General features: G+C 40.8%; 46 protein-coding genes (1 of these 46 running past the window's edge). 11 read left to right on the top strand and 35 right to left on the bottom strand.

The annotated features are described in order from the left end of the window. Positions 1-423: the 5' portion of a CHAP domain-containing protein gene (locus JMY09_RS10350; protein WP_201623512.1), read on the bottom strand. The gene continues 297 nt to the left of window position 1, outside the view; the window shows 423 of its 720 coding nt (coding positions 1-423); the start codon lies at positions 421-423; its stop codon lies off the left edge, out of view. A 259-nt stretch (positions 424-682) separates the two neighbouring features. On the opposite strand from JMY09_RS10350, the gene JMY09_RS10345 reads away from it, so the two are divergent. Continuing rightward, positions 683-1,201: a hypothetical protein gene (locus JMY09_RS10345; RefSeq protein ID WP_201623511.1), complete on the top strand. Its 519-nt coding sequence runs from the start codon at positions 683-685 to the stop codon at positions 1,199-1,201. Positions 1,202-1,486: 285 nt separating this feature from the next. On the opposite strand, the gene lpxC is transcribed toward JMY09_RS10345, so the two are convergent. The 12 genes from lpxC to JMY09_RS10285 form a co-directional block, all read right to left on the bottom strand. Further along, entirely contained in the window at positions 1,487-2,404 is a 918-nt protein-coding gene (gene lpxC / locus JMY09_RS10340) for a UDP-3-O-acyl-N-acetylglucosamine deacetylase (RefSeq protein ID WP_201623510.1), read from the bottom strand. A gap of 470 nt (positions 2,405-2,874) precedes the next feature. Next, positions 2,875-4,062, bottom strand: a complete 1,188-nt coding sequence (gene ftsZ / locus JMY09_RS10335) for a cell division protein FtsZ (protein WP_201623509.1) — start codon at positions 4,060-4,062, stop codon at positions 2,875-2,877. A 171-nt stretch (positions 4,063-4,233) separates the two neighbouring features. Next, positions 4,234-5,526: a cell division protein FtsA gene (ftsA, locus tag JMY09_RS10330; RefSeq protein WP_201623508.1), complete on the bottom strand. Its 1,293-nt coding sequence runs from the start codon at positions 5,524-5,526 to the stop codon at positions 4,234-4,236. Positions 5,527-5,683: 157 nt separating this feature from the next. Then, positions 5,684-6,685: a cell division protein FtsQ/DivIB gene (locus tag JMY09_RS10325; protein ID WP_227677279.1), complete on the bottom strand. Its 1,002-nt coding sequence runs from the start codon at positions 6,683-6,685 to the stop codon at positions 5,684-5,686. A gap of 449 nt (positions 6,686-7,134) precedes the next feature. After that, complete coding sequence (locus JMY09_RS10320; protein WP_227677278.1) at positions 7,135-8,220, bottom strand: D-alanine--D-alanine ligase; 1,086 nt, start codon at positions 8,218-8,220, stop codon at positions 7,135-7,137. Positions 8,221-8,287: 67 nt separating this feature from the next. Next, positions 8,288-9,727, bottom strand: a complete 1,440-nt coding sequence (murC, locus tag JMY09_RS10315; RefSeq protein WP_201623507.1) for a UDP-N-acetylmuramate--L-alanine ligase — start codon at positions 9,725-9,727, stop codon at positions 8,288-8,290. A 61-nt stretch (positions 9,728-9,788) separates the two neighbouring features. Continuing rightward, positions 9,789-10,874, bottom strand: coding sequence for an undecaprenyldiphospho-muramoylpentapeptide beta-N-acetylglucosaminyltransferase (gene murG, locus JMY09_RS10310; protein ID WP_201623506.1), 1,086 nt, complete (start codon positions 10,872-10,874; stop codon positions 9,789-9,791). 313 nt (positions 10,875-11,187) lie between these two features. Then, positions 11,188-12,159: a glutathione synthase gene (gshB, locus tag JMY09_RS10305; protein WP_201623505.1), complete on the bottom strand. Its 972-nt coding sequence runs from the start codon at positions 12,157-12,159 to the stop codon at positions 11,188-11,190. Positions 12,160-12,365: 206 nt separating this feature from the next. Further along, a complete protein-coding gene (pyrE, locus tag JMY09_RS10300; protein ID WP_201623504.1) occupies positions 12,366-13,079 on the bottom strand; it encodes an orotate phosphoribosyltransferase in 714 nt (237 codons plus the stop codon). A 213-nt stretch (positions 13,080-13,292) separates the two neighbouring features. Then, the gene (locus JMY09_RS10295; RefSeq protein WP_201623503.1) at positions 13,293-14,324 is read right to left on the bottom strand and encodes a hypothetical protein; all 1,032 of its coding nucleotides are present in this window, start codon (positions 14,322-14,324) and stop codon (positions 13,293-13,295) included. A gap of 132 nt (positions 14,325-14,456) precedes the next feature. Next, positions 14,457-15,299: an SDR family oxidoreductase gene (locus tag JMY09_RS10290; protein ID WP_201623502.1), complete on the bottom strand. Its 843-nt coding sequence runs from the start codon at positions 15,297-15,299 to the stop codon at positions 14,457-14,459. Between the two features lie 73 nt (positions 15,300-15,372). After that, on the bottom strand, positions 15,373-17,673 hold the full coding sequence (locus tag JMY09_RS10285; protein WP_201623501.1) for an Lnb N-terminal periplasmic domain-containing protein: 2,301 nt from the start codon (positions 17,671-17,673) through the stop codon (positions 15,373-15,375). A 218-nt stretch (positions 17,674-17,891) separates the two neighbouring features. On the opposite strand from JMY09_RS10285, the gene ampD reads away from it, so the two are divergent. The 3 genes from ampD to JMY09_RS10270 all read left to right on the top strand — a co-directional run bounded on the left by ampD (position 17,892) and on the right by JMY09_RS10270 (position 20,893). Next, positions 17,892-18,503, top strand: coding sequence for a 1,6-anhydro-N-acetylmuramyl-L-alanine amidase AmpD (gene ampD, locus JMY09_RS10280; protein ID WP_201623500.1), 612 nt, complete (start codon positions 17,892-17,894; stop codon positions 18,501-18,503). Positions 18,504-18,656: 153 nt separating this feature from the next. Then, a complete protein-coding gene (murJ, locus tag JMY09_RS10275; RefSeq protein WP_201623499.1) occupies positions 18,657-20,207 on the top strand; it encodes a murein biosynthesis integral membrane protein MurJ in 1,551 nt (516 codons plus the stop codon). Between the two features lie 80 nt (positions 20,208-20,287). Further along, positions 20,288-20,893: a hypothetical protein gene (locus tag JMY09_RS10270; protein ID WP_201623498.1), complete on the top strand. Its 606-nt coding sequence runs from the start codon at positions 20,288-20,290 to the stop codon at positions 20,891-20,893. A gap of 68 nt (positions 20,894-20,961) precedes the next feature. On the opposite strand, the gene JMY09_RS10265 is transcribed toward JMY09_RS10270, so the two are convergent. Then, positions 20,962-21,552 carry a GNAT family N-acetyltransferase gene (locus JMY09_RS10265; RefSeq protein WP_265088015.1) on the bottom strand — a complete coding sequence of 197 codons (591 nt, stop codon included), beginning with the start codon at positions 21,550-21,552 and terminating at the stop codon, positions 20,962-20,964. A 323-nt stretch (positions 21,553-21,875) separates the two neighbouring features. On the opposite strand from JMY09_RS10265, the gene ribF reads away from it, so the two are divergent. Continuing rightward, a complete protein-coding gene (gene ribF, locus JMY09_RS10260; RefSeq protein ID WP_201623496.1) occupies positions 21,876-22,985 on the top strand; it encodes a riboflavin biosynthesis protein RibF in 1,110 nt (369 codons plus the stop codon). 232 nt (positions 22,986-23,217) lie between these two features. Here ribF and JMY09_RS10255 read toward each other — a convergent pair whose 3' ends face one another. The 4 genes from JMY09_RS10255 to JMY09_RS10240 all read right to left on the bottom strand — a co-directional run bounded on the left by JMY09_RS10255 (position 23,218) and on the right by JMY09_RS10240 (position 28,202). Next, positions 23,218-23,457, bottom strand: coding sequence for a DUF2789 family protein (locus JMY09_RS10255; RefSeq protein ID WP_201623495.1), 240 nt, complete (start codon positions 23,455-23,457; stop codon positions 23,218-23,220). A gap of 218 nt (positions 23,458-23,675) precedes the next feature. Continuing rightward, positions 23,676-24,659: a malate dehydrogenase gene (locus JMY09_RS10250; RefSeq protein ID WP_201623494.1), complete on the bottom strand. Its 984-nt coding sequence runs from the start codon at positions 24,657-24,659 to the stop codon at positions 23,676-23,678. A 196-nt stretch (positions 24,660-24,855) separates the two neighbouring features. Further along, positions 24,856-25,623: a T2 family ribonuclease gene (locus JMY09_RS10245; protein WP_227677277.1), complete on the bottom strand. Its 768-nt coding sequence runs from the start codon at positions 25,621-25,623 to the stop codon at positions 24,856-24,858. A 413-nt stretch (positions 25,624-26,036) separates the two neighbouring features. Then, a complete protein-coding gene (locus tag JMY09_RS10240; RefSeq protein WP_201623493.1) occupies positions 26,037-28,202 on the bottom strand; it encodes a lytic transglycosylase domain-containing protein in 2,166 nt (721 codons plus the stop codon). Between the two features lie 548 nt (positions 28,203-28,750). Here JMY09_RS10240 and miaB point away from each other — a divergent pair. Then, positions 28,751-30,247 (top strand): tRNA (N6-isopentenyl adenosine(37)-C2)-methylthiotransferase MiaB, encoded by a 1,497-nt coding sequence (miaB, locus tag JMY09_RS10235; RefSeq protein ID WP_201623492.1) that lies wholly within the window; start codon positions 28,751-28,753, stop codon positions 30,245-30,247. A gap of 147 nt (positions 30,248-30,394) precedes the next feature. On the opposite strand, the gene JMY09_RS10230 is transcribed toward miaB, so the two are convergent. The 6 genes from JMY09_RS10230 to JMY09_RS10205 form a co-directional block, all read right to left on the bottom strand. Next, positions 30,395-30,640: a hypothetical protein gene (locus JMY09_RS10230; RefSeq protein ID WP_201623538.1), complete on the bottom strand. Its 246-nt coding sequence runs from the start codon at positions 30,638-30,640 to the stop codon at positions 30,395-30,397. A 55-nt stretch (positions 30,641-30,695) separates the two neighbouring features. After that, positions 30,696-31,910 (bottom strand): RtcB family protein, encoded by a 1,215-nt coding sequence (locus JMY09_RS10225; protein ID WP_201623491.1) that lies wholly within the window; start codon positions 31,908-31,910, stop codon positions 30,696-30,698. 898 nt (positions 31,911-32,808) lie between these two features. Then, positions 32,809-33,567 (bottom strand): LysE family translocator, encoded by a 759-nt coding sequence (locus tag JMY09_RS10220; protein ID WP_201623490.1) that lies wholly within the window; start codon positions 33,565-33,567, stop codon positions 32,809-32,811. Positions 33,568-33,743: 176 nt separating this feature from the next. Beyond that, positions 33,744-34,991 carry an acetylornithine deacetylase gene (gene argE, locus JMY09_RS10215; RefSeq protein ID WP_201623489.1) on the bottom strand — a complete coding sequence of 416 codons (1,248 nt, stop codon included), beginning with the start codon at positions 34,989-34,991 and terminating at the stop codon, positions 33,744-33,746. A 73-nt stretch (positions 34,992-35,064) separates the two neighbouring features. Continuing rightward, positions 35,065-35,547 (bottom strand): nucleoside deaminase, encoded by a 483-nt coding sequence (locus tag JMY09_RS10210; RefSeq protein WP_201623488.1) that lies wholly within the window; start codon positions 35,545-35,547, stop codon positions 35,065-35,067. A 247-nt stretch (positions 35,548-35,794) separates the two neighbouring features. Next, the gene (locus JMY09_RS10205) at positions 35,795-36,448 is read right to left on the bottom strand and encodes a UPF0149 family protein (RefSeq protein ID WP_201623487.1); all 654 of its coding nucleotides are present in this window, start codon (positions 36,446-36,448) and stop codon (positions 35,795-35,797) included. Between the two features lie 209 nt (positions 36,449-36,657). Between JMY09_RS10205 and JMY09_RS10200 the strand changes: the two genes are divergently transcribed. Beyond that, positions 36,658-37,119 (top strand): hypothetical protein, encoded by a 462-nt coding sequence (locus tag JMY09_RS10200; protein ID WP_201623486.1) that lies wholly within the window; start codon positions 36,658-36,660, stop codon positions 37,117-37,119. A gap of 63 nt (positions 37,120-37,182) precedes the next feature. Next, positions 37,183-37,650: a cell division protein ZapA gene (locus JMY09_RS14555; RefSeq protein ID WP_227677276.1), complete on the top strand. Its 468-nt coding sequence runs from the start codon at positions 37,183-37,185 to the stop codon at positions 37,648-37,650. Between the two features lie 69 nt (positions 37,651-37,719). Here the strand turns inward: JMY09_RS14555 and JMY09_RS10190 are convergent, their stop codons facing one another. The 4 genes from JMY09_RS10190 to JMY09_RS10175 form a co-directional block, all read right to left on the bottom strand. Beyond that, positions 37,720-37,968, bottom strand: a complete 249-nt coding sequence (locus tag JMY09_RS10190) for a hypothetical protein (protein ID WP_227677275.1) — start codon at positions 37,966-37,968, stop codon at positions 37,720-37,722. A gap of 370 nt (positions 37,969-38,338) precedes the next feature. Further along, entirely contained in the window at positions 38,339-40,432 is a 2,094-nt protein-coding gene (gene glyS / locus JMY09_RS10185) for a glycine--tRNA ligase subunit beta (RefSeq protein WP_201623484.1), read from the bottom strand. A gap of 9 nt (positions 40,433-40,441) precedes the next feature. Further along, on the bottom strand, positions 40,442-41,503 hold the full coding sequence (glyQ, locus tag JMY09_RS10180) for a glycine--tRNA ligase subunit alpha (RefSeq protein WP_201623483.1): 1,062 nt from the start codon (positions 41,501-41,503) through the stop codon (positions 40,442-40,444). 335 nt (positions 41,504-41,838) lie between these two features. Beyond that, a complete protein-coding gene (locus tag JMY09_RS10175) occupies positions 41,839-42,063 on the bottom strand; it encodes a PspC domain-containing protein (protein WP_227677274.1) in 225 nt (74 codons plus the stop codon). A gap of 540 nt (positions 42,064-42,603) precedes the next feature. Between JMY09_RS10175 and nadR the strand changes: the two genes are divergently transcribed. The 3 genes from nadR to JMY09_RS10160 all read left to right on the top strand — a co-directional run bounded on the left by nadR (position 42,604) and on the right by JMY09_RS10160 (position 45,303). Beyond that, positions 42,604-43,659, top strand: a complete 1,056-nt coding sequence (gene nadR / locus JMY09_RS10170) for a multifunctional transcriptional regulator/nicotinamide-nucleotide adenylyltransferase/ribosylnicotinamide kinase NadR (RefSeq protein ID WP_201623482.1) — start codon at positions 42,604-42,606, stop codon at positions 43,657-43,659. A gap of 204 nt (positions 43,660-43,863) precedes the next feature. Then, positions 43,864-44,613 (top strand): nicotinamide riboside transporter PnuC, encoded by a 750-nt coding sequence (gene pnuC, locus JMY09_RS10165; RefSeq protein WP_201623481.1) that lies wholly within the window; start codon positions 43,864-43,866, stop codon positions 44,611-44,613. Between the two features lie 234 nt (positions 44,614-44,847). Continuing rightward, on the top strand, positions 44,848-45,303 hold the full coding sequence (locus tag JMY09_RS10160; protein WP_201623480.1) for an Mpo1 family 2-hydroxy fatty acid dioxygenase: 456 nt from the start codon (positions 44,848-44,850) through the stop codon (positions 45,301-45,303). A gap of 187 nt (positions 45,304-45,490) precedes the next feature. Here the strand turns inward: JMY09_RS10160 and JMY09_RS10155 are convergent, their stop codons facing one another. The 7 genes from JMY09_RS10155 to JMY09_RS10125 all read right to left on the bottom strand — a co-directional run bounded on the left by JMY09_RS10155 (position 45,491) and on the right by JMY09_RS10125 (position 57,522). Beyond that, positions 45,491-46,285 (bottom strand): glucose 1-dehydrogenase, encoded by a 795-nt coding sequence (locus tag JMY09_RS10155; RefSeq protein ID WP_201623479.1) that lies wholly within the window; start codon positions 46,283-46,285, stop codon positions 45,491-45,493. Between the two features lie 453 nt (positions 46,286-46,738). Further along, positions 46,739-47,635 (bottom strand): hypothetical protein, encoded by an 897-nt coding sequence (locus JMY09_RS10150; protein WP_201623478.1) that lies wholly within the window; start codon positions 47,633-47,635, stop codon positions 46,739-46,741. 293 nt (positions 47,636-47,928) lie between these two features. Then, complete coding sequence (locus JMY09_RS10145) at positions 47,929-48,705, bottom strand: D-alanyl-D-alanine carboxypeptidase family protein (protein WP_201623477.1); 777 nt, start codon at positions 48,703-48,705, stop codon at positions 47,929-47,931. A gap of 79 nt (positions 48,706-48,784) precedes the next feature. Beyond that, positions 48,785-51,967, bottom strand: a complete 3,183-nt coding sequence (locus JMY09_RS10140) for a UDP-N-acetylmuramoyl-tripeptide--D-alanyl-D-alanine ligase (protein WP_201623476.1) — start codon at positions 51,965-51,967, stop codon at positions 48,785-48,787. 475 nt (positions 51,968-52,442) lie between these two features. Continuing rightward, on the bottom strand, positions 52,443-53,612 hold the full coding sequence (locus tag JMY09_RS10135) for an HlyD family efflux transporter periplasmic adaptor subunit (protein ID WP_201623475.1): 1,170 nt from the start codon (positions 53,610-53,612) through the stop codon (positions 52,443-52,445). Between the two features lie 2 nt (positions 53,613-53,614). After that, positions 53,615-55,891: a type I secretion system permease/ATPase gene (locus JMY09_RS10130; protein WP_201623474.1), complete on the bottom strand. Its 2,277-nt coding sequence runs from the start codon at positions 55,889-55,891 to the stop codon at positions 53,615-53,617. Between the two features lie 131 nt (positions 55,892-56,022). After that, positions 56,023-57,522, bottom strand: a complete 1,500-nt coding sequence (locus JMY09_RS10125; RefSeq protein WP_201623473.1) for a TolC family protein — start codon at positions 57,520-57,522, stop codon at positions 56,023-56,025. Positions 57,523-57,671: the final 149 nt, after the last annotated feature.

Here is a 57,671-nt window from a genome sequence, read left to right as displayed (position 1 = left end):
GTCATAGCCAGCCATCTGTAAGGCTTGACGAACATAGCGAGCACAGTATCCAGTACTTCTAGATACAGCCACTCTTGAAGCATGAGCGGCAGCAATAGCAGGAGCTGAGTTACTATTCAATACAGAGCCTGATTGCTGTTGTCTTTCATAAGATAGGCGGTTAGTTAGTGAGGCTAGTTTATATTCTTTTTGTTTGGCCTGAGCACTAAGATTATCTATCGCTTGACTGATTTCATCATTGCTAGAGACATAAGCACCACTGTTAGAACTATAAATATTTTTTGTGGAACCATAATTTTTGGAAATGGTGCTATTGGTAATATGAGTCAAGGTATTATTAGGTTGAAAGGTTATTTCAGCAGCACCACTAGTTTGTGCTATGCCCATTCCCAATACTGATAATATTAATAAAGCTCGTTTCATAAATTTACTACCTATTGTTAATACAAGATTGCTCGTCATCCGTGACGAAACATCAATTAATTTAGAGGATATAATTATCAAATAAACATGATAAAATCCTGTTTAAAGCAGCTAACCTTTAGTCTTCAGTGGAGCGTTGGCAGTATTACCGATGCATTAGACCACCTCTTAAAGCGCTTGCGATCAATCTTATCTATGTTAGTAATTAACTCAATGGTTTTGTCTATCGCTTTATTCACCTATCAGATGAGTTATCACGATGCCAAAAAAACAGCCTAATCAGCTTGCTCAACTTATTGATCATCAAACCTTTGCTGGTAGCGCGCTACCCCAAACCCTTGCTGACAATATGCGTCTCTATGTAGAAGCGACTAATGAGATTAAAAAGCTTCTAGTAGACTGTCTACCAGATGAAATACTTGCTAGTTGCTGGGTAGTAGGGTTAAGCACTGAACAAATAACTCTCAGCGTAACTTCAACTACTGCAGCCAATCACATCCGTTATTTACAAAAATCTTATCTACAGCTTTTAACGGAGCAGTCTTTAACATTTCAACAACTCAAGCATATCCGTGTCGTGGTAGTTAATAAAACTAATGATAACTATCACTCTCCACAACCATCTGTACTAACAACGACTTCATCAAAACAACCTAAAGCTAGTACATATCGGGCTCTAAGCCAAAATACAAAAAGGACTATATCACAGGCTGCTGAGCATGTCACCACAGATAAAAAGCTTAAAAATGCCCTTATGCGACTGTTAAATGATGAATAATAGCCAAGTTACACTGTAATTCTATGTAAATATAACTAAAAAAAAGCTGACTAAAGCGGCATCTTTTATACTTTTTGAATAATAAAAAAGTCGTCCTCTCTTTATATGCATTATATGAATATAAAGAGAGGACGACTTCTTGCTAGGCGAAGGGTTTATATGGCTTAGGATAGAGCTATTCATCAATTATTTACTTAGCTAAAAATTGACATTTTAGCGCTAATTAATTGCACAAGGCATGTAATCTTACGTAATTGTTGCGATACATCCTGTATATTCGTGTATTCATCCTTCAATACTTAGGCTACTCAAAGGTAAATATTCGATAGGACAACTTACATTGTCATCAAAAGTTACAATTTCGAAGTTACTTTTGTCTGAAAGAATCTCGCGCACTAGCAAATTGTTTAATGCATGGCCTGATTTATAAGCATTAAAACGACCAATTATTGGATAGCCAATTAAATATAAATCACCTAGCGCATCTAATATTTTATGACGAACAAATTCGTCAGCATAACGCAAACCTTCAGCGTTGAGGATTTTTGCGTCATCGATGACGATGGCATTGTCCATACTGCCACCTAACGCCAAATTATTACTACGCAATGTTTCAATATCGCTTAAAAAGCCAAAAGTGCGAGCAGAGCTTAACTCTTCGATAAAGTTTTGGGTAGAAAAGCATAATTGGGCATGCTGATGGTTCTTATCAAAAGCAGGATGATCAAAATCTATTTCGAAGTTTAATTCAAAGCCATCATAAGGACGCAGTTCTGCCCATTTATCGTCAACTTTCACTTTTACTGGCTTAACGATTCTTAAGAACCTCTTAGCAGCTTCTTGCTCACGAAAACCAGCTTGTAGCAATAGCCCTACAAAAGGAGAAGCACTACCATCCATAATTGGAATTTCGCTAGCGGATACTCGAATCAACAGATTATCAACCCCAACACCTGCGATAGCGCTAAGTAAATGTTCGACAGTACCTACACGCGTACCACCGAACACTAAGTTCGATGACATCATAGTGTCTTGTACTAAAAAAGCACTAGCAGGAATAGGAGCGCTACCGATAATATCAGAACGCTCAAAGACTACGCCAGTATTAATAGGTTGTGGATGAAACTCTAGATCAACAGGCTCGCCACTATGCAGACCGATGCCGGTTATGGCTATAGCTGTTTTTATAGTTCGTTGATTCATGGCTACTCTCTCACATATTTTGTTACAATTGCCATAGTGTACCATTAGCTACCCCTAATCCGCTATAGGTACAAATCGTTAATTTGCTCATTACTTATATTGAGTGGCTAAATCAACAACCATTTATTATAAAATCTGGCTCAGTAAGAGGGCCACTAGGTAATTAGTGACCAATTAGCAACTAACAACTAACAACTAACAACTAAATAGTTAAATAAACAACGAAAATAGCCATTAATGGAGCATTAAACCGTCAATTAGCTGCAAAAAGTCAAAAAAAAGCTAAAAAAAAGCCAACGATGAAGCGTTGGCTTTTTTGATAACTATTGATAACAACCAGTAACTACAGCGATATATAACTAACGGTTATAAAAAATACTATATTGCTAAATAATAGCTATTAATAGTATTCGACTAAATTATTACAGTTGCTACCACTAACTTGTAAATAATGACTATCAGTTTTAGCCTTACTTATTTTGTTGACGCTTTAAGTAGTCTTGAATACTGTTAGTTTTGGTAGCTTGATGCTCTTGGATTGCGCCAGGACGAGTAATATTGTCTTGGAAAGTCTGAGTTTTCGACTGTTTTTGACTATTCAAAGCACTAGTATGCAAATTAGGATCAACTGACTGATTACTAGTCACTGAAGGTATTGGTGCTACGACTTCAGTTAAGTCTTCATTCAAAGTCAATCCAGTAGCAATAACCGTAACATGCAGATCATCACCCATCTCTTCATCAATTACTGAACCATAGAAGATGTTAGCGTCGTCATTATCAGTGATACCTTCAACGATTTCGCTGATTTGGTTGAATTCATCTAAAGATAAAGACTCAGATGAAATAACGTTAACTAATAAGCCTTTAGCGTTTTCTAGGCGTAGATCATCAAGTAATGGTGATCTGATGGCTTTTTCTGTGGCTTGACGAGCACGATCATCGCCGCTTGCACGACCAATACCCATCATCGCATGACCTTTAGCAGTCATTGCGGTACGGATATCGTTAAAGTCAATATTGATAAGCCCTTCACGAGCGATAGTTTCAGCTATACCTTGTACAGCATGCAATAGCACATCATCAGCTTTTTTGAAGGCATCCTGCATTGAAATATTGCCGTAGATGCTCATTAACTTATCATTAGGGATAGTAATAATAGAGTCGACAAAATTGGTTAACTGCTCGATACCAGCTTTAGCCGCTTTGATGCGCTTGCCACCTTCAAATTTGAAAGGGGTAGTGACGACAGCAACCGTCAAAACTTCCATCTCTTTGGCAATACGTGCGACTACTGGAGCAGCCCCTGTACCAGTACCGCCACCCATACCAGCAGTAATAAACACCATGTCTGAGTGTTCAAGTAAAGTGCGAATAGCTTCTTCTTCGCTCTCAGCAGCTTCACGTCCTACTTCTGGATTAGCACCTGCACCAAGACCGCGGTTACTCTTAGCACCTAATTGTAACTTGTGCGGTGCCGTTAAGCGATCAAGCGCTTGTTTATCTGTATTAGCACAGACGAACGTCACCCCTTTTATACCCTGTTGCACCATGTGTTCAACTGCATTACCGCCGCCGCCGCCGACACCGAATACGATAAAACGTGCTTGGCCATTACTTTGAGGTTGGTTGTCATGTGGCATGGTGTATTTTGACATAAAAAGATTCTCCAGTTGCAGATAGCATGATGGTCGATACGTAATGACGCTTATACAACGTGCTATCGACTGACTATATATAAATGTAGGTAAATAAATCGAAATAAATAAGGGTCTAAATAACAGTTAGCATTCATATAATTGGTTATGAGCGCTAGCTGTAGTAACTATCTATAATATTTTTTTGAGCACACTACTAAAACGTTGGCCAACACCTTGAAAAACATTCTTTACCCGTCGCTGCTTGGCAGCTTCCGGCTCACTTTGCTCACTGTGGCGGAACTGTTCACTCTGACTATATAGTAGAGTACCAAAGGCGGTCTGATAAGCACTGTCATGTATTTGATCATTAAGCTGCTTAAACGAAGCGTCATTATCAAAATGGTTATAAGCACTAATTGCAGGATGGGTATTGGTCAATACTACTGGCATTTTCAATAGCTTTTTGGCAAAAGGTACCATGCCTTTAATAGCACTACCGCCGCCAGTAAGTACAAAACCGCGATCAAGGTAATGTAGCAGATCTACCTCATGTAGCTGACGCGCCACTTCAGTAAATATCTGCACATAACGTGCTTCAATAATTTGCGCTAAGCTGTAAGTATGTACATTAAGCGCATCGCTCGATCCTTGCGTCTTATATAACAAGAATACGCTAGGATCTATACTATTGATATCCGCAGTACCATGCAATTTTTTCAGCTTTTCAGCTTCTATCATTGAAATACCAAAGTCTGCTGATATATCCATAGTTACCGCATGGCTACCGATAGCAATACAATGAGTGAATATTAGTTTGTTTTCTTTATAGACGCAAATACTAGTTGTGCTCGCACCAATATCTATAAGACAAATACCTTGCTGACGCTCTTCACTCATTAGGCTATATTCAGCACTAGTCACTGCATCAAAAACCACATGATCAATACCAACGTCACAACTCTGTAGTAGTTTTTGAATATTTTGACGACTCACCACAGGCATCATCATCATGTGATACATAACGCTGATGTTTTTAGCTAACATCTCGATAGCGTCATCAACGATATTGTCTTGATCATCAACATAGACGCCTTGCTGACAGCAATGCATCAAGTAATAATCCGCTGGCAAGTCCTTTGATTTAGCGTTAGCCAAGGCTTTTACCATGTCTTTAGCGCTAACTATATCATCTTCAACCAGCACGCTGCCGACGCTATTCTTGCTAGATAGCTCAGGTGTTGACAGCGTCAACCATACGCTATGAACTCGGCAATTTGCGACATCTTCGGCTTCTTGAATGGCTTGCTTAATAGCGCTTTGTAAACGTTCACGATGCTTAATCTGGCCTTGGTAAAAGTCACTGTTTTTGACTTGCCCAACGCCCATAATGCGGATGTCTTTTTCAGACACGACGCTGCCGATCACTACATAAACTGCAGTGGCACTTAGATGAACTACAACTAGATTTTCAGTATTTTTCATGGTACCAGACAAATTATCGCTAAACAGGGAACCATATGACGTCCCCATTAAATCATCAAAAAAGTGTTTTGGGCTATTATCTAAATAAATGTAATATTATTCGTCTATTTACCCATTTTTATAAAGGCTATAACCTACAATTAATTATCCGCTACAATCAGGGTTTGTTAGTAGGGTCAACCTCAGTAGTAGAAATGTCAGTAGTAGCAACCTTAGTATCAACTTTGCTGCTAGTCACTTTAGTACTATCAGGCTTAGTGTTATCGACTTTGCTGCTAGTCACTTTAGTACTATCACCCTTAGTGCTATCACCCTTAGTGCTATCGACTTTGCTGCTAGCATCAGTAGCTGTGGCATCGGTAGTCGCTACTACGGGTTCAATCGCATGCCAAGTAATAGTAAAGCCATTCTTATAACGCAGATCCACTGACTGAATCTCATCACGGCGACTACTTAACTGATTACCCAATAACTGACTAAGATTAAGTAATTTTTGTGCTGTATTTTCATTATCAACTATCACTCGTAGACCGTTATCAAAACGAATCAACCAAGTCATGCGTTTAGTTAAGATAATATCCTCTACTTGCATGTCAATAGGAGCATACCAATCATTAACTTGCTGCATTTGTTGCATGATAACGGGTGCTTGGTCAACTTCACCTTGCAAATTAGCAAAGCTTTGTTGGCGTAAGTCTTTATTATCGGTAGGTACAAACACTACGCCTTTGGCATCTACTAAACGCTCAGTACCAAAATTAGCAATAGCTTGCTTGGGCAGCGCAGTAATAACAATACCTTGTTGCCAATCACGAGTTACGCTCACTTGATCAACCCAAGCCATACCTATAACTATGTCGCGCAAAGCTTGCAGATCAGTAGTAAAAAAACTACTAACTTTCTGTTGGTCCATAGCTTGTTTTAAGGTCTGGTATTGAGTGCTAGTCAAGCCTTCACTACTTACTTGAATAGCGGCAGGCGGTGCATCTCGTAAAGCTTTCGCACCCATTATCAATATCAGCAGTAATAAACCAATAAATAGTGCCATAAAAAAATATTTGGCTGAACTCGGCATTGACAACTTAGACTTCGAACGAAGGGTGTCATTACTCATCAAGTCATTTACTTCATTGACAGCTTGAGCCATGATGGTATTCACCCCTAATTTACTTTTGCTAATATTGAGTTACTTTTGAGACTACAGCTTTACTAATTTATCACTGAATCTAAACTTCTATCATAGCCCATTATAAACGAATAACTATAAGTCACTTAAGAAAATATTCATAATAAACATGTGATAAGCGCTAACATATAATCAATGATTAGCATTTATTTAGTCGAATTAAATCATTAATAATCTAAATATTCGGTTAATTACATGTCATTTATTTAGTAGTCAACTTTAGTTATCGAGCCTAGTGGTTAAAATTGTGACATATCATATACTTAACTACCAAAACAAGTCAATCTTTATCAGAGTAGCAGAGTTATGGCAATCTTAACGTATTTTGACGTTAAACAATAGCCTAACCCGTGCTATGACTATTGAATTTACACAAGTTTACATGAAGTTGTGCTATATCAACTCTAATCAAGCATTACTGCTTATATAGTTTGCGCTAAAATATGCCAGCATAACTGATCAAAGTCCATTCCACGAGCCTTAGCTGCCATCGGCACTAAACTATGACTAGTCATTCCAGGAACGGTATTGATCTCTAGCAACCAGAAATTACCTTGCTGATCTTGCATAGCATCCACTCGGCCCCAGCCTTTGGCGTCTACCGCACGGAACGCTGCAAGACTTAGAGCTTGAAGATGCTGTTCTTCATTAGCACTTAGGCCACAGGGAATATAGTAGCCGGTATCATTACGATTGTACTTAGCGTCAAAATCATAGAAGTTAGTAATATCTGCTGGCTCTAACCGGATAACTGGATAAGCTTCATCATCGACAATAGCGATAGTGAATTCGCGGCCAGTAATCCAACGCTCAGCCATTACCGCATCGCCGCAACCGATAGCCGTTGCATAAGCTGCTGGTAGCTCGTCTAAATTATTGACCTTAGTCATCCCTATACTAGAACCTTCGTGAACTGGCTTGATAATGAGCGGTAGACCCAACATATTAACCACTTGCTGCCAATCAGTATCTGCAGTTAATAATGCAAAAGGGGCTGTCGCCAAACCACACCCTTGCCATAGCTGTTTGGTACGAACTTTATCCATACCTAAAGCTGAGGCTAGGATGCCAGATCCAGTTTGCGGGATATCTAACCATTGTAACATCCCTTGCAGTACACCGTCTTCACCGCCACGACCATGCAGCACATTAAACACCCGATCATAGGCCATTAGATCGGTAATCTGTTGATGTTTAGGATCGAAGTGAGTAGCGTCAACACCCTGATTTTGTAAAGCTAGTAATACAGCGGCTCCACTATCTAAAGAAACACTGCGCTCATTGCTGTTGCCACCATATACCACAGCTACTTTGCCGAATTCGCTAGCATCTTTTACTTTACTAACTATTGGCTGTTGCTGAGTTTTTACCACTGCTGCTAATGCCAATTCTGGCTTCTGTATTTTAGTGGCATCATGGTTAGCACTGTTATTTTGCTCATTAGCAGCAGCATCAACGCCGTCTAGATTAGGCTGATTCGAGCTTTCTTTATTATTATTACCGCTCATATGAATAACTCCTATAATTTTAAGACCCACGGTTAAGCGCTTAGGTTGTTTAATGTTTGTTAAAATCTTATTTGAGGTATAGACCATTGGCTACCAAATCGATAGCTATTTGCCCTACATTACCAGCACCTTGGGTAATAAGCATATCATTTGCTTGTAATAAGCGCTGCATCACTGGCGCGATATTGGCTTTATCGACGATAGTCGGCTCAACAGCGCCACGCAGACGGATACTACGTGCTAATGACTTAGTATCAGCGCCAGTAATTGGGCTCTCACCTGCCGAATAAACGTCTAGTAATAATAATTCGTCAACACTCGATAACACTTCAACGAAGTCATCAAAACAGTCACGAGTACGGCTGTAACGATGAGGCTGGAACATCATTACTAAACGGCGCTCAGGGAAGCTTTGTCGTGCAGCTTTGATGGTAGCATCGACCTCTTTTGGATGATGGCCATAATCATCGATTAGTAGCACATCACCATTATCGACGGCGATAGGGCCATGTTGCTCAAAACGACGACCTACCCCTTCAAAATTCTGTAGTGCCCGCTTGATTGCTTCGTCATCAACGCCTTCATCGCTAGCCATAGTAATAGCAGCAAGCGCGTTGTACACATTATGAATACCCGGAATATTCAAGGTCAAACGTAGTGGCTCATGATCACGGCGTAGCACAGTAAAATGGGTCTTAGTGCCTTCAACGACAACGTCAATCGCTTGCACGTCATTGAAAGGCTCAAGGCCAAAGGTCAGTACGGGACGACCTATATCATCGATCATAGCATAAAGCTCAGGATCATCGCCGCAGACTACTGCCAAACCATAAAAAGGCATGTTTTGCAAAAACTGAATATAAGCGGCTTTTAGTTTATCGAAGCTGTTGTCATAAGTTTCCATGTGATCTTGGTCGATATTAGTCACAATCGCCGCCATCGGATGCAAGGACAAGAACGAGGCATCTGACTCATCCGCTTCAGCAATCAAAAAGCGACTACTGCCTAATGCAGCATTTTTTCCTGAGGCATTGAGCTTGCCACCTATCACATAAGTGGGATCAAGATTCCCCTCATTCATCATAGTGGTTAGTAAGCTGGTCGTCGTCGTTTTACCATGCGCACCTGCAACCGCAATACCGTGACGATAACGCATCAATTCACCGAGCATGTCAGCACGACGCACTACTGGTAGACGAGCTTTAAGGGCCGCTTCAATTTCAGGGTTGCTACGATCAATCGCTGATGACACTACTATCACATCGGCATTAGAGATATTTTTTGAATCATGGCCAATAAATATCTCAATACCTATCTGCTGCAGACGACTAGTAACTGGACTTTGCACAATATCTGAGCCGCTTACTCTATAACCTTGGTTGTTCATGACCTCAGCGATACCACACATTCCCGAACCGCCAATACCAACGAAATGCAAATGCTGAATACGGCGCATTTCTGGAATCTCAATAAGGCGTTTAGGTAAAGCTTTTGCAGATGTGGACATAACAGAGTCTCTTTATAAAAGTCGATAAAATATAGTTAGATAAGTAGTCAAAAAGTACAGCTTATAGTGCTTGCCATATAAGTTCTGCCACTTGTTGACTGGCAGTACGGTTGGCAAGGGCATGACCTTTACTAGCCATAGCTAAGCAAGCCGCTCGATCTAGAGCTAGCAGTTCAGTGCTCAGACGGCTAGGCGTTAACTCAGCTTGCGGCAATAATAGCGCTGCATCATGTGTAGTCAGAGTGCGCGCATTGGCCGTTTGATGATCATCAACGGCATGTGGCAAAGGTACAAAAATCGCTGCAATGCCGACGTTTTGGATCTCAGTGACCGTCAAGGCACCAGCGCGACAAACAATGATATCGGCCCAATTATAAGCGGCTGCCATATCATCAATAAAAGGCTGTACGCTAAACTCATGAGCGCTTAGATCTTCATTATCATAAGCCGCTTGGGTAGCAGCCTCATTGTTACGGCCGCATTGATGACGTACTGAAAAGGGCTTATCTATCAAAGCTAAGGCTTTTGGTACTGTGTCATTAAGTACTTGCGCTCCTAGCGAGCCGCCTACTACTAACAAACGCAGTGGGGTTTGATCCGCTATATCATAACGTAGCGTTGGCGCGGCAACACCAGTGATAGTATTACGCACTGGATTACCAACAGTTTCTAGCTTGGCATCGAGCTTACTATCTGCAAAGGTGTTTTCAAAAGCTTGCAGTACTTTGCTAGCGATTTTGGCTAAATAACGATTGCTCATGCCAGCAATAGCATTTTGCTCATGAATGATCAGTGGCGTACTAGTCATGCGTGCTGCAATGCCTCCAGGTGCAGTAACGTAGCCACCAAAGCCTACTACTACCTCTATGTTGTTGCCACGAATAATTTTGGCTGCGGCCATAGTAGCCGACAACAGAGTGATTGGCATCTTAAACAGGCGACCTATACCCTTGCCACGTAGTCCTTGCATGGCAATAGGATGGAAGGTATAACCGGTAGGCTGTACTAAGCCATTTTCCATACCAGTTGCCGTACCTAACCAATGAATCACCGCGCCCCGCTTAACCAACTCTTCGCTAACGGCTAACGCTGGGAATACATGACCACCAGTGCCAGCAGCCATCATCAATATATGCGGTGTCTTCATGAATGCCTGCCTATCTTATCTTTACTAATGAATATTAGGATCTCTAAACTGTTGCTGACTTTCAGGGTGCAAAAGCACGCATAGTATAGAGTAAATTATCTATAAATATATAACGTTTTTTAAGCTAAATATTTAGCTGCTATTTTGTAGTAATAAGCGCTAAAAATGATCAACTATTGATCGTATTTCTTTGCCTTTTACTAGCTCATTACACCTTAACGTTTAACTATAGATTACTGCCAAAAACTTATTAAAAAACGCTTATATCAGTTGATAAAACCAGTCTTGAGGCCAGTCAAAAAACAATAAGCTTCTAACGGTTCTGATGGCGTGCTTCTACCGCTATAATAAAGTCGGTTGCAATATCAGTACCGCACTGATCATCGATCTCGCGTACACAAGTAGGGCTAGTGACATTAATCTCAGTAATACGGCCACCGATCAGATCTAGTCCTACGAACATCAAGCCTTTTTGTTTGACGATAGGCGCTACTATTTCAGCCACTTTACGTTCAGCATCAGTTAATGGCATGGCGACTCCACTACCCCCTGCTGCTAAGTTACCTCGAGTTTCGCCTTTGCTAGGAATTCGAGCTAAGCAATAATCTACTACTACCCCATCGACAATCAACACTCGCTTATCGCCTTGTTTAATCTCTGGCAAATAGCGCTGTGCCATAATCGGTAAAGTTTCAAGCTCCGTCAAAACTTCGATAGTCACCCCAATATTAGGACTATCTGCTGTTAAACGGAAGATACCAGTGCCACCCATGCCATCAAGAGGTTTGACAATAACGTCTTGCTGCTCAGCGATAAACTGGCGAATATGGGCCTGCTTACTAGTGACAATCGTTGGACTCATATAGTCACTAAACCAAGTCGCAAATAGCTTCTCATTACAGTCACGTACCGCTTGCGGATCATTAACCACTAGCACGCCAGCAGCCTTCGCATGATCTAACATATAAGTAGCATAGACAAAGCGCATATCGAACGGGGGATCTTTACGCATCAAAATTACGTCATAATCACTAACAGCTACGGTAGCCTTTTCGCCTAAAGTATAAAAGTTTTCAGGATCACGCTGTACTGTTACTGGTTGCGAGTCTATCTTTAACTGTCCGCGATCCAGCCATAAGTCATGAATCTGACAATAGCCTAACTTGTGTCCACGATCTTGCGCAGACCACATCATCGCTAAGCTAGTGTCTTTTTTGTAATTTACTCGCTCGATAGGATCCATAATAACTAGGATATTTAAAGACTTTGCAGCAGATTGAGACATAGGAACGCTCGCTAGTAGTAACAGTAAACAACTGAATAATTGATGGTTTCAAAACAACAGTAGAAATAAACAAGGCTTCTGATTAATGCTAAATCTAAGTCTTTTCAGATTAGCTAAAGCTTTTTAAATACAAAGCCCTAGCAATAAAGAAGCATTAACGGTAAAAATATATTAGTGGTATAAATAATTAGAGACACTTAAGGCGACTAAACTCCATATTGCTGGCGGTAATGCTGCATTTTCGCTAATTGACTGCCGTTTTCATGGGTATTATCTTTCGAGTTATCGCCAAGCGCTAAATAACTGATTAGATCGTCCATATCCACTAAAGTCAGTACTGGAACTTGTAAAGCAGAAGCTAATTCTTGAATCGCTGAATGCTCGCCTTGGCCTTTTTCTTTACGATCTAGAGCGACAATAATTCCTGCCACAGTAGCACCAGCCTGTTCTAGGATATCCAGTACTTCACGCATGGCGGTGCCTGCAGTAATAACATCATCTAATATCCACACCGACTTGCCACTGACATCAGCACCGACTAAGTTGCCCCCTTCGCCGTGGGATTTGACTTCTTTGCGGTTATAACCCCACTTAGCATTGATCCCATGATGCAGCCATAAGGCTTGTGCGGTTGCCGCTACAAAAGGAATACCTTTATAGGCTGCCCCAAAGATAACCAGCTCTTTATTATCTGCATTTTTATGCTGTTCGGCCAAGGCGTCAGCATAACCAGTTGCCAATAAGGATAACATCTCGCCCGAGGCTAGCAAGCCTGCATTAAAAAAGTAGGGACTAATACGTCCCGACTTGAGTACGAACTCACCGAATTTTAGTACTTGGTTGTCTAAAGCCAGCTGGATAAAGTGCTGCGCTGAAAATAAAGGGGTTTGAGCACTTCGAAGATTTTGAGTATCGGGCATTAGACAGTCCTGTTAGTGAATTTTAGGGTCAAAGCAGCAGTGAATTTTAGAATCATAATCCGTGTGTAATAAAGCTGTACAGCCAGCACTTGGCTATACACTCTACTATTAACTGCACTATTATTTCATAACTATAAAAATTTATAGCTTTTAAGCGTTAATTGTAAAAGCAACAAAAGCCGTCATTATAAATATCATTATAAAAATTGTCAGCTAAATTGACCAACCATTGATAGCATAATCTTGCATATTGGCATAGCGATTAAGAAGCGCGCAGCGTGAGGAGATATTAAAGTAGCAATTGCCATTTTTATCAGCTTGGATATCCCAGCCTAAATGATGAGCCGCTACGATAATATGTCCGCTAAACAGCCGAATCTGTCGATAGTGTTGACGGCTTGCTGGGGCGTTTCCCAACTGGCTAAGCAAGTAACTGCGTACATATTGACAGAGTTGCGCAGCACTGTAGCTTTTATTAATGGTTTTGCGCGTAGGGCATTGCTTTAGAGCATGCACAGCCACGCTACATGCCATAATATCAGTGGCCAAACTACCGCTACCAGTCTCAAACTCTTGCGGCTGCAATATCACTTGCCAATCATCAGCATAAAGACTGTTAAGCAACTCATCAGCATTATAGCGTTTTACCAAGGTGCGTAGCGTAGCTGACTTACTATCATGAGTGGCGGTATCTGTCAGTGGGCTGGCTTTAGTAATGCTTCTCTTAGTCATCTCAGTAGTCAAAAAACCAAAGCGAGTCAGTTTTGGATAGGCACTAATAGCGCTCTGAATATCTGCCATATCTATTAGCTGCATAATATCAATACTAGTGAGCAACGCCTGTTCACTAGCGTGATTAGGGTCGTATCTATAGTTTTGATAAAAGCTATCAGGCAACTCAATTAGCTGGGCCGCTTTGAGTAGCGCTAAATGCTCAGCCAAAGGTTCTGATGCTATCAAAGCCCATTTTGATAGACGTTCAGCAGCCGATTGCTGAAAGCGAGAGGACTTACCATAGAGCCGACGCAACTGACTATTCTCTCGTCGTGCTGGCTCTGGAATATCACTCAATGACCGTGCTGGATCAATCGGTGTCTGCTTAGGGTCAAAATTGGGATGCACTATAGCTGGCTGCTGATTAGTTGGTAGACTCGATAGCTCAACACTATCTGCTACTGGCTTAGCTTCTCGATGTATGGCATGACTGCTAGGCAAACAATCATTAGAAGTATGGGGCTGAGTCATAGCATATCCGTGATACTTAAAAACATAAAATAGCAGTAACTTATAAATTAGCAACCAGCTCAATAATAGCTACTGATACTCTAAGTCACCATTTATACAATCTAAATAATATTATAATTCTTTCAACAGACTCTAATCCTGTTGATGCTGCAATATATCACTATACCCAGCTTGCCAATCGGCAAACTCAAGCCAAGCTAATGGAATATTGCTGTGTAGGCGCTTGCCGGTAATCGCTGTCTGCTTATCATCGACAATTGGCGGCGATTGTTGTAGCTGCTGACTTAGCCAAGCGCTCAATTGTAAGGTAGTCACTGGTAAATAATCAGTAGCCAAATAAAGCGACTTAGGTGCCTCAATGGTCAGTACTTTACTAATAATAGTGACCAAATCGCTATCCATGATCCGATTGCTCCAATCAGTGCTAGCTATAGGGTCTTTGTTGTCCTCTTTGACCTTACGTAAACGCATTAAACGCTGGCGTCCATAAATGCCACTAGGACGAATAATAACAGCTTTATCAGCAAAACCTCGTTGCAGCGCTTGCTCCGCCTGCAATATTACTTTTGAGGCATCACGCTCAGGAGTAGCTGGTGTCGTATTTTCGTCAATCCACTCGCCTTTATTTTGACCATATACACCTGTTGATGAGATGAATACTACACGCTCAAGTTTAGGTAACTGCTCAGCAAGCTGGGCCAAATGCTGACAGATACTTAAATAGCTCTTATTATAACCGCTAGTTGAGTACTCATCAGGGGTGACGATAATAGTGATACAAGTAAAGTCTTGCAACTGTTCGGCACTGACTTTAAGCGCATCGGCTTGTATAAAATTTGCTTGCTCAGCTAAAGCGTAATCGCTACGCGCGCTGCGTGCAAGTCCAGTCACTGAGTAACCTTGTTGGGCAAGCTTATTAGTCACTGGTAAACCAATATCACCTTGACCGATAACTAGCCATTGCTGAGTGCTCATAAACGGTCCTTATTTATAATTGTTTTTGCTACGGTTATTAATAACCGTGTTTGATAATTAGCTTTGATAGTTCTTAAAAGTAACGCATGTAAGCTAATTTTATATCATCGTTAGCATCGACGCGATCTTGCCAATCGTAGCTACCATTGATACGTAGTGCTTGTTTTTTATCTATATCATATTGCAACCCAAGAGTAGTAATAGGCTGCCAGTAGCTACCCTGCGCATCTTCGTCACTGCTGCCATGATACCAATATGGCAGTTGCAATTCAGCTTGCGCACGTAACTGATTGTTAATCTGATAGACACAACCAGCATTGACCCCAGCACCTACACGGTAGCCTTTGCTAATCCCACGCCCACCTTGCACTGCTCCAGTAGCCAAGGCGTAACACAGCTGCGGCGGCATCTCAGCGCTTATTAAGCCTGATGACTCTGTGGCTGGCGTACCAAATGCCCACGATTTGCCGTACTCAAGGGTAGTACTAGCCACTAAATGATCAGTGCCATCTCGTCGCGAGCCATCATTAACCCGAGTGGCTTCGACACTGGCACCCCAAGTTTTACCTTTTTGGGCAGTATTGACTGGATTAAATGAGCGCCCACGAATCAAGGTAAAGTTCTGTAATTCGACCTTTCTTGGCTGCTCACCTTTATCGTTATCGTTATCATAAAAGCGCAGCGTTGCTTCAAGCCCTTCTAAGTCGAAGAACTGGTGAAATCCGGTAGGACGATCCAAAGTATCGTGAAAGCCTGCGCGTAGTCCGACATCGATATAGCTGTTGTCGCCACGATTACCTATGCCAATATGACCGCGCTGTAAAGAATGACGGTCAAGTGGATTATTATCTGAGGCAGCAATAGCTAACAGCAATAGCGTTTGGCCATCAGTAGCCATACTTGACGCCGGGTTGCTATCAACTGATTTAATAGCTTCAATCTCACTATTACTTAGCTGATGATAGCCTAGCTGGTCTTTGCTAGTAAGCTTGGCTTGTTGTTTTGCTTGATTTAACTGTGCTTGGCGCACGCTACTATCAGAAGGAGTAAAGCGACTGCTGGCTAGCAGCTGGTTTTTTTGTAGTAAGTTGACGACATCAGAGGGAATAACCGCGTACGGCAGCTGACTTAATAAGTGCTCATCGGGCCGTACCACATCGATCAGCCGTAAAATCTCAGAAGCGCAGTTATCTGTGGCAAAGTAATAAGGTAGCGCTAAGTCTTTAGTTTCCCAAACATGCAACATGATTTGCTGCACCTCATCCGGAGTCAAATTTAACTGATAAGTCCAACTATCCCGTTCGTCAGTTTTTAAATACTCTGCCAGCTTTTTTGGATAAGGATCAATCTCGATCAAATTATTATAGCGACCAGTCGCTGATTTTATGGCATAGAGGATAAAGTTATCAGAACTATCACCATCGACCGTATCATTAAGCGCATAAGCATGGTGAATTTGATTAAAATCTGCCGCACTAGCTGCTGAATCTATACGCATCAGAGTATGTCCAAACCCAGAGATGGGATTGTCTAGATATTCTTCAGCGAACATTACTGACAGCTGCGCAGGGGCTAGCTCTGTCATCCAAGCATCCAGCTTTGGGCAGTCAATCTGCAATTGAGCATCGTGAAAATTCAAACTATCCGTTAGCCATTTGACTCGCGCCGGAAAGCGACAAAGTACCGAATCATTTGCAGCAATGTGTGCATTACTGCTGGTGTTAGCAGTGCTGCGCGCCCTAGTGAACTCTTGCGCTAGTGCAACTAATGTCGCATCAAGTTCTGCAGCTGAATCTTGCTGACCAGTAGCGCTTAAAAAGAACTTTGGGTTGTCGATCATACTGTTATTTGTATTTTTGGTAAAAATACTTTTATTATCATCAATAAAATATAATAACCTGCGCCAAGTCGTATGCTGAGCTAAATTGTCCGCTTGCACTTGTTGACGCCAAGTCATGAGCAGCTGCTCAGCGTTGTTTGCTACTGCACTAGTACTAGCTTTAGAACTAGCAGCCGTAGCATTGCTATTGTTTGGTGCCTCATTAGTGACTTGCTTAGCGACTTGCTTAGCGACTTGCTTAGTGCCTTGATTAGTGACCTTACTAGCAGCAGTCAACGCTGGGTTTACATCGATTATTTTTGCCTTAGTGGCTAATGGCTGGGTTTCATCCGCTAATGCTCCTGTTGTCACTACTGATTCTGGAGTCGGTAAAAACGCTTGCGACTGTACAGTCAATAGTAAGCCGGCGATAGTAGCCGGTAAACGAGCACGCTTACTTATTCTAGCCCAACGACTTCTAGCGAAACTATCCTCGGCAACCTTAAAGTTAGCTTGCGGGTATGCGGATACTATTACATTAGGTGCTTTAGGCATAGAATAAATCCTCGTGCTTTATTAAAGTGTATTTGCTAAGGTTTACTGGTAATTTACAAATAAAAGCTTAGATAAATTTTGTTGATTTTCATGAACTTTGTCCATTATATTTATAATTAGTTGTTAGCGTCGGTTGCTTAGTAATATTTTGCGCACTATCTTACTGATTAACTTGCTAACGATCTTGCTTTAAATCAATCTATATCTTAGAGAATACTATGCCAATATCAGCAAACCTGTCATTGTCAGCTGCTGCGATGACCATTAGTGAGGGGCACTTGTCAGCAGCTACGTGGCTGTGCTCCCCTAATAGCAATTCGCGTCCTAATGACATCGATATCGATACTATCGTTATTCATAATATCAGCTTACCACCTAGTGAGTTCGGCGCCACTGACGCCAATGGGACTCACTATGTCAAAGCGCTATTTACCAATCAACTAGACTGGCAAGCGCATCCTTATTTTCAAACTATAGAAGGCGCAGAAGTCTCGGCACATCTATTTATAGAGCGTGATGGCGCTATCACTCAATTCGTAAACTTTGATGAGCGGGCTTGGCATGCCGGTAGATCAAGTTATTTGGGCCGTACTCAATGTAATGATTATAGCATTGGTATAGAACTTGAAGGATCAGATTTTAGCCCTTTTACCGACCAGCAGTACCAAGTCTTGGCGCAAGTCATTAGCGCTATTTATCAGGCTTATCCTAAAACTTGCCAGCACTTAACTGGACACAGTGATATTGCTCCAGGACGTAAGACCGATCCAGGTGATTATTTTGAATGGGCTAAATTACGCGCCATGGTTACGCAAAATCGTATGGGCTAGTGTCCATCACTACCTTTACACCCGCCGAAAGCCATTCATTATTCTATGCTATAGATGAGCTATGAATATGCTATAGATAGGCTATGAAAATGCTATAATCCGTCAGTTTTTTTGCAGTAGTCAATTATCAGACAAATTAGCGAATAGGTTCCCATGGCAAAAAGTCGATTATTTCGTTCCACGATGGTGGTCAGTAGCATGACCATGCTATCGCGTATCTTAGGTCTAGTACGTGATATCGTATTACTAGGGGTGTTTGGTGCAGGTGGGTTAATGGATGCCTTTTTGGTAGCCTTTAAGATCCCTAACTTTCTGCGACGTCTGTTTGCTGAAGGCGCATTTAGCCAAGCTTTCGTACCAGTATTATCTGAATACAAAGAAAAGTACAGCTTACAACAAGTTCAAATTCTAGTCAGTCGCACCTCAGGCGCACTGCTGCTTATTTTATCGATGCTCACTCTTGTGGTGATTTTGATTGCCCCTTGGGTAGTAACCTTGTTCGCTCCAGGTTTCGCTGATCAGCCCAATAAATTTGCGCTTACTGCTGAACTATTGCGCTTAACTTTTCCTTATTTATTATTTATTTCTATGACGGCCTTTGCCAGCGGCATTTTGCAGAGTTATGGGCGCTTTGCTGCTCCTGCTTTTGCACCAGTACTGCTGAACTTATGCATGATAGGTGCAGCGGTGGTTATTTCACCGATGTTAGACACGCCTATTATGGCGCTAGGCTATGCAGTGGCTATCTCCGGTCTACTACAGCTATTGATCCAATTGCCGCAGTTATCGCAACAAAAGCTATTAGTGATGCCTAAAATTGACTTCCAACATGAAGGCGTTAGGCGTATCTTAAAGCTGATGCTGCCAGCTATCTTTGGCGTATCAGTTACCCAGATTAACTTACTCCTCAATACTATATTTGCCTCCTTAATGATTGGCGGTTCAGTATCTTGGTTATATGCTGCTGAGCGTATGAGCGAACTACCGCTAGGACTAATTGGGGTGGCTATTGGTACGGTTATCTTACCGAGTTTATCTAAAAGTGAGGCAAAAAAAGACGATGCTAGCTTTAAGAAAACTATCGATTGGGCGGCACGTTTAATCGTCGTTGTCGGTCTACCTGCTGCTGCTGCGCTATTCGTACTTGCTGATGTGTTGATGCAAGCGTTATTTTTACGTGGCGAATTCAGTTTACGTGATGCGCAAATGAGTGGTTTAGCGCTACGTAGTATGGCTGGTGGAATCTTAGGCTTTATGCTTATTAAAGTCTTTGCACCCGCTTTTTTTGCTCGTCAAGATATCAGAACGCCAGTCAAGATTGGTATTATTTCAGTATTTGCTAACATGATTTTTAGTGTGATCTTTATCGGTATTTTTTATCTGTTTGATATACCGCTGCATGGCGGCCTTGCGCTGGCAACTACTTTCGCCTCCTTTGTTAATGCCGGTTTGCTGTATTATTTCTTACATAAGCGTGATATTTTTCGCTTTGACAGCCATTGGAAAAAACTTTTTAGCCAGTTTTTGGCTGCTACCGTATCGATGGTGACAGCTCTATACTTAATGCTTCCTTACTTCCCAACTGATTCAGCGCAATGGAAGCGATTAGTAGCTTTATTGATTATCTGCACGGTAGGCGCCTTAGTCTACGCGGTAGTGCTAATCGCTAGTGGCTTTCGTCCACGCCAGCTTAGACACGGTTAAAGGGATACCAGTCACCAAAACAGGCTTAAGCTGTCCATTGGCTGTTACTATATAAATATATACGAATTCTGAGGTCTGCTATGACAACCAAAACTTTAAAGTTACTATCACTACTAACAGCTAGCTTGTTAAGCACTGGCTTGCTGTTAAGTGGCTGTAGTAGTAATGATGTCGACGAAGTTAGTACTGAGGGCAACTCAGCTGATACGGTCGCTAACAAACAGAAGGCTGATAGTGCTACCAATAGCAGCAGTAATAGCACAGAAGAATCAGTAGCGTCCCCTAACAGTGCCCCTAGCGATGCAACTACTGATCAGGCAGTTAGTGACGTTACCAATCCAGCACTTGCTACGGGTGAGCAGCCCAGTCTGGTCAATAACCCTACTGAAGCTGGCACCCCTGAAGATACGGTAAAACAAGCGCTCAACACTTTATATTATGGCGATGTTAAACAAGCAGCAACTTACTATAAAGTAGATCTAGCTAATTTTGAGCAAGAGCTTGCGAAGACCCAGTATGCTTTTCAGCAGACCGTAGAAGGCGTTACTATCACTAATACTAGCTATAATGAAGATAAGACCCGCGCTACTATAGACGGTGAGCTCATGCTAAAAGGTCAAAAACAACCCGCCCCGCTGTCTTATGAACTACAAAAAGTAGATGGCAAATGGAAAATACTAGGCTAAATAGCTGAGCAAACTTTTAACGAAGGTTGCAAGCAAGGTTTTGAGTAAGTATTTGACAAAACCTTGCGCTAGTCTTGGCTCTTAACCGCTATACCTAGCATCACTACATCCGCTATAAAGCCTTGCATATCGCAGACTTGGGGCATATAGCCCCACTGCTCAAAACCCAGCTTATGAAATAGTCCTAAGCTGGGTTTATTATGGGCGAAGACCAGAGCGACAATATTGCGAATACCTAAGTTTGGTGCTTGCAAAAGCATCCAGCGGGTAAGCAAGCTGCCTAACCCTTGGCCATGATAATCACTATGCAAATAAATACTAATTTCGCTACTGATATGATAAGCCGGACGCGAGTACAAGTCGCTAAAACTGCCCCAAGCTACAATGATTGACGGTTGCTTATTCAGATTGTGTTCCTGGTTCTGCTCTTCGCTGTTACTAGTTTTAACCACATAAATGGGCCGTGTAGGACTGTCAATATGCTCGCTAAACCAATCGGTGCGCTCTTCACAACTGACTGGCACTAAATTGGCCGTAGCTTGCTTACCAGCGATAGTTTGGTTATAAATAGCTAACACAACGGCTAGATCATCAGCAGTTGCGCGTTGAACTATAAATTTATCAGTTAGCCTTATTGGCTCAGCATGAAACTCACTCATAATAGCTCTCATAGTTAATATAGGGGGTGTTGTCTTAATTATTGTAAGGGTTGTTGCAGTATTTATTGACTCAGTTATAGACTTAATAAAGGGTGGGCCGTTAATCAGTATTCTAATAGTGACTGTTGGAATAATCAGTGCTATAAAATAGCTATTAATGACGTCATCGGTTACCTTATTGACAATGTTATCGGTAATGTTACTGATAATGTCAGTAGTAATGTCACTGACGCTATTTTACTTTATAATGACTGGCTTTAAACCCTGCAAATCTATTCTTGGCAGTGTTTTTATTTATTCGCTCTTATCGTAGCTGCAAACTTATGAATACCTATTTTCTTGAGCAACTAATTACCACATCAAACGCGATGCTGACGGACAATGATCCGTTGGCAGCGGCTAACTATCCGTCACAACTGACGCCTTGCGTGTTAACTATTGGCAATTTTGATGGTGTGCACTTAGGTCATCAAGCTATGCTGGCGCAAGTGCGTACTATAGCTAATGAGTCAAACTTGAGCTCAGCAGTGATGATATTTGAGCCACAGCCACGGGAGTTCTTTTCTCCTGATACTGCCCCTGCTCGCTTAACTAATTTGGCAGAAAAACAAGCCTTATTAGCTGAGCATGGCGTTGAGACCCTGATAGTAGTCAGTTTTGATAGTGACTTTCGTGCTTTATCGGCTAAGGCATTTGCTGATTTATTAGCCTTGCAGCTCAATGTACAAGCCTTAGTGTTAGGCGATGATTTTCGTTTTGGTCATGACCGTATTGGTGACAGTCAGTTTTTGCGTGATTATGGCTTGCAAGTGATTAACCTACATACGGTTACTGACACTAATCATAACGACAGTGACCACAGCGCGGTTGCTAACGATACTGCTGAATTGAACACTGCTGAGCGTATTAGCTCTACGCGAGTGCGTGACTTACTATTGGCTGGTGATATCAACGCTGCCAATAAGTTACTGGGTCGCGACTATACTATTACCGGATTAGTAATCAGTGGTGATAAGATCGGGCGTACTTTGGACTTCCCTACTGCTAATATCGATTTGGCTCGTATTAAACCCGCTCTACATGGTATTTTCGCTGTTGATGTGGTTGCGCTCGATGATAAAGGTGAAGTTATCGCTGATGGGCTAAGCCAGTTTGCGACTAATGGCCAGAGCGGCGTGGCCGGTTTACAGCCGCATAGTCTATTTGGTACGGCTAGTATCGGCACTCGACCTTCAGTTGATAAGCCTCATGAATGGCGTTTAGAAGTACACTTTCCACAGTTGCAAGCCGACTTGTATGAGCAGACCTTGCAAGTACGTTTTTTGCATTTTTTGCATGGTGAACGTCACTATAACGGCTTAGAAGCTTTGAGAGCAGGGATACATAACGATGTGGCAGATTTATTAGTATGGCGACAACAGCAGCTTGACTAGCCTTATCCTAGGCTCATTTATAAAGTAACCTGTTTGCTCAGTGCTAGCGCTAAGTGACGATTCTATATAGCCTCTACACCGCTCGCATAAAAAACCCACAAAACGCTCGTTTGTGGGTTTTTTATGCATTATTAACTATGTAACTGGCGGTTGAAACTAATTATTTAAGATAATTAATTATTTAAGCCTAAGTGTTTGGGAGTAATTATTTAAAACTAAGGATTAATGCCCGTTAAGCGGTAGGATGCAAACGTACATTCAACTCATCGATAATCTCTACCCATACTGCGTCTTTTTTCCATTCTTCTTGTAAGAACATACGTTGCTTCTCATCCCAAATTTTCGACTTTGTCAGCTCTTCGTCTTTGGCTAACTGGTTGTTTTCAATAAAAGCATCAATAGCTGCGTCTGAGCTATCTAATCCTAATTGAGCAAATAAGTCGTTTATACTGTAACTTGGTTCACCTAACATTATCTCTCTCCTTTAATTTTGGCAATTATTTTTGTGTTTATTATCTCACTAATCAGCAACTATTGTAGCAAGGTAGATTAAACGATTTGTTATCCAACGTTACCAGTTATGTTAACGTTGTACTCTACTCTAAACTTGTAGAATCGCAAAAAACTCTTAAAAAAAAGCCTCACTATAATAGTAAGACTTTTTATTATCTATTAGCTATAAAATTTAGCTTATGGCAATAGATGTGATACGGCATCACGCTCTTCGCTAAGCTCTTGCTCAGTAGCTGCCATTTTATCTTTTGAGAAGTCTGATGATACATCAACACCCTCAACGATAGACCAGTCACCATCTTTACAAGTACAAGGGAATGAGTAGATCAAACCTTTAGCAATACCATATTCGCCATTAGAATAGACACCCATAGATACCCAATCATCGCCCTCTGTACCCATTACCCAGGTACGTACATGGGCAATAGCTGCGTTAGCAGCAGAGGCTGCTGAAGAGGCACCACGTGCTTTAATAATTGCTGCGCCACGCTTTTGTACTTCTGGGATATAAGTGTTTTCATACCAATCACGATCAACCAAATCTAAGGCTGGCTTACCGTTAACCGTACAAGCCGTTAGATCAGGATACTGAGTGGATGAATGGTTGCCCCAGATGATCATCTTCTTAACATCATTGACTGTAGTTTCTGTCTTTTCAGCCAACTGAGCTATACCACGGTTGTAATCCAAACGAGTCATTGCAGTAAAATTACGTGGATCAAGATCTGGTGCATTACGCTGAGCGATAACCGCGTTAGTGTTTGCAGGGTTACCTACAACTAAAACTTTTACATCACGGTTAGCCACGTCATTAAGCGCTTTACCTTGAGCTGAAAAAATCGCCGCGTTAGCTTCTAATAAATCTTTGCGTTCCATACCTGGACCACGTGGGCGTGAGCCTACTAATAAAGCATAACTCACATCTTTAAATGCTACTTTGGCATCATCCGTTTGAACGATATCTACTAATAAAGGAAAGGCACAGTCTTGTAGTTCCATAACCACACCCTTAAGGGCGTCAAGTGCTGGAGTGATTTCAAGTAAATTCAAAATAACAGGCTGATCTTTACCTAGCATCTCACCAGATGCAATACGAAATAACATTGCATAGCTGATATTACCTGCAGCACCAGTTACGGCAACACGTATAGGCTGTTTCATAAAATACTCCCTAATTGATTATTAGATATGGTTTTCTTGCTTATTAATTTATGCTCATTGAGCTTGTATGTAGCAACTGCCATAAACCGAGGCTAGTGTAGCACTTCGTTTGCCAAACCGTCTAGGGACAACGGTAAGTGCATTATGGTCTATTTTGTTACATTTTATACTTACCATAACTTAAAGATATCAGCGCTTATTTGCCGCCTGAAATGATAAAGTTTTTACCACAACTATTTATTGGACTGCTACAAGTACCGAACTGGTTACCCTCATAACAGATATGCACTTCGGTAAGAATGGATTGACGCCGGTCAGCATCCTGACAGATCAGGTCAATGCTGGCACTATTCATTCCACTATTTAGTCGAGTCATCTGACCTAGAAAACTTGACTTAGAAACGGTATAACTATTGCCACTGTTGAGCTCACTTGGTAACTTTAACTCGCTAGCAAGACTGACAATTTGGCGAAAGTAATTGTTGGCACTCAGTGGGCTACAAGCACCATATCTATACCACGCTTGGCTCCGAACCGTACTATCTGGCATGATACGGTTGACCACTTTAAGTTGTAAAGGCGTCAAATCAGGCTCACTACCCCGTTCACAACGATTGCCAGAGCCTAGATTGAGGCCTGCTACTGTCAGTGAATAGCCTTCTAAACACTGGCGCATGCGCGAACGCGAGGGTTGCATTTTACATAACGCTGGAGTCATCTCAATCATCAGTACTCGCTGCCCGCTCTTAGATACATTGGCAGCTTGAGCGGGCGTTGATGTCATCCCTAATAGCAGGCAGCATCCTACGATAGCACTAAACAAAGTAGACTTAGTAGGTGTAGTAGCTGCTGAATAGCTGCCGGTTATCGACTTTAATTTTATGATATAGCACCACCATAGCTGCTTAATCAACTGCGAGTTAGTGATTATAGGACTGGTATGTTGTAAGGATTTTTTTATCATAATTAATAAAACATTCAGTCGTTATCAAGCGATGGTTATAGACTTAGGTAACCATACTCAGAATAGTGATAATATTTAATGCAATGGTAACAAAACCCTTTTTTTAATCTATAGCAGAAACGTAAGTTGCTGAGCAAACCGCTGAGGATATTCTTTTATTAGCGCCCAGTTTCGACAGTAGCTTCTATTAAAATAGTAGGTAATAAGACTATAAAATAAACTCTTAAAAATAGAGTAAATAAGGCAGCACCAAGGAACACCTGCTTAGGGTGTGTTTATTGAATACTTTTAGCAACAAGGCTAAAAAAATAAGCCATTAGTAGCGAAGTACTAATGGCTTATTTGCACACATAATGATTTAAATAATAGCGACAGATTATAACAACGCTACGGTTGATAGCTATCAGCTGTAGTTAAAAAGCGGCTGGAATAGTACCCATACGCTGAGTGATAGGCTGCCCACGACCTAATAGATTACTATATATCGTAGCATTCTCCATCACATGTTTGACATAATTGCGGGTCTCAGGATAAGCGATAGATTCAACATACTGGTCAGCATCAAGCGTCCCATACACTGGCTGCCAGCGCTTAGCTTTATTAGGTCCTGCGTTATAGCCTGCCGTTGCTAGTACTGGCTGAGAATTCAACTTAGCCAAAATATCACTCATATACCAAGTGCCATAACGAATATTAGTATCGCCACTATTAGCTTTAGTTGCGCTATAGGCTTCACCTAAATTACGAGCAATATACTTGGCGGTGTCGGGCATAATTTGCATCAGACCACTAGCGCCAACGTTCGAGCGTGCCGAGGTCACAAAACGACTTTCTTGACGCATAATGCCATAAGCCCAAGCCGGATCTATACCTGCGTTCTGGCTATAACGAACTACAGAGCTCTGATGTGGCATCGGGTGTGATAGCGCTAAACTACTGGCTTTATCAGTATTATCTGCCGCATAAATAGCACGATCAAGCCAGCCTACATCATGTGCTTGTAGCGCTGCTGCAATGATCAAGTTGTCATCACGCTTGTCACGAGCCTGCTTAACCGCCCAGTTCCATTCGCGATTAGCATGAGTTCGATTGGCATCACCATTATATAAGGCGAAAGCACGAGCGAAGTTTGGGTCTTGCAGGACACGAGCACGATCAGCGCTACTAACATTAGGTAAGTTATTACCGCCTAAGGCATTAATATCAAAACGCTGACCCGCCTTATCTTTAGCCATCAGACCATAATATTCATTACTCTTGGCTAGCTGCTGATACATTTTTTTAGCAGTGCTGCGCTTACTATTATCGCCTGATTGCTCATAAGCACGTGCTAGCCAGTATTGCCATTTGTTAGTTTTTTGAGTTTCAGCATCCATTTTGGAGATGGCTTCAACCACATCATCCCAACGACTAAAGCGAATAGCAGCTATAGCATAATCTTCAGCTTCTTCAAAGTTAAAGTCATTATCCAAGCTGTTACGGAACCAGTCAACGGCCTCAGCATTGAAGCCATCATCAGTATTGTGCCCCATACGCTCTACCCCAAGGATACGATAGGCATAACGACGAGTGTCATCATTTAACAGGCGCGCTGAACGCTGATTATCTTGCTTAATATCGAATTCCAGCTGTTGCGAGGCTTCACGATAAGATTTGTCAGCTAGGCGTCCCATAGCATATAGATATAAGTATTGGTTGGTTTGGCTATTAGGCTGCATGCCAAAACGACTGAAGAACGACGTTGGGCTTAGCTGAATTTCACTGAGTGCCGAATAAGGAATAGTGGCCCCAAGACGTGAAGACAATGTCATTATATCGCCAGTTTTGCCCTTACGCAGCATACGCTTTAGCCGTGCTGCACGGTCTTGATTACTGATCAACGCATTGTTATTCATCTCAGTCGCTAGCTGCTCACATAGTGCTGGCTGCTTGAGAGTTTTAAGCCAAACGTCTGATTTCTCTGCCATGGCACGCATAGTATCGCCACCATTATTAAAACCCAGCCCAATAGCACAGCGCTCGCTCGCATCGGCGTTGGTGATCAAATTGGCCACTTGACGTACAGAAGCATAATCCCCTGCAGCTGCTTTAGTTTCAGCAAAATCAGCAGCCAGTTTTTCTGCCATAACGGTATTTGGATATTGACGAACAAATTGTGATACTGCTGCTGAACTTTGCGCATTCAAATCTAAGTTCATTCGCCAATAAGTAGGATACATCGCAAACAAGCCACCGCTCATCGACTGCTCATAATTATAGAGCGCATTCACATCGCCACGACTTTCCGCTTGGGCGGCAGCATTAAAGGAACTAACACTACTATCTTGCTGAAAATTAGTCGATTGCTGAAAGTTGCTTGGTTGCTCAAAGTTGCTCGATTGCTCAAAGTTGCTTGGTTGCTGATAAGTATTCTCTTCACTATTACCCCATGTCAGCTCAGCATGAGCGACTTGTGATAACCCTAGCGCACTCATTGCCGTTGCTAAGCTAAGAGCACTCATTTTCAGGGTGGCGGCATTGAAGCATTTGGGCCTAGTGTCACTATTACTAAGGTTGTGGGCAACATTATGCTTTGTCATTCTGACTCTCTTAATTATGTAAAGACATATTAGATATTCGACCTTGAGGTTATTATCGAATTATCAGACACGCCCTAATAAGGCTTAAACAGCGATTCATTGAATATCGCTAAGGTGATGGCGCTTATCATACTATATTAAGCCAACATTAGGCCAATGTTGAACCATTACCTTTACCAATTATAAATAAATAGGACAATAGCGAGTAACACAACCGTGATATGAGTGCTTTAAGATACGCAACTGGTTGTAATCTAATACTTTAAGTTAACTGTACTAGATAATAGTTAAAGACTAGTGATAGCTAACAAAGCTCTATTACTAAAAATGCTGAGAGGTAAAAGCTAGCATTAAAGCGCTGTTATCAAGGTCTATGCTTAGCTTAGACAGCGATTAGTTAAGCAATTGATACTATTATAAATAATTTATCATGATTATAGCTATCAGACTAAGCTTCTTTTTCACATTGCTGACCGATTATGATAAAATATGCCACCATTAATGGCCTGCTGCCGCTATATTCTGTTTGTTAATCATGGACTTTACTTATGAGTGTTACTGTATTTAACCCCCGCATCGATGACGCTGTTGCTAACCAAACTGATAGCGATATGGTTAGTGGTACTATGGTCAATGCTCCTGTAAAGCTAGCCTCAGAGGCAGCGCCAGCCATAGCAGCTAAAAAAGTCTTTATTACTACTCAAGGCTGTCAGATGAATGTCTATGATTCTGGCAAAATGATTGATGTGCTCGGCGATTCGCATGGTATGGAAGTCACTTATAATATCGATGAAGCTGATGTGCTACTGATGAATACTTGCTCTATTCGTGAGAAAGCACAAGAAAAAGTCTTCTCAGAATTAGGCCGCTGGCGCAAGTTAAAAGAAAAACGTCCAGAGTTAGTGATTGGTGTTGGCGGCTGCGTAGCTTCACAAGAAGGCGATAACATCCAAAAGCGTGCGCCTTATGTCGATATGGTATTTGGACCACAAACTTTGCATCGCTTACCTGAGTTGTATGATCAATCCAATAAGCAGCAAGATATCGCCCCAAAAAACCGTATCGGTACTATCGATGTGTCCTTCCCTAGCATTGAGAAGTTTGACTTCTTACCAGAGCCACGGGTCGAAGGTTATAAAGCTTTTGTCTCGATCATGGAAGGCTGCTCAAAATATTGCTCATTCTGTGTAGTGCCTTATACTCGCGGCGAAGAGTTGTCCCGCCCACTCGATGATGTGTTGGCTGAGATTGATAGCTTAGCAGCGCAAGGTGTTCGTGAGATAAACTTATTAGGTCAGAACGTCAACGGCTATCGTGGCGAAAAAGACGATGGCAGCATTTGCCGTTTTGCTGAGCTATTACACTACGTCTCACATGTCGATGGTGTAGAGCGTATTCGTTATACTACTAGTCATCCGTTAGAGTTTACTGATGATATTATTGACGCTTATGCCCAACTACCGGAGCTAGTATCACATCTGCATCTACCAGTGCAGAGTGGCTCGAATGCGATATTGGCAGCGATGAAGCGCAACCATACTATTGATGTTTATATCGATCAGATCAATAAACTTAAAGCTATTCGTCCTGATATTCATCTCTCTAGTGATTTCATTATCGGCTTCCCTGGTGAGACCGATGAAGACTTTCAGCAAACGCTAAATTTAGCTAAAGAATTGAACTTCGATCATTCCTATAGCTTTATCTATTCTAAGCGTCCAGGCACACCAGCCGCTGAACTGCCTGATGATGTGACTTTTAAGACTAAAAAGGCACGCTTAGCTGAATTTCAAAAGGTTATTATCGATTCAACGCTACAAAAATCTCATGAGATGGTTGGTACGACTACTCGAGTATTAGTCGAGCAAGTAGCCAATCGTCACCCTGATTGTTTGATCGGTACCGCTGATAATACTCGTACGGTGATGTTCCCCTATGACGCTGATAAAATGGACGAGCTACTAGGCAAGATCGTTAACGTGCGCATTACTGATTTTGTCAGTCCGCATATGGTCAAGGGTGAGCTGGTTGAGGTCTTAGCTTAGGTTGATTGATCTTCAATATTTGATTGAAATCTTGTAGGTTGGCGTGAAGATTGTGACAGTCAACGATTATAGAATAAGAAAAGCCGTTCGCTATTGATAGTGAACGGCTTTTTTGTGAGTGAATGTTTATCTAGATTGAATCAAAAGCTACTCTAATGACCAGTCTGTGCGTCGCAGCTGTTGCTTGGTTTCACGACGGCGCTTTTTACGAGCGATATCGATATCTTCTCTTTCATGAATCCCGCCCTTTTTTAACAGCGGGTCAAGCGCCAAATAGTTGCGTGGTTTGACAGTGCCTAGTAATTGACTAGGACTATTGAGAACATCGCTATTGCAACTTTCTAACTGCCGTTCAATCTGCTTGGCCTTTTTTAAGGTTTGTTTTAAGCTCATTAGATTACCTATATTTATAATTTATTCGATCAATTTTGGTTTTTAGCGGCAAGCATTAGCCTTTAATACACATAACCTGCTTTAGCGTATGCACGACTTCTACTAAGTCGCTCTGATTGGCCATCACTTCATCGATATCTTTATAGGCGTTAGGAATTTCATCGATAACCCCTTTATCTTTACGACATTCGACGCCTTGCGTTTGTGCTTTTAACTCATCAATAGTGAAAGTACGCACCGCCTTACCCCGACTCATACGTCGCCCTGCTCCATGTGAACAGGAACAAAACGACTCACTATTGCCTAGACCACTAACAATAAACGACTTAGCGCCCATCGAGCCAGGAATAATCCCCAGCTCACCGGCATAAGCACTAATAGCCCCTTTACGAGTGACATAGACTTGCTCACCAAAATGCACTTCTTCATTGACGTAATTATGATGACAGTTGATAGCCTCTTTGGTTAGCTGAAAGCGTGGCAATCCTACTTGCGGCGACTGCAAGGATTTGATAACCAAGCGCATCATCTCGCGACGATTCTCCAAGGCATAGTCTTGCGCCCATTCCACAGCTTCAATATAATCAGCAAAGCTATCAGAACTCGCAGCAAAGTAGGACAAATCGCGATCAGGCACATGACCAAAGCGTGATTGACGCTCCTTTTTGGCCAAATTAATAAAATACTGACCAATACAATTACCAATGCCGCGACTGCCAGAATGTAGCATTACCCAGACATCATTATTCTCATCTAAGCACAACTCAATAAAGTGATTACCTCCGCCCAAAGTCCCTATTTGCTTAGCCCAAGTACGCTCAAAACCTCTGAGCATTTTAAGCAGCCCCGGATGTTTATCAGTAATCGGCTTTAGCCGTTTTGCCAGTGGGTCAAGAGTCGATATTTTGGCTTGAATTTGCTTATGCATATTAAAACCAACCGGTACTTGTTGCTCCACTGCTAAACGTAGTGACTTTAGGCTATCGGGTAAATCGCTTGCTGTTAGTGATAGTCGCACTGCATTCATTCCACAGCCAATGTCGACCCCGACTGCCGCTGGAATAATGGCCGATTTAGTAGGAATCACACTCCCTACGGTTGCCCCTTTACCCACATGTACATCAGGCATCACTGCAATATGTGAATGCACAAACTCCAACTGTGCTAAGTTACGCAGCTGTTGTAAGGCACCTTGCTCTATATCAGTAGTGTAAATCTTCACCGGCAGCCCATTTTTACCACTTTCATTTAATACTAATTGAATGCTCATTAATAATTTTTCCATCTTTTAATTATCATTGATACTTTATTGCTAGGCTTTTATTATTTTTTATCAATTATTAGGTAATACTTATCCCGCCTAATTAAATAAGAAAATTATTTTTAATAAGTTAAATTTTAGACAATAAAATACCGTTACCTTTATTGAGAGCAAATAAATAGCCTCAATAAAGATATATTCTATTTTTTGGTTTTTGAAGTTTAATAAAAGATTGATAGCAGGTAGTAGCGAAAATAATATTTACTAATAAATATCGCTGGTACTAGTGCTTATAAGCCATAGCTATGAAAGTGAAAAAAATGAGCCGATAGGATCATTTATTTACCATAATACGGCTGTGTATCATCCAAGACCTAGCAAAACGCTAGGCAGACTTGTAGATATAATCGTATTATATAAATAGATATTTCCGTACAGCGCCAGACTAAGCATTGCATAGCAAGACTTAAGGTATAAGCCACTAAATATAGTCTGAGGTGATTAGCTCGGCAGATGTTGATAAAGCCAATAGATTAGCAGAGAACTGCTGTCTAAAACTTAGCCCAACCTTTGCGAGGTCATCACTGCTGTCATTTCATTAACACATTCAATCTTTAAAAACGTCAAAAACATCTTAGCTTTTAGGTGGGACATCGTTATTCCTCCATAGGTTGTGGCTAACTGTCAAAGGCTGACAATAGCAGGGTAATTAAGATAGGTTATTAGCGAATAGTATAAATCTAATCGATAATATTGAATTATAATAAAGGTTTAAATTATAAAGTCAATAATTTTTTGAATATTCCAATAAAAATTTATTATATTAATAAACAATAATATTTTTTCATAGAGAAAAATTCTTTTAATAGCTCTAAAAAAATATAGCCAGCCAATAAAATACTTTATATTAATTTAATAAATTACTAATGACTTCCACTAATAAAGCACCAGCAATTAACATAAAAATAACACTACAAGCACGATTTAACCAAGTTAGACGGTTACCAACATCGAGCCAGCCCGCTAGTTTTTTACCACCGACAGTATAGATTATTTGCCATATAGTCTCACTTAAGAATAGCCCTATAGTTAGTAAGATATATTGCGGAAAAAGCGCTGCGCTAAAATTGATAAATTTGGGGAAAAAAGCCGCGAAGAATAAAATAGCTTTTGGATTAGATAACGACACCCAAACTCCAGTACGGAATAAGGTGAAGTTAGTAGGGCTAGTGTTGACCGCAGCGCTAGATAATGATCGTGGCTTAGGGGCTTGATGAAGGCTATAAGACCTATTAGCGTTATCCGACATTTCATCGTTATCTAAGTAGTCAGCAGCTACCTCTGCACTCACTGCGCGGGCGTCGTCCATCAAGCTACGGTCGCTAGTATCACGCCATGAGCTTATACCTAAATAGATTAGATAAACAGCGCCCACTGTTTTGATAACCTCTAATAACCAAGGCGATTGACGACTAATGACATCTAGTCCAAGCAGTGTCGATAACAGTAGAATAAACAGTCCCAGACTCAGTCCTGCCAGCGTCCATAAGGTACGTTTGACGCCATAGTTCATGCCATATTGAAACGCCAATAGCATATTAGGACCGGGGGTCGCTGATATAAAAAACGTACTCGCAAAGAACACTGCCAACAGATGCCAAGACATCAACTAACCCCTAATGTATTGATTAAAAGCCTGTGCTTAGTGAGGCTATTATTAGAAAGCTTACACTGAAACGCCGTGCCACGCTAAACAACAACCATCAAAAAAACACCGCCATAAAGACGGTGTATTTTATACCTATTGAAGCTCATTTGAAATGATGATTAACTTTATAGTAGCTAAACGCTGGTACAACTCTCAAGCAAACGCTGTAGAAATCCATCACAGCGCTCAAGTTCAGCAAGTTCAACATATTCATCCGCTTTATGAGCCTGCTCAATACTACCTGGGCCACAGATGATAGTTGGAATGCCAGCATTAGTGAACTGCCCTCCTTCGGTAGCGTAGGCAACTTTATGGCGTTTACTATCCTCAACTAATGCCGCTACTAGCTGTTGTAGCTCGTCATTAGTGCTGTCAGTCATCGCTGGCACACTTTCTTCTTGTAGCAGCTCAATACCAGTCTCAGGGGCACGTAATTGCATCTGCGCGTTTAGCTCCGCAACTTTGGCCTGAATAGGTAGTAGGATATCCTCTTGAGTCATATGCGGTAGATTGCGATAATCAAAAGTAAATTCACATAAATTCGGCACAATATTAGTCGCTGTGCCTCCTTGAATCGTACCTACTGAGAGCGTGGAATACGGTACATCAAATAGGGCATCGCTATCATTACGGTGACTTAACTTTTCTGCCAAATCATCGACAAAACCAATTAAGCGACTAGCGTAGCTGATTGAATTGACCCCTTGAGTAGTCAGTGACGAATGAGCAGACTTGCCATGCACACGGCAGCGATACACCGCAATACCTTTATGCGCCACCACCATAGTCATATTAGTCGGCTCGCCTACGATACAATAATCAGGCTTGATACCACGAGTCGCCAAATCTGCCAAAATTAATGGCGCTCCTAGACAGCCTACTTCCTCATCAAAAGATAAAGCCAAATGGATAGGACGATGCAGCTTACCGGCCTTAGAGAGCTTTACCGCCGCTGGTAGTAGATTCAGTGCACAAGCGATAAAACCCTTCATGTCGCAAGAGCCACGTCCGTAAAGGCGTGAGCCACGAATAGTAGCGTTGAACGGATCAGAAGTCCATTGCTGCCCATCGACTGGTACCACATCAGTATGTCCAGATAATACTAGACCGCCAGTGCTAATATCCGCGTGCTCACCAGCAGCTACCGTAACGAATAGATTGGCTTTATCTTGCGCCTGATTAAAAGTCAAATCCACTGACAAACCCAACTGCTCACAGTAAGTTTGCACTTGTTTAATGAGCGCTAGATTTGAATAGCGACTGACAGTATCAAAACTGATCAAATGGCTCAGCCAATCAACACTGTTATGAGGGTAAGCCTCAGTAGGCTTAGGCTGACGATCAGTTTGATAATCAGTGGTAGTGCTAGTAGTTACAACCATTGGATATCCCTTCAGTACATTAGTACATTCAATATAAGAGCAAGTCACCGAATGAGGCTAAAACCTTGCTTTTTTAGGCTTGTTGCTGAGCACGACGTTGCAACTCTTTTACTTGTTGATCTAATCCGGCGATCGGCCCTTCTACTGGTATATTGGGCGCAACTTGTTGAATAGCTAAGCTGTTGATCGGTGAAGTCGATTCCATTCCCATCTCCTGCATCCACTCGCCCAATTGTTCAGATGAGCTAATATAGACAATACGGCCAAGACCAGCCCAAGCATGCGCCGCTGAACACATAGCGCAATGCTCACCTGAAGTATAGACTGTGGCTTGTGCTCGTGCCTCTGCAGTCATATTTTGCGCCGCCCAACGAGCTACTGCAATTTCTGGATGATAAGTAGGATCAACGCTATTAGCACGGTTACGATCTTCATTCATTACCGTACCATCAGCGGCGACTAGCACACTACCAAATGGCTGATCGCCAGCCTCTAAAGCTTCAGTTGCTAGCTCAATGCAGCGCTGCAAATGTTGTTGGTCATTATCCTTTGTCATGATCTATTCTCCAGCTTATTTTTATTTATCATTAGGCGGTGTTCAGCAGTTCGGCACACACAGCCCTATATAGTTATCACTATCGAACACGCTCTAATGCTTAACCCCCATATTAGCTCTTATTGCAGCATTGTATTGAGGTCAATTTGCTCCCGATAGCTTACTGAGGTTACTAAACCGTGAATAGGCTTTAATTACTAACGATCAGTCGTCAAAGCTAGGCAGTTAAACATAAAAGCTAAAAGGCTTACGATGGATTGTTTTTATTCATTATATCGATCACAGGTGGGATACGCTTTGGCAACTTGCCCTCTGCTTGTAACTCTTTGGTAGTTTTAGCATCTATAGCCAAACCTGCAATCAGCGGCAGATCTTTTACTGGTTTGCGTGGACGAGTAGCAAAACTAACTGGCACCATACGGGCAAACTCATAAAGATGAAGGTAGGACTCTTCGCCCCCTTCAAAATCTTCATCGTCTTCTAGGCGAATACCACCGATCTTAGCTAGATCAATGAGCATTTCGTTCTCTTCGCTAGTTAAATGACTATCCGTAATACCAAACCCAGTCATAAAGCCATTTGACCACTGTTTCAAGGCCATTACTCGCTCGTATAAATCATGTTCATCATCAGGTACTAATGGCGCAAAAGCATAAGCATCATCTTTATCTTTGAGCTGAAATACCGTATCTTCAGCCTCTTCGGCTAATAAGGTCAACGCAGGCTCTGGTAGTGGCGAAAAGCTTAATTCCTCAAGCACAGTAGCCCAGACTTGCTCATCAGGCGCATCACAGGCAGTCATCATGCCAGTCATAAAGCCGTGCAATTCGCTGATAGTCACATCAGTCCACTCTTCAAATACAGTAGACCAAGTATTCCAGCCTGAGATATTATCATTCATAAAAGATGTCCTAGTTATTGGTTAATGCTATTTAGTTATTAATTAGCGTAACTATAAATAATTATAGCCAACTGACCAATCGAGATATAAAGTAAGACAATAAGGGTAATTACCTTGTTGATATAGATATTATGCGGTCACCTATGGCATTATTAAACGTATAAACATAAATTCATTCACACTCTACTGGTTAAGGATACAAACTGACTATGTATGATCAATTAAAAGTCTTAGAAAAGATGATACTCGATATCAAAAAGCAGCATCAACTTGTCAGTGGCGAACTTAATCGCCTCAAACAGCGGCCAAATATTGACCCCAAAGAACTATCGACCCTCAAAGCCAAACTAGATAGCAGCTATGCTGAACGTGACAATGGTAAAAAGCGCTTTGTTGACTTGGATAATCGTTATCAGAGTTTAGCTGAAGCCCATCATATGATAGGGGAAGAACAAGATAAGATTCAAAACCAGCTGGCTGAGTTGCAACAAAGCAATGAACAGTTGCAACAGCATAACAATACGCTTAAACAGCAAAGCTTGGAGCTGCAACAGCAAAACGAAGAGATCAAAAAGCAAAATAATGACTTGCAAGAGAAAAACCAATTGGCAGCAGAGCGCACCCAAGTGGTATTGCAGCGTTTGACTCGTATTGACCAAATAGACGGTTAGGCTCAGTTGTCGTTTACTTAGCTGACCATACTTTAACTGTTTTTATATTTTGTAGGATTTTTTATGACCGATAATAACTCAAATACTCAAGCTACAGCGCAACAAAAATCAGCAACTACTGATAAAAAACCTGATAATCAAGAGCTTAAGCCAGTCATTCAGACGCCAAGTACTAATAGTGTACCATCAGCAGCCAAAGGTGCTGATAGCTCTAAAAAGACGGTGAAACCCGCTGAAGCACCAATGAAGATGGTCAACATCTTTATTGCTGACTCCAGTTACAATATCTTTTGTCCAGTACATGAAGAACAAGAATTGCGCTCAGCTGTGCATTACATCAATAACTTCGCTACCGATATAAAAAAAGATGCCCCTAAATTGAGTCAAGAAGACTTATTGGTTTTAACTTGCCTAAACCTATACGAAAAGATTCAAGACAATAATAAGGCCGAGATCAGTCGTCAGCAGCAAAATGATCAAAACGAAGCCTTTTTAAACAAAATCATAAAAGATGCGCAGTCCATTTTATAATCGTTCTATAACAGCTATCGTAAGTAGAGGCTGAGCTTAACTGATATAAAGGTAAAATAAAGAACCAGCTTATGGCTTATAGCTTTTGCCTGCATGAAAATCAGCTTGATGTTCATAATTGCAAAAGAATAAGGTATTGTCTTCTGTTAGATCACTAGCAGCTGACTTAGATGCCACAGTTTTGGTTTCGAGCACACCACGATATTCGGCTAAGCTATGACCACAAAAATTGCAATTGCGGGGTTCAGTTACGTCGCCTTCTTGTGGCATCATGCTTTTTGGTGCACGTGGGTACATGACTTTATAGAACAGCCACATGCAGATCCAAACTATAATTATTATGATGACAATAGCAAACACGATAGTGCTCCTTTAAACAATATTTAATGATCTATGACTTAGAGTTTACTGTAACTGACGCAGGCAGCACAATGGCTACTCTGTGTAATTACTCACTACTTACCTAGTGGTTAAGTAAAATAGAAATATTAAAAACTAAGCTATTACAGATTCAGCTCCTAAAAAATAAGTCGCTTCATACTATGCTTAGTAATCCGCTGGACATAATAACCCATAAAAAACTGGCTCTGTAATGATCAATTAGCAGAGCCAGTTTTTTATTTATATAAAGCTTTAATCAGCGTACAGTTGACCAGTAAGCCACGGTTAAATAATTCCTTCACTATAGCTACAACTGCAGCTCACTAATATCAGCAACCGTCAAGAACAACGCCCGAACTTGCTTTAGCAGTGCCAAGCGATTGTTTTTAAGCGCTAGCTCTTCGCTATTGACCATTACCCCTTCAAAGAATTGAGTTAATGGCTCATCTAAGCTAGCTAGCGTTTGCAAAATCTGAGTGTAATCTGCTTGTGCCAGCAAAGGCTCTACTGCTGTCTGTGCTTGACTGACTGCCCGATATAACTCTTGCTCCGCAGGCTCTACTAATAATGACTCATCGACACTACTTGCTACATCAGATTCAGACTTAGCCAAAATATTAGCCACGCGCTTATTAGAGTCTGCTAGCTTTGATGCTTGCGGCAAGGCACTAAAGGCTTGCACCGCGCGAATACGCTGATCAAAATCCAGTGGCATATGCGGATTAATAGCTTGTACGGCTTGGATAGTATCAACGCTGACACCTTGTTCAGTATACATCGCCCGATAACGTGAATTCAAAAACGCCATTACTTGAGTAAGAGTATCACCCATTTTAGCGATTTTGCTGTCTTCGCCACTAGTATAGTTATTCACCGCTTGCTCAACTAGAGCAACCAAATTAATAGGTAGTTGCTTTTCGATCAAGATACGCAAGATACCAATAGCTGAACGGCGCAAGCTAAACGGATCTTTTGAGCCAGTAGGCGCTTGGTCGATAGCAAAAATACCTACTAAGGTATCTAAACGATCGGCTAAGGCCAAACATATTCCAATAGGGGTTTGTGGCAATACATCTCCACTAAATTTCGGTAAATACTGCTCTTCCAAACTAGCAGCAACCGCTTCAGGCTCATCATTAAGACGGGCATAATAAGTGCCAGCGATACCTTGTAATTCAGGGTACTCACCAACTAAAGAGCTGGCTAAATCAGCTTTGGACAAAATGGCCGCACGCACCGTTTCATTAATACTAATTTGCATGCCTTGCTGTTGCATAAGAGTAGCAATAAAAGCAGCTAGCTTAGCAATACGTTCAGACTTCTGCCAAATAGTACCGAGTTTATCTTGAAACACTCGGGTTTTTAGGTTTTCAGTTAGCGCAAATAATGGCTGCTTTTGATCTTGTAAGAAGAAGAACTCAGCATCGGCCAAACGTGGACGTACTACTTTTTCATTACCTTGTACAATCTGATTAGGGTCTTTGGATTCGATATTAGTGATAAAGATAAAATAAGGCTGCAGCTTGCCATCTTTATCAGTCAAGCAAAAATACTTTTGATCCGCTTGCATAGTTGAGATCAGCGCTTCTTGCGGTACTTGCAAGAACCTTGGCTCAAAGCTTGCGCGCAAGGCAATTGGGAAATCCACCAACGCCGTCACTTCATCCAATAATTCTGGTGGGACGATAGCATTAGCATTAACTTGATCAGCTAAGGCTTTGACTTGATTCTTAATCAGCGTTTTTCGCTTATCAAAATCAACGATGACCTTGAGACTTTGTAAAAGCTCTTCATAGTTATCAGCATGGTCAATAGTATGGTAATCAGGACTATGGAAACGATGGCCACGTGTTTGCGTACCTGTTTGCTGACCTTGAATAACAGCTTCAATAACCTGATCATCTTGCATCAGCACTGCCCACTGTACTGGTCGCACAAACTCCTCTCTTGAGGCACCTGAACGCATACGTTTAGCTATAGGCAACTGATCTAATGCCGTTTGTAATATTTGTGGCAATAATTCAGTGATCGCCTGACCAGTGACTTTTTGCTCATAGCCAATATAATCACCTTTATCGGTGTTAATAGTAATCAGCTCGCTTGCCTCAATGCCGAGACCTTTGGCAAAGCCGAGCGCTGCGCGAGTAGGGTTACCTTCAGCATCAAAAGCTGCTTTGATCGCTGGGCCACGTTTTTGTTCACTACGATCTGGCTGCTTGTCACTGATACCTTGAATCTGTAATGCTAAACGACGCGGCGCCGCAAAAGAATGGATACTATCGAAGCTAATATCAGCCTCATTTAATTGCTCAGTAACGCTAGCTTGTAGCGCGTCACGCAAGGTTTTTAGGCTCTTTGGGGGTAGCTCTTCACACCCCAGTTCAAACAAAATACTACTCATGGGATGCTCCTATTTATTATTATTGTTAGTATTGTGGTTAGCTTTTTTACTGTTTAACTTATTAGCATCAGCATCAGCATCAGCATCAGCATCAGCATCAGTATTGTCTGCGTTAGACTTGTCTTTAGGTAGATACTTATCTAAAGCCGCCTGACGGTGTGCCTCATCAGCTAATGGAAAGCCTAACCTTGCTCTTGCTTCCACATAGCCCAATGCTACTTTACGTGCCAAAGTACGCACTCGTAGAATAAAACGTTGACGTTCAGTGACCGAAATCGCTCCACGGGCATCGAGCAAGTTAAAAGCATGCGAAGCTTTAAGAACCATCTCATAAGCAGGTAGTGGTAACCCTTCAGCGACCAATTTATCCGCTTGCTGCTCGTAAAAATCAAAAAACTCAGCCATCTTTGGCACATCAGCATGCTCAAAGTTATAAGTAGACTGCTCCACTTCGTTTTGATGAAACACATCACCATAAGTGACACGGCCGAACTCACCATCCGCCCAGACTAAGTCGTAAACACTATCGACACCTTGAACATACATAGCCAAACGCTCAAGACCATAAGTAATCTCACCCGTAACAGGGAAACACTCAATACCACCCACTTGCTGAAAATAAGTAAACTGCGTCACTTCCATACCATTGAGCCATATCTCCCAACCTAGACCCCACGCTCCTAATGTTGGCGACTCCCAGTTATCTTCCACAAAACGCACGTCATGAACTAAAGGATCAATTCCTATAGCTCTTAGAGAGTCCAAATACAGCTCTTGCATATTAGGGGGATTAGGTTTGAGTACCACTTGAAACTGATAATAATGCTGCAAACGGTTAGGGTTATCACCATAGCGGCCATCAGTTGGTCGACGTGAGGGTTGCACATAAGCGGCATTCCAACGTTCAGGACCTAAAGAACGCAAAAAAGTTGCGGTATGAAAAGTACCCGCGCCCACTTCCATATCATAAGGTTGTAATACTACACAGCCCTTTGAGGCCCAATAGTTCTGTAGAGTTAAAATTAAATCTTGAAAGGTCAATGTTTGGGTATTTGTAACTTCGGAAGTCATAGAGGAATCACTGTGGAATGAGTAAAATTAGACAAAACTAAAACCTATTTGTGCATAAGTAATGCAGTCTATTTGATAACGTATCTGTTTAACCACCTACCTTACTAAAAAATGGCTATTTTATCTATATTTACAGCAATTAATTTATAGACGCTAAGCTTACACGCTAATTGATAGTAGAAATAAAATTAAAAAAAATACCCAGATGAATAAACATCTGAGTAGGAGGAAAGGTATGTCATGTCATCCTGTTTAGACAGGCTTTTTGTTTTTTAGCATCTAGTGATGCTATAAGATTACTTGGTCAAACTAGTAGACTGAGATTAAGACTTTTATTATTCATACGATTGAGCATTAGCATTAGGCATGATAATCCATAATACAATGTAAATTAAGATTCCGGGTACTGCCACGCTTAAAGAAGATATAATCACGAACAACAGGCGTACCCAAGTTGGTGACCACCCTACATATTCTGCAACGCCACCCATTACTCCGGCTAACATGCGATTATTCTTAGAGCGATGTAACTTTACTAACTTGTTTGACGAGTTGGCCAAATCTTATACTCCTTATTATTCTACTTAACTTGCCAATAAGTATAGCAATCATTTCTACTATATCTGTTTAAAATGTAGGCGTACTTTGTGAATTTATGATAACTAAAGTTGCCATAGTCTGTCATTATGCCTTGTAAGTAGCTGATTCTAAATAGTTATTTCAAAATGTTTCAGAGTCCCTGTTGTTGCGCCTTTGTTGCCACTATTTTATACGGTTTAATTCAACCAGTTACAACACTCTTTATCCACTTGGCATCATTAACCATAAAACAGCTTATATTTTCACCGTCACTAATCATGATAATAAGAGTATTTACAATAACTCACCTGTATATCTATACAAACCTTTATACCATACCAATAAATAATGTTCATAATTGACGTTAATGAATTAGGTTAATAAATAGCGCCAATAAATAACAATTATAAGTCACTCCTTAAAGTGATCTCTACTACTGTCTTTGATAAAGCTAACGGTTTAACTAAAACTGCTTGTAAGAAAACCAACCTATCATTTAAAACAAATTTTTAAGGATTATTATGTACGATACTGGTCTGATGATTGGACATTTTGAACCGCTACATTTAGGACAGATGCGCAGCATATTGGCAGCAGCAGGACAAGCCAAAAGCTTGCATATCGTCATCACTAAGCATCCATCCCCACACCCAGACTTTTATATTACTTTACAAGACAAGGCCCGCTGGCTACAGATGGCCTGTGCTAACCTACCCTTTATCCATATTCATACCACTAAAGAGATTGCCCTACCTTTACATGAGCGCTTTGATGATGTGATTATTGATATAGCAACTAGCAACGCTAAATTGCAACACTTAACGGACGCTTTGAGCTTGCCAAAGGATACTGTACTATTCGTCGCTGATAATCATCCTCTAGCGCAACCAGAGTTATGTGAGCAGTTATTGATGCCTGTCGCCACTACCCCATTGCAGCCAGAGTTTGACTCTTACGCCATTGCTCGTAATCCAGTAGCGCATTGGTTAGCATTGCACCCACAAGCTCGTGGTAATTATACTAAGACTATCGCTATCGTAGGTGGTGAAAGCTCAGGTAAAACCACCTTAGTACACAAACTAGCCAATTATTATGGTGCTACTTTTGCGTTAGAGATGGGTCGGCTGTATGTAGGTACGGATTTAGGTGGCAGTGAGGTTGGACTGCAATATAGTGACTATGGCCCTATCGCCCTAAATCATGCCCAAGCGATACGGATAGCGACTGCCAACGCTACTGCTCCAGTAACTATCGTTGATACTGACTTTGTCACTACTCAAGCTTTCTGTGAAGAGTACGAAGGTCGTAACCATCCTCTCGTCAGTGCTTGTATTAATGAGTTTCAGTTAGACCATACTATTATGTTGGATAATAATACACCGTGGGTCGCTGACGGTATGCGCTCGTTAGGAGATACTGAATCACGAGGACGCTTTGAGCAGCGATTATTAGAGATTTTTGATCGTCATAATATCGACCCACACCTGATAGACAAGCCTGACTATGATGCACGTTATCAAGAGGCAATCGCCTTTATTGATGAGCATATCTATGGCAAAACCGGTAAATCGATTTAGCAAAAAACTATAATAACTTATAATTTACAGCTTATAACAATTTATATAGTCGTCACTTGGTTAAGCAAAGACCTAACTTATAAAGGTCTTAATGACGATTTCAAATTCAAATATAACTTTTAACATAATGCTAATTACGACTACTAAATACCATTTTGAGTACCATTCTAAGTACAACTTTAAGCAAAAATTTTGAGGATAATTATGCGCATTCAGCTATTGGACAATATTACTGGGAAATGGGCACTACAGTGGATAGTCACTTGGTTTATATCAGGAGTGCTAGCATTATCTGCAGGCTTTTGGTTGACTACTAATCATGAAACGCTGGATTGGTTTTATTTGGGCGTCTCTTTCGTAGGGTTAGTCTGTGTGGTATCACTGTCTTTTCGAAAAAACATCTTGGGTAACGGCTTTGGTATGGGCGCAACCGCTGGCGAAGTGGTAGTACAAGCGACAGCAGGGTCTGTTGGCTTAATGCTAGCACCACTATTTAACTTCTTCACTCATTTATACGGACTTTTCTACTGGACGAAAAACACTGATGCTGATGGTGATATGATTCCTAAATCAGCTAATAAATGGGTGTGGCTAATTACTGGTAGCTTTATGATTATTGGTTTAGCGCTATTTCCCACTGTTAATGATCTATTGACCAGCTATGGCTATGCCGTTGTAGAAGATGATAATAGTAAGTTTTTAGGCTTTATTTCATTCTTTTGGATTAACGTTATCGCTTTTATCATCTCCATTACCGCGCAGGCAGCGATGATCTTGCGCTACTCATTTAACTGGTGGCTATGGATTCTATCTAACTTCGTCTGGTTGACGGTAAACTTAATGTCTGGCAACTATATATTTGCCATTCAAACCATGGTTTACCAAGTAAACTCTTTTGTCGGACTCTATGAGTGGTATCGTAGCGAGCAAAACACCCTAGAGAAAACAGTATAAAACCGAGTATTTAATTAGAGGGCCTAAGCATGCTCTACACGACCGTATAGGTTATGCTTACTCTCTAATGAATAGTCTTTAATAAATAGTTGCTATACCTAACACTATTAAAATAACACCTTATCAGTGTAACGCTTTACTAGATAATATAGTCAGCTATGTTAAATGATGCTATAACTGATAGCAGCATTTAGCTTGATCATTAATAGCTCTATCACTAACAAGGAGGTTAGTATGTCTCGTACTCGCCAACCCCGGATGTCTAAGCGCTCACTTGAACAGTGGCTCAGTGAATACGCAGTAAGTCATCAAAACCTTATTAATAAAAAAATCCACTGGCTATGCGTACCCGCTATCTTTGTCAGTATTTTAGGGATGGGCATGTCATTATCAGTATGGTTCACTCTAGTACTGAGCGCTTTGGTTTTATTGTTTTATATGCAGCTATCTACTCCCCTTTTTTTAGCGATGGGGTTGTTTATTGCTATTTGCTTAGCGGTAATGGCCAGCCTGCCTTTAGGATTTAAGCTTTGGGCGGGAGTATTTGTTATTGCTTGGATTGGACAGTTCGTCGGTCACAAAATCGAAGGCCAGAAACCTTCATTTTTCAAAGACCTACAGTTTTTATTAATTGGTCCAGCGTGGGTTATTAATAGTTTACTACCTAATAGAGCTTCTAAAAACACTTAGGCTAACAATCAGAACTTCTAGAAAAGTTGATTAAATACCAACAGCACACTCTTCGCTACTATCTCATAAATATCTCACAAATAAAAAAGCGCGGCCTCGCTATTAGTTTAATAACAAGGCCGCGCTTTTTACCAATTATCTATTAAAGCTTTCTTGAATAGCTGTATGAATCAAACACGGCAATCCATTATTGATCGAGTGTTTGCACACCACCACCGTTAACAAATATAGTCTGACCACTCACCCAAGTCGAAACTGGTGAGGCAAAATACAGCATAGCACCTGCTATATCATCAGCTTCACCTAAACGCTGAATAGGTGTATGTGCTAGCATTTTCTTTTCGATTTCAGGCGTTAATACTGTTTTTAAAGCGTCAGTACGAGTAGCACCTGGTCCGACAGCATTAATACGGACTTCTGGACCAAAGTCATGGGCTAAGTTAGCTACCATATGGTTCACAGCTGCTTTTGAGCTGGCGTAACCACTCATGCTTGGATCTTTATTGATACTTGACATAGAAGTTGTGAATACAATAGAACCATAGCCAGATTTTTTCATATGCGGTACGCATAATTGGCATAAGCGCCAGCCACTGAACACATTTAACTCAAAGTCACGACGAATATCATCGACAGATATTTTAGATGGGTTTTCACGACCACCACCACCACCGCCAGCGTTATTAATAAGAATGTTTATACTACCAAATTCTGCCATGACTTTATCGACCATAGCCACTAAGTCATCGTCTTTTAGAATGTTACATTCTATCGCTAAGCCTTTAACGCCTAGTTTTTCTATATCTTTGATAGCAGCTTGAGCATCCTCTAACTTTAAATCTGCAATGGCAATGTTTGCGCCAGCTTCTGCTAAACGTAAAGCCGTAGCTTTACCGATACCGTTAGCGCCACCAGTAACAATGGCGGTCTTTCCTGTCAAATCGAACAGTTCATCAAACTGCTTATGTTTAAATTCTTGCATAACAATACCTTATAATAATTATTGAAAAACGGTTATTAAATACTCAATGCTAAAAGCTTAGTTATTTCCGCCAATAGTTAGTCATTTACCTTGTATCGGTGTTAAACAATTATCTTAGCCTTTTTAACAAGCCACTCAATAATTATGCTCTGCTGCCCTAAAATTAGTGTGGCAAGTTGGCTAATTTTTGTAATATTTATTTATTCAATGCCTATAATAGTAACGATATTTTTGTAAAGGTTGATTTGACAATCAATTTGCTCTAACTGTATTTTTAACATAGCCTTCGACTCTCTCTATTTAAGCAGTTGCTCGTAGAGGCAGTGGCTCATAAACATAGTCCTAGCCTAATACTTTCATCGCTATACTCACAAATAGTTGTGAGACTGCTGGAAGATACTAACTAATCGGATCTTACCTTGATATCATCCGCAATCTAGCTCAGCTTTATTCTTATAAAGAAATATTAATAAAATGCTTTAACTCCTCTGACTGTTGCTCTACTGGTACGGTCTTATTAACTGCGTTTTGAACCGCTCTCCAGATATAAACATTGTTGCTAGCAGCGCTCTTTTGATCTCTTTCTTTCCAGTTATAAGTATCCCAACCATTATCACTTGAGGCTTGTTTACTCTGTGCTTCAAGCTCTTCAAATAGTACTTTTATAAAAGAAGTACCATAGGCTTTATTGTCTTTAATGATGGAATCACCATTAGTATAAGCAGTGGCTTTTATAGAACGGGGAATATTAAACTCTTTTTTTTCGTCAACCAACTGAAACAGCCGAGTCCACATTGCACTTGCATTGTAGCTTAACTGCATAGTAGCTTCTAATTCCTCTAAATTCTGCGGTAAGCTTGCACTAATTCTTTTACCTAAGCCTTTATTTAATAAGGATTCAGACCACTGAGCAGTGCCTTCTGTTAACCATCTATTCTTAAACATAAAATAGCTGTTTTGATACATATGGAACAGTTCATGGGCAGGGGTTCCATTAGTAGCTTTTAACGTGGCTTTAAGCTTCATAGAAATATTACAGTCAAGAGTATCTAAGGCTTTATCGGCAGTAACTTCATCGTAACTCAAACCGTTACCGTCTATAAGCGCCATTATAACTTTAATATAATTAGCTCGCTGATAACGAGGTTTGTCCAATGGCGCCGTTAACCCTAGTACTTGTTGATAAAGCATATCCGCAGCTACTAATTGGCGCTGTAAATCAACAAGTTGATGATTAGATATAAGCGCTTTAGTTTCTGCTACTTTTTGACTATCGATTACAAATTTAAAATCACCTTTTTCTTTATATTTTTGGTCAATAAAAGATAATGGTTCATAAGCCTTCTTCATAGCGTGACACCTACCCTCATCTTTGTCTAAGTCACTATTTTTGCCATTATGATTGTCATTAGCAAAATTATGTCTTACAACAATAACTGTAGTGATTAGTATTAATAACACCAGCACTAACCTTAAGGTCTTCATATTATGTACTCGCCCATATAATAAGGTGAAAACCAAAAAATGCTTTAATCTTTATTCTAGTGAGCCTCATCATGCTATTAACCATTATTGCCACCTATATAACTAGCTTAGCCTGATATCAATATCGTGGTAACAAGTTGTCATATTTTTATAGCTCATCAACTTTCAGATGCTGTTAAAGAAGCATAATTATGCATAATTCTTTTAGATAGCTCATAGCAACTCTCTTGACTTTCAGCGCCCAACACAATGCTTATATAGTGCACATCCTCATCGATCCAATAGTTGATTAAATTGGACCCAATACCCACAAGATTACCTGTTTTCAGTCCTATGACAGCGGCATGAGAAAGTAGCAGTTTATTAGTATTAGAAACTTTTTTACCATTAAATTCAAAATATTTTAAAGAGCAGTAGGAAGCTAATGTGGTGTACTTGCTGACAAATACCTTTGCAAGCTTACTCATATCTTGGGCAGTAGTATAAGCACTTCTCTCAAGACCTGAACAGCTAGTATAATGGCTGTTTGTAAGGCCAAGCATATGTGATTTACGAATCATTTGGGGTATAAAATAGCTCTCACTACCAGAATGCCAACAAGCTAGTGCATAGGCAGCTTCATTAGAACTGGCGATCAAAGTGGATTGGATAAGCGTTGATAAAGAGATTTTTTCGCCTTTTTTATAGAACTTGTAGTAATCACTACTCCCTCTTAATAAGTCCACGGGCATTTCAATCAAAGTCACTGCAGGGTCGAGATTATCCTGTTTGATTTTATCCCAAGCTAGCATAACCGTCATCAACTTAGCCAATGACGCCATCATTTTTGTCGTTGTCGGCCGAATAGAGGTTATGAAACTTTGATTACTGATCTCGCTACTATTCAAGGTAAAGCTTTCAACTGATATAGCAGCGTTAGTATAGATACTTTGCATAATATAGTAGTCACCTTAGGAATATTATCATTCACAGTTGCAATATCGTCATTATTACTACTATCAAGTTCTAACTAGACTAAAATAGCTTATTCAAACCGATACTATTAGAGGCTTTGATAAAAACATGATCATTGCCTCTAATAAACTTAGGTAGTTGACTAGCCAGAGCTTTTGTATTTTTAAAATAATGAGATTCTATATCCGATTCTTGCAGCTCATCAGCCAATACTTTGCTGTGCTTACCAACCAAAATTAAATCTCTAAAACTCACTTTTTCAATGACAGTAGCCAACTCCAGATGATATTTTCGACTATCATTACCCAGCTCCAACATATCACCTAAAATCAGTATTTTATGCTGAGCAGAAATTGACGACTGCTCAAAGGCTATGAGTGCAGCACGCATCGATAATGGATTAGCGTTATAAGCTTCATCGTAAAGGGTAATGGGCATAGTATTATAAGTCTTCTTAACTATTGCCCCTCGCCCAGTGACAGGTGCAAACGTCTCTAAACTAGTAATAGCTTCATCAATAGATAACTGGTAATGGGCGACTACGGCTAAGATAGCTAGCGCATTTAATACCATATGCCGACCTTGTGCTGCCATATTAAGGGTATAAGTCTGATCATTAATAGCAATGTGCGCTTGCACATTTTTTTCATCATAGCTGAGCAGTTTTATCATAGCTTGCTGATGTTGACCATAGCTGATGATATGAATACCCCAACTATTTGCTAGGCCTTCAATCAAATTATATTGCTCAATATCTCGGCACACGACTGCTAAAGAGCCTGGTGCCATACCTTTGAAAATACGAGATTTTTTTAGGGCAATATTTTCAACGTTATAGTGATAATCAAGATGAGCTGGTGCAATATTGGTAATTACCGCGATATCAGGCCGCACCAAGTCAGTATTGATAGACATAGAGCCAATCGCCATTTCTAATACCCAATAGTTAATAGAATGAGACATACAAGATAAATTCCATGCTATCCCTACTGGTAGATTCGCACTAGACTCTGTATAACTGGCACCACCAAAGCCGTTTAAAGTGTGCGCTAACATATTGACTGTAGTTGTTTTGCCAGCACTACCTGTAACACCAATAATATGACCGTTGAAAGCTTGCCGGGTATAACGACCTATATCAATAGTCGCTTGACGCACATTGGAAACTTGCAGTACAGGAACGCCCATATCTTTATATGCTAATAGATCATCGGTAATAATCGCAGCAGCACCTTTTGTGACTAAAGATTCGATCGTATTTTTTGATAGGTAGCCTACTGCCATAGTTTTACCCCGAGCAACGATCACCTGATTAGGCTTAAAGCTAGGCGGCCAAATACAAACGCCTGTCGCCGACCAACTTTCTGCTGGTTCTGATAGCCATATTCCTTTAGTTGCCACTACTAGCGCATCAGCGGTTAACACAGAGGATTGTAAATGTGAGTTATCTAATTTTATGGACTGGACCTGAGTATTTTTACAGGCTAATTTTGGATAAGTTGTTGTTGCTAATAGTTGCTGATAAGCAATCAACCCTGATAGATAATGCTCGACATCATCTATACGTACTCTAAACGAGTGGTGACGGATAAAAAAACCATGCAAAATCGTTTGCGGCAACTTGTAAAACATCGCCACCTCTGGAAAGAAAAAACCATTCAGTAGATGATTGGCACGGGCATGCAATGCCTGATAAAACCCTTGAATATCAAAACCTGCTAACACTTGGTGAAACTCTGGATGCTCGTCTAGCTTTAACAGCATTTTGTGAAATGCCATTGATAGCTCAAGCAGGGTCGGAAAAGTGGTGATGCGATTTTTTATAAAATCGGTATAGCCTGCAATATTATTGACTGCGAACTGAAAGTATTTCCTTTCATGCTTATAAATAATCAGCTCGTTTGAGCAGTACGATAGCCAGTGATCATGCGCTTGATGGTGTTTAGCTTCGATGAAATAGTCAAAAGCACGAGTAACACAGTCTAGCCAACGCTCATCTTTAGTCAATCCATACAGACGCATTAGCGCGAATGCAGCCTCGCCATCATAATAGATGATGCGATTTTTAGCTTTAAGGGTTAAGTCTTTACTATGCAGCACATGTACAAAGCTGCCATCCTCTTGCTGCATCGCCAGAATGCCTAGCGCGAGCTTTTCTGCTAACGCGTGATAGCTATCGGCTTTTGGCGTATCCGTAAACACTTGCAAATACTTCACTAGTGCTAAGATAGCCACCGCATTTGCGCCTAGTTTAATCTCTCCCCCCGTATCAACAACATAGGCTTTGTCATCATAAGTCTGCATCAGCTGATGGATTAAATAGCCCATTGCTTTGTCGATGTCGCTTTGCATTTGCCTTAGGCTTAGTTTTACAGGCGTTGCTGATGACACGCTTACATCGTTGTTAGTATCATCTACTGTTGACCTGTCAAACTTACAGCAAGCCTCATAGCCTTCTATCAGCGCATAAGTACTACTGGCATGACGTAAGCTATTATAAGTATCTATCGTGCGACCAAAGCAGGGAAAATGACCATAAACATATTGGCCTGATGGCTGGACTTGTTTGGACAGGTACTCTGTAGCCATCTTGATTATAGGCTGAGTAGTCTTTGCTGATAAGGGCAATAAAGCGCGATGACCTTTGAAACGTGGCTGGGTCTCAAGGTTGTAATATTCTCCAGTTTTTCCATCAATAAATATACCAGCAGTATTAAAGTTAATCACGGCTAAATCATCATTGAAAGCAGGCAATTGGCTGACACCATGACGGGCTATAAAGTAACGGTTAAAATTAGTGGTATTTACGCCAGCATGTGAGATTGAGTTACCCATATACAGACAAGCATTAGCATTCATCTCCATCTCGGAAAGCAACAACCAAGGCTCACGTATTCCTGTAAAAGCAATACCAGAGCGATAATAGTTTCTCTTAAACTTTCTAAGATCCTGCTGAAATTCTTTCCACGTTGTAGATGATGCTTGGGTAATCCATTCAAGCCTTAGCCAAGTAATAGAGCCTGTAAACTTTACTGATAATTTCTCTATTTTTGCGATAACTACAGTTATTATTTTTTCAAAATTAGCAAATCTGTCACTGCTATTGGTTATAAATTTAGCACTGCCATCATTGTTCTCTAAACCTTCTACTGTCAATAAATCTTTCATAATAAACGAGATGGTTTTAGCTCTTTTATGACCATCGGATACAGACAGAATAAAAGTGTTAGGTAGAGTATCCATAACTCTATCCTTTATTTTTCCATTATCACTTATTTGACTAAGATGAGTTTGCAGCCAGTTGTCATAGATAGCCGCAAGGTTAGCTTTCAAATAGTTGATTAAATTATTATGATTATGGTCTTTATAAATATCACCCTTCTTAGCTAGTATATCTGTTCGCATTTTTAGCATCCTCAAACTAACGAAGAAGAGCAGTAGCAAACCGTGGGTGATAATATACTTAGCTATTCGAATATATCTTTAACCATCATCACAGTAAGTTTGCAATTGCAGAGTATATGCACTTGTGCATATACACAAGATAGCAGATTTATACCTTATATGGCAATAAATGAATATTATCTCTGCGGCTTAGTCAATATATATAGCTAGCCTGATAAGCGATCAACAGCGCATGTCCAGATGAACTACTTTGTTATTAACAAAATTAAAATTAAGCTAGCTATTACCTAGAAATTAGCTTTTTATCAGTGATTTAGCGTTCGCCTAAACCTTCTGATAAGGTCTTAGTAATGGGCTTAGTTAGGTAAGACAACACGGTGCGCTCCATTGCCTTGATATCAACAGATGCCGTCATACCGGGCTTAATGACGATTTCATCACTACCCTTTTTGAACTCAGCCCCAGTGATCCTAATCAATACTCGATAATAAGGTTCTTCTCCTTTAGGTGTCTGCTCCATCAAAGTATCTGGGCTGATGTAATTGACACTACCAGTCATCGCACCGAAGATGGAATAATCATAAGAGTCAAGCTTTACAGTAGCATCTTGACCTTCTTTGACATAAGCAATATCAGTAGGTCTTACTTTGGCTTCAACGATTAAATCACTACTAGTGGGCAGAATTTGCATAATGATTTCTCCAGGTTTGACCACTCCACCAATAGTAGTTACGTTAATATTTTTTATCTTGCCTGCAGTTGGTGCCATGAGACGCTTTTCTGCTAATACTTGTGCTCGATCACGCAATAGTTCTATTTCGACATCTAGCTCTTCTTGTGCCTTAGTCATTTCTGCTTGCGCTTCCTCAAAATACTTATTCTTTTTATTACTAATCTGAGCTTCAATATCAGCAACTTGACGGTTTAGCTTAATAACATCGGCTTGACTGACATCGCCATATTCTAATAATGGCTCATTCATACTTAACTCTCTATCAGCCAATGCTAGCATTTTTTTTAGAGATGAAACCTCTTCATTGATGGCCTGACGTCGTCGATTATATAGTGCCGTTTGGTTCTGGATATAGTCAGAATAGCCTTTTATATCGTCAGGAAATACTAAAGACCTCTCAAATATCTCAGCATTTAAGCGTGACAATCTGGCTTTTAATGCCGCCATCTTAGAAGCTGAATTATCTACAGCAGCTTGAGCACGTTCCTCTTCTAAAACTACCAATAGCTGACCTTCTTTAACCTCCTGACCTTCTACTACAGCCAGTTGAGTCAAAACACCGCCCTCTGATGCCTGAATCTCTTGAGTACGAGCACTAGCTATCACCGTCGCTTTGGCCCGAGTCACTTGATCAATCTTGGCGAATGATGCCCATACCAGTAACGCTATAATACCGATAACGCCAATCCAAATACTCAATCTTGAGCGACCAACTTTGGGTGTAGTGGGTGTATATTTATATTCTGCCATAATTATTTCCCTTGTTGGTCTATAGAGTTTTTGGCTATCACAGGCTTTGCTACATTCTGTATCTCACTCGGTTGCTTAGGTTTATTAGGTACCTTGTCTTGTCTTCTAAGTGCATCAAGTACGACCTGTTTTGGACCATCGATAATGATGCGTTGATTGTCCATAATAATTAGTCTATCAACCAATTCTAATAGCACGGACTTATGGGTTGCCACTATTAAAGTTTGACCTTCTATTAGCTGTTGCTTGAGCACTTGTAGACAGCGCTGCTCTTGTTTATTGTCCATTGAAGCGGTAGGCTCATCTAACAAGAATACGTCAGGTTTAGTTAGTAATAGTCTAGTGAACGCCACCAATTGCTTTTGTCCTCCTGATAATCCTTTACCCCCTTCACTAATAGGTAGATCAAGCCCGCTTGAGTGACTAGCGACTAAATTAATCAGTCCTGTTCTATTTATTACTTGTTGCAGAACATCATCGTTAGGGGCTGGCATACCAATCAATAGATTCTCTCTTAAGGTTCCTTGAAATAGCCGATGATCTTGCTGTAAGTAACCTAGACGCTCACTTAAAGTTTCTCGGCTAATCTGTTGGATATCTAAACCATCCAATAAAACTCGTCCTTCAGTAGGCGCATAGAGACCTGATAGCACTTTTAACAAGGTAGACTTTCCAGAGCCAATAGGACCTAAAATAGCAATACGCTCGCCTGGTCGAATCGATAGCTTCTGCACATTGATAGCTGATCTATCATTATCTTGGTAATTAAATACTAAATTTTCACATAGATAATTACCTTTGATACTAGTAGGTGATAAAGGATAAGTAATATTATGATTGTCTTGTTCTAGTTCAAACAGCGCTTCAATATTGACCTTAGCGGCTTTAGCATGCGCATATTGCACCAGCAGACCAGGTAATGCCATAACTGGGGCTAGTACTCTGCCCCCTAGAATTGAGCAGGCAATAAGGCCACCCATAGTCATATCCCCTCGTATGACTACGAAAGAACCTACAATCACAATACTCACATAGCTCACCTGCTGTAGCATTTGAGTAAAATAACTGAGATTGTCATTAGCATGCTTCATATCCAAATCATTTTTTATAGTAATGCTCATAACATCAAGCCAACGCGATAAGAATTTCCAGCTCCCTGCCCCAGCTTTAATAGTCTCAACCCCTTCTACTGTCTCTACTAACAACCCCGTTTTATAGTAAGAAGCAGAAGCCCCTTCAGCAGCGATCATGTCTATGCGTTTACGAGCCAATAGACCCATAGTAATAGCTAACACAGCAGCGATGACTGGGACTACCGCTACTAAAGGTGAACCAATAAACGCTATTAAAGTAACAAAAATAATAGTCATCGGTAAATCAACGAGACCAAATAAAGTACTAGCGGTGAAAAAACTACGCACTTGCTCATAGCCGCGCAATTGTGCGGCCATAGAGCCCACCGAACCTGGCAGTTGATCAATTCGCACTTTTAATAACCGTTCAAATACTTCTCGAGATAAATATTGATCTAAACCGATAGCCACCTTATCCATTATTCGAGCACGCGCAAACTTCATAAAAGCTTCGAACATAATTATTAGCAATACTCCACTCGCTAATATAATAAGCGTGTATTCACTACGCGTTGGTATGACCCGATCGTAAACTTGCATAGAAAACAACGACACAGCGAGTGCTAGCATATTTATTAAAAAGCTGGCCACAATAGCTTCGGCGAAAATACCTTTATAGTTACCTAAATCTGACTTGAGTAAGTCGTTAAATGAGGACTTGCGCTGCTTTATGTGCTGATCAGTTAAACGAATCCGTAATATCAGCTCTAAATCATCAATACTGCTCAATGTCTGGCTGTTTTCTTGGCGAAAGTTCCAAGTCCCTTGCGGTGTTTGATTATTGATGATGCCCCAGCCGATATCACTTCTATAAGCCAATAATGGTAAAAATGCTGCATCTGGTTGCGCTAATATTTTAGGTATATCGTCTATACCAATGCCATTTAGTACAGCAATAACTCTGCCCAATTGGTGAACGTTTTTGCTTGGCTTAGCTGACATATTGCTATGACGCTCCACCATGTCATGCAGACGGATATTGTCTATAGGGTATCCTTGTTGGCTAAGTAAATATCTCAATGCATCGGTCAAAGTCTGTATCATCTCACAGCCCCTATCTTGCTGGTGCTTCTTGAGATCTATAGCATTAGTTATAGATGAGGATGCTGATACTAATATAGGTGTAGACGATAAATTTTCGCTCATAAGAATCACTTATTAATTATTTAAGAATAATCAAAATTCGCTATAGGTGTCTTTTTAGCTATCTTTTATTGACTGCTTACTTTTTATTTTGGCTTTATTATTTTGCGCTATCGACCCTTTGTTGCATTGCGTTACTCAAATATGGGCGTAATATTATAATTATCATCAACTATCAGAAGCTCATCATTACCTAGCTTATACTCTGCAGCAGCTGGTAACTTAACGTCCCTATAACTGTCCTGTAACTTTGGCTTATAGCCAAGCGGCAGACTGGGAAATCTTCGACTTTGAATGGTTTGAAAGTCTGTTTTATCGATATTTTGATCTTGGCTGTTTAACCACTCTCTTACTGGATCTAACGAATTAAACAACCGCACTGGTTGACGATTGACATTAAAGTCTTGCCATTGCATCAAGCCAAAATCGACTTGTAGATTATAAAAAGACGCTAATAACGTAGTACGTGTTTGTACCAATTGCACTTGATAGTCACTGTGTTCACGAACGGCATTAAGTACCTCAAGCCAAGACTTGCGACCAGCTATAAACTGACGCTGATAAGAGCTAACTACGATTTGAGCCCCAGCTACAGCCGCCACTAACGAAGTCTCACGATCACGAGCACTAACGAACTGCTGATACTGTACTTGTATATCTTCAATTACATTGCGTCGCGCCGCCTCTTGGTTTTGTATTAAGCTATCAACCTCAGCTTGCGAAGCACGTGCTAATGCTAAATTAGAAAATCCAGCGCCTGGATCATAGCTCAGTCCTAAAGAGAACTGACCCTCATTGCTATTATCTTGATGATAATAAGTATGTTCATATTGCGCATAAATGCTTGGATATTTAGCTGCCTGTCGGGCTTTTACATTTTGCTTAGCTGACTCAACCTGAAAATGTTGTTTAATAACGATTGGATTGTAGAAACTGGTTAGATCAAATGCCATTTGTTCAAAGTTAATCGATTGCTGCTTGGCTTGATTAACCAAAAACTTGATATCAGGTAAAGTGTTATCAATATTTTCCGCTAGCCTTTCTCCAATAATTTGCTCAAGTCTAGCGACCGCTATACGTTGCTGTTCTACAGCTGCCTGATAGGCTGTTTGCTCTTGCAAGATACGGTTAGTTACCAAATCTAATTCAATACGTGCTGACACTCCTTGATTGACACGGCGTTGCATTGATGCATCAAATCCGCTGAGCTGGTTGAGGGTTTCTGAATGAATATTCTGCTGTGCAAGCGCCTGAATATAGTCTTTCCATGCTCCAATAGCTATTTTGGCGACTGTGTTTTGCTGCTCGTAGATATTCTCAACTGCCGCTTTATCATCGAATATTGCTTGATTGACATTGGCAGTCAACTCACCTCCTGTCCACAAGGCCTGACGTAGGGTAATTTGCGATATAAAATCACTTTCATTGTCATAACCAGAAGAAACACTAGGTGTAGGTAGCAAATTTAACTTAGCAGCAGTAATACCCTCAGTTGTTGCTTGCTGACTGGCACGAGCTGACCCTACTAACGGATGTGTCTGAATAGCTTGTCCAATCAAACTATTAATTTGGATGTCATTTACTACGGCTTGGGTCGAAACTGTTAAATATAGACCTACTAGTAGCAACATCATGCTTTTGAGTAATAGCAAAATGCAAGATGAATGTTTTCGCTTCGATAGGCTTGTTATATTATATTTCAACAGGAAACCCTATATATCCGTTTTCGTTAATATTTAGTTTCATGTTCTAAACCTTACTAAAAATTAATACAGAATACAAT

Origin of the sequence: Psychrobacter urativorans, from assembly GCF_904846695.1 — a bacterium.
GTDB classification, from domain to species: Bacteria; Pseudomonadota; Gammaproteobacteria; order Pseudomonadales; family Moraxellaceae; genus Psychrobacter; species Psychrobacter urativorans.
This window is presented reverse-complemented; position numbering and strand designations above follow the sequence as displayed.

Coding starts and splice junctions, on each gene's coding strand:
- JMY09_RS10245 (WP_227677277.1), bottom strand. CDS start 25,623: ATGATAAAAAAATCCTTACAACATACCAGTCCTATAATCACTAACTCG.
- JMY09_RS10125 (WP_201623473.1), bottom strand. CDS start 57,522: ATGATGTTGCTACTAGTAGGTCTATATTTAACAGTTTCGACCCAAGCC.
- ampD (WP_201623500.1), top strand. CDS start 17,892: ATGCCAATATCAGCAAACCTGTCATTGTCAGCTGCTGCGATGACCATT.
- JMY09_RS10320 (WP_227677278.1), bottom strand. CDS start 8,220: ATGAGCGGTAATAATAATAAAGAAAGCTCGAATCAGCCTAATCTAGAC.
- glyS (WP_201623484.1), bottom strand. CDS start 40,432: ATGAGTAGTATTTTGTTTGAACTGGGGTGTGAAGAGCTACCCCCAAAG.
- ftsA (WP_201623508.1), bottom strand. CDS start 5,526: ATGAAAAATACTGAAAATCTAGTTGTAGTTCATCTAAGTGCCACTGCA.
- miaB (WP_201623492.1), top strand. CDS start 28,751: ATGAGTGTTACTGTATTTAACCCCCGCATCGATGACGCTGTTGCTAAC.
- JMY09_RS10150 (WP_201623478.1), bottom strand. CDS start 47,635: ATGAAGAAGGCTTATGAACCATTATCTTTTATTGACCAAAAATATAAA.
- ftsZ (WP_201623509.1), bottom strand. CDS start 4,062: ATGTCAAAATACACCATGCCACATGACAACCAACCTCAAAGTAATGGC.
- pyrE (WP_201623504.1), bottom strand. CDS start 13,079: ATGCCCGATACTCAAAATCTTCGAAGTGCTCAAACCCCTTTATTTTCA.
- JMY09_RS10250 (WP_201623494.1), bottom strand. CDS start 24,659: ATGAAACAGCCTATACGTGTTGCCGTAACTGGTGCTGCAGGTAATATC.
- JMY09_RS10295 (WP_201623503.1), bottom strand. CDS start 14,324: ATGACTCAGCCCCATACTTCTAATGATTGTTTGCCTAGCAGTCATGCC.
- JMY09_RS10145 (WP_201623477.1), bottom strand. CDS start 48,705: ATGCAAAGTATCTATACTAACGCTGCTATATCAGTTGAAAGCTTTACC.
- JMY09_RS10135 (WP_201623475.1), bottom strand. CDS start 53,612: ATGGCAGAATATAAATATACACCCACTACACCCAAAGTTGGTCGCTCA.
- JMY09_RS10255 (WP_201623495.1), bottom strand. CDS start 23,457: ATGTTAGGTGAACCAAGTTACAGTATAAACGACTTATTTGCTCAATTA.
- JMY09_RS10240 (WP_201623493.1), bottom strand. CDS start 28,202: ATGACAAAGCATAATGTTGCCCACAACCTTAGTAATAGTGACACTAGG.
- JMY09_RS10230 (WP_201623538.1), bottom strand. CDS start 30,640: ATGAGCTTAAAACAAACCTTAAAAAAGGCCAAGCAGATTGAACGGCAG.
- JMY09_RS10160 (WP_201623480.1), top strand. CDS start 44,848: ATGTCTCGTACTCGCCAACCCCGGATGTCTAAGCGCTCACTTGAACAG.
- JMY09_RS10140 (WP_201623476.1), bottom strand. CDS start 51,967: ATGGATACTCTACCTAACACTTTTATTCTGTCTGTATCCGATGGTCAT.
- lpxC (WP_201623510.1), bottom strand. CDS start 2,404: ATGAATCAACGAACTATAAAAACAGCTATAGCCATAACCGGCATCGGT.
- JMY09_RS10205 (WP_201623487.1), bottom strand. CDS start 36,448: ATGAATGATAATATCTCAGGCTGGAATACTTGGTCTACTGTATTTGAA.
- JMY09_RS10130 (WP_201623474.1), bottom strand. CDS start 55,891: ATGAGCGAAAATTTATCGTCTACACCTATATTAGTATCAGCATCCTCA.
- JMY09_RS10210 (WP_201623488.1), bottom strand. CDS start 35,547: ATGACAAAGGATAATGACCAACAACATTTGCAGCGCTGCATTGAGCTA.
- JMY09_RS10225 (WP_201623491.1), bottom strand. CDS start 31,910: ATGAGCATTCAATTAGTATTAAATGAAAGTGGTAAAAATGGGCTGCCG.
- JMY09_RS10155 (WP_201623479.1), bottom strand. CDS start 46,285: ATGCAAGAATTTAAACATAAGCAGTTTGATGAACTGTTCGATTTGACA.
- murJ (WP_201623499.1), top strand. CDS start 18,657: ATGGCAAAAAGTCGATTATTTCGTTCCACGATGGTGGTCAGTAGCATG.
- glyQ (WP_201623483.1), bottom strand. CDS start 41,503: ATGACTTCCGAAGTTACAAATACCCAAACATTGACCTTTCAAGATTTA.
- JMY09_RS10285 (WP_201623501.1), bottom strand. CDS start 17,673: ATGCCTAAAGCACCTAATGTAATAGTATCCGCATACCCGCAAGCTAAC.
- argE (WP_201623489.1), bottom strand. CDS start 34,991: ATGGTTGTAACTACTAGCACTACCACTGATTATCAAACTGATCGTCAG.
- pnuC (WP_201623481.1), top strand. CDS start 43,864: ATGCGCATTCAGCTATTGGACAATATTACTGGGAAATGGGCACTACAG.
- JMY09_RS14555 (WP_227677276.1), top strand. CDS start 37,183: ATGACCGATAATAACTCAAATACTCAAGCTACAGCGCAACAAAAATCA.
- JMY09_RS10290 (WP_201623502.1), bottom strand. CDS start 15,299: ATGAGCACTCAGCAATGGCTAGTTATCGGTCAAGGTGATATTGGTTTA.
- murG (WP_201623506.1), bottom strand. CDS start 10,874: ATGAAGACACCGCATATATTGATGATGGCTGCTGGCACTGGTGGTCAT.
- JMY09_RS10265 (WP_265088015.1), bottom strand. CDS start 21,552: ATGAGTGAGTTTCATGCTGAGCCAATAAGGCTAACTGATAAATTTATA.
- JMY09_RS10345 (WP_201623511.1), top strand. CDS start 683: ATGCCAAAAAAACAGCCTAATCAGCTTGCTCAACTTATTGATCATCAA.
- JMY09_RS10270 (WP_201623498.1), top strand. CDS start 20,288: ATGACAACCAAAACTTTAAAGTTACTATCACTACTAACAGCTAGCTTG.
- ribF (WP_201623496.1), top strand. CDS start 21,876: ATGAATACCTATTTTCTTGAGCAACTAATTACCACATCAAACGCGATG.
- gshB (WP_201623505.1), bottom strand. CDS start 12,159: ATGTCTCAATCTGCTGCAAAGTCTTTAAATATCCTAGTTATTATGGAT.
- nadR (WP_201623482.1), top strand. CDS start 42,604: ATGTACGATACTGGTCTGATGATTGGACATTTTGAACCGCTACATTTA.
- JMY09_RS10220 (WP_201623490.1), bottom strand. CDS start 33,567: ATGTCTTGGCATCTGTTGGCAGTGTTCTTTGCGAGTACGTTTTTTATA.
- JMY09_RS10200 (WP_201623486.1), top strand. CDS start 36,658: ATGTATGATCAATTAAAAGTCTTAGAAAAGATGATACTCGATATCAAA.
- murC (WP_201623507.1), bottom strand. CDS start 9,727: ATGTCCACATCTGCAAAAGCTTTACCTAAACGCCTTATTGAGATTCCA.
- JMY09_RS10190 (WP_227677275.1), bottom strand. CDS start 37,968: ATGTGGCTGTTCTATAAAGTCATGTACCCACGTGCACCAAAAAGCATG.